Origin of the sequence: Actinomycetospora succinea (assembly GCF_004363095.1) — a bacterium.
Classification (GTDB): domain Bacteria; phylum Actinomycetota; class Actinomycetes; order Mycobacteriales; family Pseudonocardiaceae; genus Actinomycetospora; species Actinomycetospora succinea.
Window position 1 is genome coordinate 1 of sequence record NZ_SNYO01000005.1, and the last position, 57,204, is coordinate 57,204.

At 74.0% G+C, this 57,204-nt stretch carries 54 protein-coding genes (1 of these 54 only partly in view); 10 read left to right on the top strand and 44 right to left on the bottom strand.

What is annotated here, in order from left to right; translation table 11 throughout:
* Positions 1-397 precede the first annotated feature (397 nt).
* From tyrS to EV188_RS18625, 15 genes are all read right to left on the bottom strand, one after another.
* A complete protein-coding gene (gene tyrS / locus EV188_RS18555; RefSeq protein WP_133827803.1) occupies positions 398-1,681 on the bottom strand; it encodes a tyrosine--tRNA ligase in 1,284 nt (427 codons plus the stop codon).
* Between the two features lie 22 nt (positions 1,682-1,703).
* Positions 1,704-2,327, bottom strand: coding sequence for a DNA-3-methyladenine glycosylase (locus tag EV188_RS18560; protein ID WP_133827804.1), 624 nt, complete (start codon positions 2,325-2,327; stop codon positions 1,704-1,706).
* A gap of 32 nt (positions 2,328-2,359) precedes the next feature.
* Entirely contained in the window at positions 2,360-3,238 is an 879-nt protein-coding gene (locus tag EV188_RS18565; RefSeq protein ID WP_133827805.1) for a lytic transglycosylase domain-containing protein, read from the bottom strand.
* 98 nt (positions 3,239-3,336) lie between these two features.
* Positions 3,337-4,761, bottom strand: coding sequence for an argininosuccinate lyase (gene argH / locus EV188_RS18570; RefSeq protein WP_133827806.1), 1,425 nt, complete (start codon positions 4,759-4,761; stop codon positions 3,337-3,339).
* A complete protein-coding gene (locus tag EV188_RS18575; RefSeq protein WP_133827807.1) occupies positions 4,761-5,954 on the bottom strand; it encodes an argininosuccinate synthase in 1,194 nt (397 codons plus the stop codon). The genes argH and EV188_RS18575 overlap by 1 nt, the downstream gene beginning before the upstream one ends.
* A complete protein-coding gene (locus EV188_RS18580; protein WP_133827808.1) occupies positions 5,951-6,499 on the bottom strand; it encodes an arginine repressor in 549 nt (182 codons plus the stop codon). Before EV188_RS18580 ends, EV188_RS18575 begins: the two co-directional genes overlap by 4 nt.
* Positions 6,496-7,437 (bottom strand): ornithine carbamoyltransferase, encoded by a 942-nt coding sequence (argF, locus tag EV188_RS18585; protein ID WP_243741812.1) that lies wholly within the window; start codon positions 7,435-7,437, stop codon positions 6,496-6,498. The genes EV188_RS18580 and argF overlap by 4 nt, the downstream gene beginning before the upstream one ends.
* On the bottom strand, positions 7,434-8,642 hold the full coding sequence (locus EV188_RS18590; RefSeq protein WP_133827809.1) for an acetylornithine transaminase: 1,209 nt from the start codon (positions 8,640-8,642) through the stop codon (positions 7,434-7,436). Before EV188_RS18590 ends, argF begins: the two co-directional genes overlap by 4 nt.
* A gap of 3 nt (positions 8,643-8,645) precedes the next feature.
* Positions 8,646-9,596, bottom strand: coding sequence for an acetylglutamate kinase (gene argB, locus EV188_RS18595; RefSeq protein ID WP_133827810.1), 951 nt, complete (start codon positions 9,594-9,596; stop codon positions 8,646-8,648).
* Entirely contained in the window at positions 9,593-10,753 is a 1,161-nt protein-coding gene (argJ, locus tag EV188_RS18600) for a bifunctional glutamate N-acetyltransferase/amino-acid acetyltransferase ArgJ (protein WP_133827811.1), read from the bottom strand. Before argJ ends, argB begins: the two co-directional genes overlap by 4 nt.
* Positions 10,750-11,781: an N-acetyl-gamma-glutamyl-phosphate reductase gene (gene argC, locus EV188_RS18605; RefSeq protein ID WP_133828059.1), complete on the bottom strand. Its 1,032-nt coding sequence runs from the start codon at positions 11,779-11,781 to the stop codon at positions 10,750-10,752. The genes argJ and argC overlap by 4 nt, the downstream gene beginning before the upstream one ends.
* A gap of 39 nt (positions 11,782-11,820) precedes the next feature.
* Positions 11,821-12,324, bottom strand: a complete 504-nt coding sequence (locus EV188_RS18610) for a hypothetical protein (protein WP_133827812.1) — start codon at positions 12,322-12,324, stop codon at positions 11,821-11,823.
* 79 nt (positions 12,325-12,403) lie between these two features.
* Positions 12,404-14,542, bottom strand: a complete 2,139-nt coding sequence (locus EV188_RS18615) for an FAD-dependent oxidoreductase (protein WP_243741813.1) — start codon at positions 14,540-14,542, stop codon at positions 12,404-12,406.
* 229 nt (positions 14,543-14,771) lie between these two features.
* Entirely contained in the window at positions 14,772-15,815 is a 1,044-nt protein-coding gene (locus EV188_RS18620) for a winged helix DNA-binding domain-containing protein (RefSeq protein WP_133827813.1), read from the bottom strand.
* Positions 15,812-16,609 (bottom strand): alpha/beta hydrolase family protein, encoded by a 798-nt coding sequence (locus EV188_RS18625; RefSeq protein ID WP_243741814.1) that lies wholly within the window; start codon positions 16,607-16,609, stop codon positions 15,812-15,814. The genes EV188_RS18620 and EV188_RS18625 overlap by 4 nt, the downstream gene beginning before the upstream one ends.
* Positions 16,610-16,674: 65 nt before the next feature.
* On the opposite strand from EV188_RS18625, the gene EV188_RS18630 reads away from it, so the two are divergent.
* Positions 16,675-17,226: a TetR/AcrR family transcriptional regulator gene (locus tag EV188_RS18630; protein WP_166659967.1), complete on the top strand. Its 552-nt coding sequence runs from the start codon at positions 16,675-16,677 to the stop codon at positions 17,224-17,226.
* Here EV188_RS18630 and pheT read toward each other — a convergent pair.
* The 8 genes from pheT to EV188_RS18670 form a co-directional block, all read right to left on the bottom strand.
* Entirely contained in the window at positions 17,223-19,754 is a 2,532-nt protein-coding gene (gene pheT, locus EV188_RS18635; protein WP_133827816.1) for a phenylalanine--tRNA ligase subunit beta, read from the bottom strand. The two genes, EV188_RS18630 and pheT, sit on opposite strands and share 4 nt — an antisense overlap.
* Positions 19,755-19,798: 44 nt before the next feature.
* Positions 19,799-20,866: a phenylalanine--tRNA ligase subunit alpha gene (gene pheS, locus EV188_RS18640; protein ID WP_133827817.1), complete on the bottom strand. Its 1,068-nt coding sequence runs from the start codon at positions 20,864-20,866 to the stop codon at positions 19,799-19,801.
* Between the two features lie 67 nt (positions 20,867-20,933).
* Positions 20,934-21,746, bottom strand: a complete 813-nt coding sequence (locus EV188_RS18645) for a TrmH family RNA methyltransferase (RefSeq protein ID WP_133827818.1) — start codon at positions 21,744-21,746, stop codon at positions 20,934-20,936.
* Positions 21,743-22,147, bottom strand: a complete 405-nt coding sequence (gene rplT, locus EV188_RS18650; protein ID WP_133827819.1) for a 50S ribosomal protein L20 — start codon at positions 22,145-22,147, stop codon at positions 21,743-21,745. The genes EV188_RS18645 and rplT overlap by 4 nt, the downstream gene beginning before the upstream one ends.
* A 74-nt stretch (positions 22,148-22,221) precedes the next feature.
* Positions 22,222-22,419: a 50S ribosomal protein L35 gene (gene rpmI / locus EV188_RS18655; protein ID WP_133827820.1), complete on the bottom strand. Its 198-nt coding sequence runs from the start codon at positions 22,417-22,419 to the stop codon at positions 22,222-22,224.
* 121 nt (positions 22,420-22,540) lie between these two features.
* On the bottom strand, positions 22,541-23,083 hold the full coding sequence (gene infC, locus EV188_RS18660) for a translation initiation factor IF-3 (RefSeq protein WP_424922933.1): 543 nt from the start codon (positions 23,081-23,083) through the stop codon (positions 22,541-22,543).
* A 350-nt stretch (positions 23,084-23,433) separates the two neighbouring features.
* Positions 23,434-26,334: an excinuclease ABC subunit UvrA gene (gene uvrA / locus EV188_RS18665; RefSeq protein WP_133827822.1), complete on the bottom strand. Its 2,901-nt coding sequence runs from the start codon at positions 26,332-26,334 to the stop codon at positions 23,434-23,436.
* Positions 26,335-26,519: 185 nt separating this feature from the next.
* Positions 26,520-27,284, bottom strand: a complete 765-nt coding sequence (locus EV188_RS18670) for a helix-turn-helix domain-containing protein (protein WP_243741815.1) — start codon at positions 27,282-27,284, stop codon at positions 26,520-26,522.
* Positions 27,285-27,336: 52 nt separating this feature from the next.
* Between EV188_RS18670 and EV188_RS18675 the strand changes: the two genes are divergently transcribed.
* Genes EV188_RS18675 through EV188_RS18685 form a run of 3 tightly spaced genes read left to right on the top strand, consistent with a single transcriptional unit; the run spans position 27,337 to position 28,800 of the window.
* Positions 27,337-27,906 (top strand): TIGR03086 family metal-binding protein, encoded by a 570-nt coding sequence (locus EV188_RS18675; RefSeq protein ID WP_166659968.1) that lies wholly within the window; start codon positions 27,337-27,339, stop codon positions 27,904-27,906.
* Positions 27,907-27,920: 14 nt separating this feature from the next.
* Entirely contained in the window at positions 27,921-28,112 is a 192-nt protein-coding gene (locus tag EV188_RS18680) for a hypothetical protein (protein WP_133827824.1), read from the top strand.
* 10 nt (positions 28,113-28,122) lie between these two features.
* On the top strand, positions 28,123-28,800 hold the full coding sequence (locus tag EV188_RS18685) for an MBL fold metallo-hydrolase (protein WP_133827825.1): 678 nt from the start codon (positions 28,123-28,125) through the stop codon (positions 28,798-28,800).
* Between the two features lie 21 nt (positions 28,801-28,821).
* On the opposite strand, the gene EV188_RS32655 is transcribed toward EV188_RS18685, so the two are convergent.
* Complete coding sequence (locus tag EV188_RS32655) at positions 28,822-30,942, bottom strand: DUF6185 family protein (RefSeq protein WP_424922939.1); 2,121 nt, start codon at positions 30,940-30,942, stop codon at positions 28,822-28,824.
* 880 nt (positions 30,943-31,822) lie between these two features.
* On the opposite strand from EV188_RS32655, the gene EV188_RS18695 reads away from it, so the two are divergent.
* On the top strand, positions 31,823-32,743 hold the full coding sequence (locus tag EV188_RS18695) for an alpha/beta hydrolase (protein ID WP_133827827.1): 921 nt from the start codon (positions 31,823-31,825) through the stop codon (positions 32,741-32,743).
* Here EV188_RS18695 and EV188_RS18700 read toward each other — a convergent pair.
* Positions 32,740-33,159: a TIGR03668 family PPOX class F420-dependent oxidoreductase gene (locus tag EV188_RS18700; RefSeq protein ID WP_133827828.1), complete on the bottom strand. Its 420-nt coding sequence runs from the start codon at positions 33,157-33,159 to the stop codon at positions 32,740-32,742. The genes EV188_RS18695 and EV188_RS18700 overlap by 4 nt on opposite strands.
* A gap of 2 nt (positions 33,160-33,161) precedes the next feature.
* Positions 33,162-34,001: an LLM class F420-dependent oxidoreductase gene (locus EV188_RS18705; RefSeq protein WP_243741816.1), complete on the bottom strand. Its 840-nt coding sequence runs from the start codon at positions 33,999-34,001 to the stop codon at positions 33,162-33,164.
* 44 nt (positions 34,002-34,045) lie between these two features.
* Here EV188_RS18705 and EV188_RS18710 point away from each other — a divergent pair, with 44 nt between their 5' ends.
* The gene (locus EV188_RS18710) at positions 34,046-34,438 is read left to right on the top strand and encodes an RNA-binding S4 domain-containing protein (RefSeq protein ID WP_133827829.1); all 393 of its coding nucleotides are present in this window, start codon (positions 34,046-34,048) and stop codon (positions 34,436-34,438) included.
* Here EV188_RS18710 and EV188_RS18715 read toward each other — a convergent pair whose 3' ends face one another.
* From EV188_RS18715 to nadA, 6 genes are all read right to left on the bottom strand, one after another.
* A complete protein-coding gene (locus EV188_RS18715; RefSeq protein ID WP_243741817.1) occupies positions 34,439-35,197 on the bottom strand; it encodes a GH12 family glycosyl hydrolase domain-containing protein in 759 nt (252 codons plus the stop codon).
* A 125-nt stretch (positions 35,198-35,322) separates the two neighbouring features.
* A complete protein-coding gene (locus tag EV188_RS18720; protein ID WP_243741818.1) occupies positions 35,323-36,159 on the bottom strand; it encodes a GH12 family glycosyl hydrolase domain-containing protein in 837 nt (278 codons plus the stop codon).
* A gap of 37 nt (positions 36,160-36,196) precedes the next feature.
* A complete protein-coding gene (locus tag EV188_RS18725; RefSeq protein WP_133827832.1) occupies positions 36,197-37,318 on the bottom strand; it encodes an NAD(P)/FAD-dependent oxidoreductase in 1,122 nt (373 codons plus the stop codon).
* 47 nt (positions 37,319-37,365) lie between these two features.
* Positions 37,366-38,235 (bottom strand): carboxylating nicotinate-nucleotide diphosphorylase, encoded by an 870-nt coding sequence (gene nadC, locus EV188_RS18730; RefSeq protein ID WP_133827833.1) that lies wholly within the window; start codon positions 38,233-38,235, stop codon positions 37,366-37,368.
* Positions 38,232-39,830, bottom strand: coding sequence for an L-aspartate oxidase (locus EV188_RS18735; RefSeq protein WP_133827834.1), 1,599 nt, complete (start codon positions 39,828-39,830; stop codon positions 38,232-38,234). Before EV188_RS18735 ends, nadC begins: the two co-directional genes overlap by 4 nt.
* A complete protein-coding gene (gene nadA, locus EV188_RS18740) occupies positions 39,827-40,831 on the bottom strand; it encodes a quinolinate synthase NadA (RefSeq protein WP_133827835.1) in 1,005 nt (334 codons plus the stop codon). The genes EV188_RS18735 and nadA overlap by 4 nt, the downstream gene beginning before the upstream one ends.
* A 226-nt stretch (positions 40,832-41,057) precedes the next feature.
* Between nadA and EV188_RS18745 the strand changes: the two genes are divergently transcribed.
* The gene (locus EV188_RS18745) at positions 41,058-41,750 is read left to right on the top strand and encodes an NUDIX hydrolase (protein WP_133827836.1); all 693 of its coding nucleotides are present in this window, start codon (positions 41,058-41,060) and stop codon (positions 41,748-41,750) included.
* A gap of 56 nt (positions 41,751-41,806) precedes the next feature.
* Positions 41,807-42,508: an LON peptidase substrate-binding domain-containing protein gene (locus EV188_RS18750; protein ID WP_243741819.1), complete on the top strand. Its 702-nt coding sequence runs from the start codon at positions 41,807-41,809 to the stop codon at positions 42,506-42,508.
* Here the strand turns inward: EV188_RS18750 and EV188_RS18755 are convergent.
* The 8 genes from EV188_RS18755 to EV188_RS18790 all read right to left on the bottom strand — a co-directional run bounded on the left by EV188_RS18755 (position 42,505) and on the right by EV188_RS18790 (position 49,342).
* Positions 42,505-43,578, bottom strand: coding sequence for a M20 family metallopeptidase (locus EV188_RS18755; protein WP_133827838.1), 1,074 nt, complete (start codon positions 43,576-43,578; stop codon positions 42,505-42,507). The two genes, EV188_RS18750 and EV188_RS18755, sit on opposite strands and share 4 nt — an antisense overlap.
* Positions 43,575-44,180 carry a DUF2567 domain-containing protein gene (locus EV188_RS18760; RefSeq protein WP_133827839.1) on the bottom strand — a complete coding sequence of 202 codons (606 nt, stop codon included), beginning with the start codon at positions 44,178-44,180 and terminating at the stop codon, positions 43,575-43,577. The genes EV188_RS18755 and EV188_RS18760 overlap by 4 nt, the downstream gene beginning before the upstream one ends.
* Before the next feature lie 55 nt (positions 44,181-44,235).
* Positions 44,236-44,475 carry a biotin synthase auxiliary protein BsaP gene (gene bsaP, locus EV188_RS18765; protein ID WP_243741820.1) on the bottom strand — a complete coding sequence of 80 codons (240 nt, stop codon included), beginning with the start codon at positions 44,473-44,475 and terminating at the stop codon, positions 44,236-44,238.
* Positions 44,472-45,518: a biotin synthase BioB gene (bioB, locus tag EV188_RS18770; RefSeq protein WP_133827840.1), complete on the bottom strand. Its 1,047-nt coding sequence runs from the start codon at positions 45,516-45,518 to the stop codon at positions 44,472-44,474. The genes bsaP and bioB overlap by 4 nt, the downstream gene beginning before the upstream one ends.
* A gap of 70 nt (positions 45,519-45,588) precedes the next feature.
* A complete protein-coding gene (bioD, locus tag EV188_RS18775; protein ID WP_133827841.1) occupies positions 45,589-46,284 on the bottom strand; it encodes a dethiobiotin synthase in 696 nt (231 codons plus the stop codon).
* Between the two features lie 21 nt (positions 46,285-46,305).
* Entirely contained in the window at positions 46,306-47,184 is an 879-nt protein-coding gene (locus EV188_RS18780) for an MEDS domain-containing protein (RefSeq protein ID WP_133827842.1), read from the bottom strand.
* Complete coding sequence (locus EV188_RS18785; RefSeq protein ID WP_133827843.1) at positions 47,181-48,056, bottom strand: STAS domain-containing protein; 876 nt, start codon at positions 48,054-48,056, stop codon at positions 47,181-47,183. The genes EV188_RS18780 and EV188_RS18785 overlap by 4 nt, the downstream gene beginning before the upstream one ends.
* 131 nt (positions 48,057-48,187) lie before the next feature.
* Positions 48,188-49,342: an 8-amino-7-oxononanoate synthase gene (locus tag EV188_RS18790; RefSeq protein ID WP_424922934.1), complete on the bottom strand. Its 1,155-nt coding sequence runs from the start codon at positions 49,340-49,342 to the stop codon at positions 48,188-48,190.
* Positions 49,343-49,365: 23 nt separating this feature from the next.
* On the opposite strand from EV188_RS18790, the gene EV188_RS18795 reads away from it, so the two are divergent.
* Positions 49,366-50,460, top strand: coding sequence for a TIGR03617 family F420-dependent LLM class oxidoreductase (locus EV188_RS18795; protein WP_133827845.1), 1,095 nt, complete (start codon positions 49,366-49,368; stop codon positions 50,458-50,460).
* Positions 50,461-50,561: 101 nt separating this feature from the next.
* Here the strand turns inward: EV188_RS18795 and EV188_RS18800 are convergent, their stop codons facing one another.
* Both EV188_RS18800 and EV188_RS18805 read right to left on the bottom strand, forming a co-directional pair.
* Positions 50,562-52,961 (bottom strand): SulP family inorganic anion transporter, encoded by a 2,400-nt coding sequence (locus EV188_RS18800; RefSeq protein WP_133827846.1) that lies wholly within the window; start codon positions 52,959-52,961, stop codon positions 50,562-50,564.
* Between the two features lie 419 nt (positions 52,962-53,380).
* Complete coding sequence (locus EV188_RS18805) at positions 53,381-54,652, bottom strand: adenosylmethionine--8-amino-7-oxononanoate transaminase (protein ID WP_133827847.1); 1,272 nt, start codon at positions 54,650-54,652, stop codon at positions 53,381-53,383.
* A 49-nt stretch (positions 54,653-54,701) separates the two neighbouring features.
* Here EV188_RS18805 and EV188_RS18810 point away from each other — a divergent pair, with 49 nt between their 5' ends.
* Positions 54,702-55,559: a PaaX family transcriptional regulator gene (locus EV188_RS18810; RefSeq protein ID WP_133827848.1), complete on the top strand. Its 858-nt coding sequence runs from the start codon at positions 54,702-54,704 to the stop codon at positions 55,557-55,559.
* 1 nt (position 55,560) lies between these two features.
* Here the strand turns inward: EV188_RS18810 and EV188_RS18815 are convergent, their stop codons facing one another.
* On the bottom strand, positions 55,561-56,943 hold the full coding sequence (locus tag EV188_RS18815) for an NAD-dependent succinate-semialdehyde dehydrogenase (protein WP_133827849.1): 1,383 nt from the start codon (positions 56,941-56,943) through the stop codon (positions 55,561-55,563).
* A gap of 9 nt (positions 56,944-56,952) precedes the next feature.
* A protein-coding gene (locus EV188_RS18820; protein ID WP_133827850.1) for an MFS transporter crosses the window boundary here: on the bottom strand, positions 56,953-57,204 show its final stretch. It continues 1,182 nt past the right edge of the window; the window shows 252 of its 1,434 coding nt (coding positions 1,183-1,434); the start codon falls outside the window, past its right edge; its stop codon occupies positions 56,953-56,955.

Here is a 57,204-nt window from a genome sequence, read left to right on the forward strand (position 1 = left end):
CAAACTCTCCAACAAAAAACATTGGAACAAACAGTCCCAGCAAAAACACCCAACCCCCACTGGCATGAAAGGTCAGGCGACTCAAAGAAACCCCATCACAAACAACACCCAAAGGCACTGTTCGCCGACGAGGACAAACACACCAAACATTCAGCACACTGTTGAGTTCTCAAAGGACAACCACACCACCGTACCAACCCACTCACCGAGTGGACCTTTCGGAGGGCGAAGCTCCTAACTTAGTTGTCCGCCAGGCCCGGGGCAACCCCTTGCTTGGCGATGACGTGAACTCTACACACGCCGGAAACCCGCCCTGCACGGGGGGGTCGATCAGCGCATCGGCGCTGGTCACGGAAGGTTCCCGCCCCGTACGCAGGCGAAACGCCCACCGACCCGATCAGGTGCCCGCGAGCTCCACCCCGGCGGCGTTGCGCTTGCCCCGGCGCAGGACCAGCCAGCGGCCGTGCAGGAGGTCGGCGTCGGCCGGCTCCCACTCCTCCGACTCGATCTTCGCGTTGTTCACGTACGCGCCACCCTCGGCGATCGTCCGGCGCGCGGCGCCCCGGCCCGTGGAGAGACCGCTCCCCACGAGCAGGTCGACGATCGTCGGCCGCTCCGAGCGCTCTGCGGTGTACGACGGGATCTCGGCGATCGCCGCGGAGAGCGTGGCCGCGTCGAGCTCGCCGAGCTCCCCGCGCCCGAAGAGGGCCCGGCTCGCCGCCTCCGCCCGGGCGACCTCCTCCTCGCCGTGCACCAGCGCCGTCACCGCCCGGGCCAGCGCCCGCTGCGCCTCCCGCGCCTGGGGCTTCTCCTCGGTGAGCCGCTCGAGCTCGGTGATCTCCTCGTGGGAGAGCCAGGTGAACGCGCGCAGGTAGGTGCCCACCATCGCGTCCTCGGCCTGGATCCAGAACTGGTAGAAGGCGTACGGGCTGGTCAGCTCGCGGTCCAGCCACACGGTGCCGGACTCCGTCTTGCCGAACTTGGTCCCGTCGGCCTTCGTGATCAGCGGGGTGCCGAGCGCGTGCAGCGACCGGCCCTCGACGCGGTGGACGAGGTCGGTGCCCGCGGTGAGGTTGCCCCACTGGTCGCTGCCGCCGGTCTGCAGCGTGCAGCCGTAGCGGCGGTAGAGCTCGAGGAAGTCGTAGGACTGCAGCAGCTGGTAGGAGAACTCGGCGTAGCTGATGCCCTCGTCGGACTCCATCCGCCTGCTCACGGCCTCCTTGGCGAGCATCCGGCCCACCCGGAAGTGCTTGCCGACGTCGCGCAGGAAGTCCAGCGTCGAGAGGCCCTCGGTCCAGTCGAGGTTGTTGACCAGCAGCGCGGCGTTCGGCACGTCGTCGGAGAAGTCGAGGAACGGCCGCAGCTGGGCCCCGAGCTTGTCCACCCAGCCGGCGACCACGTCGCGGTCGTTGAGCGTGCGCTCCGACGTGGGCTTCGGGTCGCCGATGAGACCGGTGGCGCCGCCGACCAGCGCGATCGGACGGTGGCCCGCCTGCTGGAAGCGGGCGAGCGTGAGCCACTGGAGCAGGTGTCCGATGTGCGCGCTCGGCGCGGTCGGGTCGATGCCGGAATAGAGGGTGACCATCCCCGCGTCGAGATCCCGGCGCAGCGCGTCGAGGTCGGTGCTCTGGGCGATGAGGCCCCGCCAGGCGAGGTCGTCGAGGAGGTGCGGTGCGGTCACGCGTCCAGTCTGCCGAACCCCGTCACCAGTCCGGACCGTCGGCCCGCGCGCGACCCGCCTTGTACGGCGTGACGGCGCGCGACCCGGCCACCCAGAAGCGCCACGGTCGCTCCTGGCCCGCCGCGACGCCGACCCGCGGCCCGGTCCGGATGTCGGCGTCGGGCACCGGGGTCCCGGCCTCCAGACGCACCGGGGACGACGGGGCGAGCACGTCGAGGCCGTTGGCCTCCCGATCGAGCCCGAGCAGGGCGCACAGTCGCGCCGGCCCCTTCGCGAGCTCGGCGTCGCGGCCCTTCGCGGTCGGCCGGCGGGCGTGCGCGGCGCCGAGGTCGGAGAGCACCTCCCCCGCGCGCAGCAGGACGGCGCCGGCGACCCCGTCCTGCAGGCACACCACGTTCGCGCAGAAGTGCATGCCGTAGACGAAGTAGACGTACAGGTGGCCCGCCGGGCCCCACATGACCGCGTTGCGCGCGGTCCGGCCGCGGTAGCAGTGCGAGCCGGGGTCGTCGGCGCCGCGGTAGGCCTCGACCTCCACCAGGCGGACCCGCATCTCGCCCTGCGGGGTGTCGGCGGCGAGCTCGCACCCGAGCAGGCGGCGGGCGGCCGGGAGCACGTCGTCGGCGAGGGCCGACCGGTCGAGCAGCATCGGCGGTGATCCTGCCCTGGCGGGCGCGCCGGTCAGCGCGCGAGGTAGTCGACGGCCCGGACCGCCTGCGCCTCGTCGTAGCCGACGGGCAGGTGCACGCGGCCGGCCGTGGTGCGGAAGTAGACCTCCCAGGCGTGGAAGCCCAGGTAGGCGCGCTCGTCGGCCTGCATCACCGCGGCGTAGGCGCGCACCGCGCGGACGTAGCGGTCGTCGTTGTTGTAGCGCTTCAGGGCGCGGTCGAGGCCGGCGTCGGTGGCGCCGCCGTTGGCGCGCAGGTAGTTGGCCGCGCCGAGGATCGCGTCGTGCGGGTCGGTGACGTCGCCGCCCAGCCCGTAGCCCGCCCAGGTGCTCGGCATGAACTGCATCGGCCCCCGCGCCCCGGCCTCGGAGTGCGAGGCGATGCGGCCCATGCGGCTCTCGACGAGGTTGACGGCCGCGAGCACCGTCCACGGCACGCCGAACCGGCCCTCGGCCTCACCGAAGGCGGCACGCAGCTCCCCGGGCGGGAGCGGCGCGGCGATGCGCCAGGCCGGGAGCATCTCCCCCGGTCCGCGCTTCGCCATGGAGAGCAGGTCGCGTCCGGCGCCGACGATGCGCTCGGTGCTCTCTCGAACGCGGGGCGACAGGGCGGCGAGGACGGGCGCCAGGCGCTCCGGGCGGAAGGCGAGCTCCTCGTAGGCGACCTGCGCGGTCCGGCCCGCGGACGCGACGTCGTCGGGTGGGCGGGCAGGGTCGGCGATCGTGGCCTGGGTGTCCTCGAGGACGCGGGCCAGGGCGACGGGCTCGTCCGGCACGGTGGGCCCGTGCGGGCCGACGACGTCGGAGGAGTCGTCGGTGGCGAGGACCGCCGCCGGCGTCGGGACCGCCGGTGCCGCCGGGGCCTCCGCACAGCCGGCCCCGACCGCGAGCACGCCCCGACCGCGAGCACGGCGAGGGCGGCCACCAGCCACCGACCCGCCACCGCACGCACGCGTTCCACGCTACGGCCCGGTGCGCGACCCGTTCGAGATCAGCGGCGCTCGATCGGGCGTCCGGCCCAGGCGTGGGCCTCGATGGCGGCGGCGAAGACGCGGTCGAGCTGCTCGGAGACCCGCTTCGGGGCGGTGCCGCCGTGCGCGTCGCGCGAGGCGATCGACCCCGCGACGGTGAGCACCGCGCGCACGTCCGGGGTCAGGGCCGGGTCGCACGTCGCGAGCTCGTCGTCGGTGAGCTCGTCGAGCCCGACGCCGCGCTCCTCGGCCGCCCGGACGCACGCGCCCGCCGCGGCGTGGGCCCGCCGGAACGGGACGCCCTGGCGGACCAGCCACTCGGCGAGGTCGGTGGCCAGGGTGAAGCCGGCCGGGGCGAGCTCGGCGAGGCGGTCGGTGTGGAAGGTCAGCGTCTTGATCATGCCGGCCATCGCCGGGAGCACCATCGCGAGCTGGGCCGCCGAGTCGAACAGCGGCTCCTTGTCCTCCTGCAGGTCGCGGTTGTACGCGAGCGGGAGCGCCTTGAGCGTCGTCATCAGCCCGGACAGGTTGCCGACGAGCCGCCCCGCCTTGCCGCGGGCGAGCTCGGCGACGTCGGGGTTCTTCTTCTGCGGCATGATCGACGACCCGGTCGACCAGGCGTCCGCGAGCGTCACGTACCCGAACTCCGCGGTCGCCCAGAGGATGACCTCCTCGGCGATCCGCGAGAGGTCCACCGCGATCTGGGCCAGCACGTAGGCGCCCTCGGCGGCGAGGTCGCGCGACGCGGTGCCGTCGATGGAGTTGTCGACGGCGTCGACGAACCCGAGGTCGTGCGCCACCGCGGCCGGGTCCAGGCCCAGCGACGTCCCGGCCAGCGCGCCCGACCCGTAGGGCGAGTACGCCAGGCGCCGGTCCAGGTCGCGGCACCGGCCGACGTCGCGCAGCAGGGCCTGGGCGTGCGCCCCGAGGTGGTGGGCGAGCAGCACCGGCTGGGCGTGCTGCAGGTGCGTGCGGCCCGGCATGGCGGCGTCCGGATGCGCCCGCGCCTGGATGAGCAGCGCGTCGACCACGCCCGCGACGCCCCGCACCACCGCGCGCAGCTCGTCGCGCAGCCACATCCGCAGCTGCGTGGCGATCTGGTCGTTGCGCGAGCGCCCGGCGCGCAGGCGCCCGCCGACGTCCTCCCCCGCCCGCTCGATGAGGCCGCGCTCGAGGGCGGTGTGCACGTCCTCGTCGTCCTCGGTGGGCAGGAACGCCCCGGACTCCACGTCGTCGGCGAGGCGTCGCAGCCCGTCGAGCATCGCCTCGAGCTGCTCGTCGGTGAGCAGCCCGGCGCCGTGCAGCACCCGCGCGTGCGCGCGGGAGCCGGCGATGTCGTAGGGCGCGAGCACCCAGTCGAACTGCGTCGACTTCGACAGCGCCGCCATCACGGCGTCCGGGCCGGACGCGAACCGCCCGCCCCAGAGGGCGGAGCCTTCCGGCATCAGCCCAGATCCCGCTTGGCGGCGATCTTGGACGGAAGGCCCCAGAGCTGGACGAAGCCCTTGGCCAGCGACTGGTCGAACAGGTCGCCCTCGTCGTAGGTGGCGAGGTTGAAGTCGTAGAGCGATTGAGCGCTGCGCCGGCCCGTGGGCACCGCGCGGCCGCCGTGCAGGGTCATCCGGATCTCGCCGGTGACGTGCTCCTGGGTGGTGTCGACGAAGGCGTCGAGGCTGCGGCGCAGCGGCGAGAACCACAGGCCGTCGTAGACGAGCTCGCCCCAGCGCTGCTCGACCTGGCGCTTGAACCGAGCCTGCTCGCGCTCGAGCGTGACGTTCTCGAGCTCCTGGTGCGCGGTGATCAGCGCGATCGCGCCGGGCGCCTCGTAGACCTCGCGGCTCTTGATGCCGACGAGGCGGTCCTCGACCATGTCGAGCCGCCCGATCCCCTGGCCGCCGGCGCGCTGGTTGAGCTGCTCGATGGCCTGCAGCACCGAGACCTTCTGCCCGTCGAGGGTCACCGGCACGCCGGCCTCGAAGCCGACGACGACCTCGTCGGGCTCGCGGGGCTCGGCGGGGTTCGCGGTGTAGGAGTACACGTCCTCGATCGGCCCGTTCCAGATGTCCTCGAGGAAGCCGGTCTCGACCGCGCGGCCCCAGACGTTCTGGTCGATCGAGTACGGCGAGCGCTTGTTGACGTCGATAGGCAGCGAGCGCTCCTCGGCCCACGCGATCGCCTTCTCGCGGGTCCACGCGAAGTCGCGGACCGGCGCGATGACGTCGAGGTCGGGGGCGAGCGCGCCCACGCCGACCTCGAAGCGGACCTGGTCGTTGCCCTTGCCGGTGCAGCCGTGCGCGACCGTCGAGGCGCCGTGGGCGCGGGCGGCCTCGGCGAGGTGCTTGACGATCAGCGGGCGCGACAGCGCCGAGACCAGCGGGTAGCGGTCCATGTAGAGCGCGTTGGCGCGCAGCGCCGGCAGGCAGAAGCCCTCGGCGAACTCGTCGCGCGCGTCGGCGACGGCCGCCTCGACCGCGCCGCAGTCCAGGGCCCGCTTGCGGATGACCTCGAGGTCCTCTCCGCCCTGCCCCACGTCGACGGCGACCGCGACGACCTCGCGCCCGGTCTCCTCGGCGATCCAGCCGATGGCGACCGAGGTGTCGAGACCCCCGGAGTACGCCAGCACGATCCGCTCGCTCACTGCTCTCCCTCTTCCTGCTCGTTCATGTCTCGGGTGGACGACCGCGCCGTCGTCCTGGTGCTCAGGGTCCGCAGCCGGGCTGCGAGGTCGGCCCCGTCGAGGGGCTCCCGGGCGACGACGAACACCGTGTCGTCGCCGGCGATGCACCCGACCACCTCGGCCAGCGCCGCACGGTCCAGCGCGCTGGCCAGGTAGTGCGCGGCTCCGGGCGGGGTGCGCAGCACCGCGAGGTTGCCGGAGTGGTCGGTGGAGACCAGCAGCTCGCCGAGCAGCCTGGTCAGTCTGTCGGTGCCGCCGACGACCCCGCGCACGGGGCTCCCGTCGTCGGGCACGACGTAGCGCCCCACACCGCCGTCGACGCCGCGCAGCTTGACCGCGCCCAGCTCGTCGAGGTCGCGCGACAGCGTCGCCTGGGTGACCTCGACGCCCTCGGACGCGAGGAGCGCCGCCAGCTCGGCCTGGCTGTGCACCTCGCGGTCGGTGAGCAGGGCGACGATGCGCGCCTGGCGCGCCGCCCTGCTCGTCACGCCCCGGGTCTCGGTCATCGCGAGCGCTCCAGGAGCCACGTCAGCACGGCCTTCTGGGCGTGCAGCCGGTTCTCGGCCTCGTCCCACACCGCCGACGCGGGTCCGTCGATGACCTCGGCGGTGATCTCGTCGCCCCGGTGGGCGGGCAGGCAGTGCAGGACCGTGACGTCCGGGCGCGCGCGGGCGACCGCCGCCGCGTCCAGCCGGAACGGGGCGAGCACCGCGCGGTCGCGGCCGTCGGACTCCTGGCCCATCGAGGTCCAGGTGTCGGTGACGAGCACGTCGGCGCCCTCGGACGCCGCCGGGTCATCGGTGACCGTGACCGACCCGCCCGTCTCGGCGGCCCGCGCCCGGGCGGCGTCGACCACCGCCGCGTCGGGGGTGAAGCCCGTCGGTGCGGCCACCCGCACGTGCATGCCGGCGGTGGCCCCGCCGAGCAGCAGCGAGTGGGCCATGTTGTTGGCGCCGTCGCCGAGGTAGGTCAGCGTCCGGCCCGCGGTGCCGCCCTGGCGCTCGGCGATCGTCTGCAGGTCGGCGAGGACCTGGCAGGGGTGGAAGCCGTCGGTCAGCGCGTTGACCACCGGCACGGTCGCGTGCGCGGCCATCTCCTGGATGCGCTCCTCGCTGCCGGTGCGCCAGACGATCGCGTCGACGTAGCGCGAGAGCACCCGCGCGGTGTCGCCGATCGTCTCGCCGCGCCCGAGCTGCGCGTCCCGTCCGTCGATCATGACCGGGGTGCCGCCGAGCGCGGCGATGCCGACCTCGAACGACACCCGTGTGCGGGTCGAGCTCTTGTCGAAGACCACCGCGACGGCGCGCGGCCCCGCGAGGGGTCGCCGGCCGAACGGGTCGGCCTTCATCGTCGCGGCGAGCTCGAGCACCTCGGCCTGCTCGGCCGGGGCCAGGTCGTCGTCGCGCAGGAGGTGCCGGACCGTCGTGCCCACGGTCGCGGTCACGAGCCCGCCGCCTCGGCCGCCGCGGCGCCCTGGTCGAGCACCTCGGGCAGCGCGGCGACGAAGCCGTCGAGCTGCTCGTCGGTGACGACGACCGGCGGCGCGAGCCGCACGCGCTCCGGGACGGCGTTGTTGATCAGGTAACCGGCCTCGCGACCGGCCGCGGCGACCTGGGTGGAGATCGGCTCGTCGAGCGCGATCCCGATGAGGATGCCGACGGCGTCCACGTGGTCGACGACGCCGTGGCCCAGCCCCTCGATGCGTGCCGCGAGGTCGCGGCCCAGCGACGTCGCGCGGTCGAGGTAGCCCTCCGCGGCGATCGTGTCGAGGACGGCCAGTGCCGCGGCGCAGCAGACGGGGTTGCCGCCGAAGGTCGTGCCGTGCTGGCCGGGGCCGAGCAGGTCGCCGGCCGCGCCGACGCCGAGGCAGGCGCCGATGGGCAGCCCGCCGCCGAGGCCCTTGGCCAGCGTGACCACATCGGGCACGACGTCCGTGCGCTGGTGGGCGAACCACAGCCCGGTCCGCCCGACACCGGTCTGGACCTCGTCGAGCACGAGCAGCGCCCCGCGCTGCGTGGTGATGTCGCGGGCCGCGCGCAGGTAGCCGTCGGCCGGGACGATGACGCCGGCCTCGCCCTGCATGGGCTCGAGGAACACCGCCGCGGTGTCGTCGTCGACGGCCGCGCGCAGCGCCTCGACGTCGCCGTACGGCACGAACTCCACGCCGGGCACGAGCGGCTCGAACGGCGTGCGCTTGGCCGGCTGCCCGGTCAGCGACAGCGCGCCCATGGTCCGGCCGTGGAAGGCGTTCTCCGCGGCCACGACCTTGGTCCGTCCGGTCCGCCGCGCGATCTTGAAGGCGGCCTCGTTGGCCTCGGCGCCGGAGTTGCAGAACAGCACCCGGCCCGGGTGGCCCAGGAGCTCCAGCAGGCGCTCGGCCAGCTCGACGGTCAGGGGGTTGATGACGAGGTTCGAGGTGTGGCCCAGCGTCGCGACCTGGCGGGAGACCGCCTCGACGACCGCCGGGTGGGCGTGGCCCAGGAGGTTCACCGCGATGCCGCCGAGCAGGTCGAGGTACTCGCGGCCGTCGGCGTCCCACACCCGGGCGCCCTCGCCGCGCACCAGGCTGATCGGCGGGGTGCCGTAGTTGTCCATGAGGGAGGCGCCCCACCGGCGACGGAGGTCCTCACCCGAGATCGTGGTCGTCATCCGCTACGCCTCCTTCCCGTCGGCCGGCAGGACCATCGTCCCGACCCCGGCGCTGGTGAACACCTCGAGCAGCACGGAGTGCGCCACCCGCCCGTCGATGACGTGGGCGCGCGGGACGCCCCCGCGCACGGCCCGCAGGCAGGCCTCCATCTTCGGGATCATGCCGCTGGCCAGGGACGGCAACAGCGTCTCGAGCTCGGCGTCGTCGATCTGCGAGCGCAGGCTCGAGCGGTCCGGCCAGTCGGTGTAGAGCCCCTCGACGTCGGTGAGGACGACGAGCTTGCGCGCGCCGAGCGCCTCGGCGAGGGCGGCGGCCGCGGTGTCGGCGTTGACGTTGTGGACGACTCCGTCGGCGTCGGGGGCCACGGTCGACACGACGGGGATGCGCCCGCCGGCGACGAGGTCGAGCACCGCGGCCGGGTTGACCTCGACGACGTCGCCGACCAGGCCCACGTCGACCTGCTCGCCCTCGACCGTCGCGGTGCGCCGCGCGGCGGTGAACAGGCGCGCGTCCTCGCCGGAGAGCCCGACGGCGTAGGGGCCGTGGGCGTTGATCAGCCCGACGAGCTCGCGCCCGACCTGGCCCACGAGCACCATCCGGACGACGTCCATCGTCTCGGGGGTGGTGACGCGCAGCCCGCCGCGGAACTCGCCCTCCATGCCGAGGCGGCCGAGCATGCTCGTGATCTGCGGGCCGCCGCCGTGGACGACGACCGGGCGGATGCCGGCGAGGCGCAGGAACACCATGTCCTCGGCGAACGCGCGGCGCAGGGCGTCGTCGGTCATGGCGTTACCGCCGTACTTGACGACGACCACGGCGCCCTGGAAGCGCTGCAGCCAGGGCAGGGCCTCGGCGAGCACGCCGGCCTTGGCGGCGGCCTCGTGGTAGCGGTCGGGGACGTCGGCGGGGACGGGGATGCTGGTCAGCGCCTGGTCGATGTCGATGTCTGTCATGACGAGTACGCGCTGTTCTCCTCGACGTAGGCGTGCGACAGGTCCGTGGTGAGGACCGTCGCCCGCCCGTCGCCCAGGCCCAGGCCGACCTCGACGGTGATCTCGGGGCCGGACAGGTCGGCCCGGTGGCGGTCGCCGACCGCGGCCGCGGCCTCGCAGAGCAGGACGCCGTTGACTGTGACCGAGAGCGTCTCGGGCTCGACCGTCGCCTCGCTCGCGCCGACGGACGCGGCGATCCGGCCCCAGTTCGGGTCGGAGCCGAAGAGCGCGGTCTTGACCAGGCTGTCGCGGGCGACGGTGCGCGCGGCGACGAGGGCGTCGTGGTCGTCGCGGGCGCCGGTGACGGTGACCGCGATCCGCTTGGTGACGCCCTCGGCGTCGGCCTGCAGGCCCTGCGCGAGCTCCGCGCAGACCTCGGTGACGACCTCGGTGAACGCGTCGGCGTCGGCCTCGACGCCCGAGGCGCCGGACGCGAGCAGCAGCACCGTGTCGTTGGTGCTCATGGAGCCGTCGATGTCGAGGCGGTCGAACGTCTGGGCGGTGGCGGCGCGCAGGGCGGCGTCGGCGATGGTTGCGTCCACCACCGCGTCCGTGGTGACCACGACCAGCATCGTCGCGAGGCTCGGCGCCATCATCCCGGCACCCTTGGCGAACCCGCCGACCGTCCACCCGTGGCGGCTGACGGCGGACTGCTTGTCGACGGTGTCGGTGGTGAGCACCGCGGTGGCGGCGCGGGTGCCCGCGTCCTCGCCGTCGGCGAGGTCGCCCGCGGCGGCCTCGACACCCTTGAGCAGGTGGTCGAGGGGCAGGCGCTCGCCGATGAGGCCGGTGGAGCAGACGGCGACCTCGATGGCCCCGCAGCCGAGGACGTCGGCGACCTTCTCGGCGGTGCGGTGGGTGTCGCCGAACCCGTCGGGGCCGGTGCAGGCGTTGGCCCCGCCGGCGTTGAGGACGACCGCGCGCAGGTTCTGCTCGACCAGCACCTGCTGGGACCAGAGCACCGGCGCGGCCTTGACCTGGTTGCGGGTGAACACGCCCGCCGCGACCTGCTGGGGACCGTCGTTCACGACGAGGGCGACGTCCGGCCGTTCACCGTGGGCCCGGATGCCGGCGCGGACGCCGGACGCCCGGAAGCCCTGCGGGGCGGTGACGCTCACGGGCTGACTCCGGTGGTCGGGAGACCGAGGGTCTCGTCGAGGCCGAGGGCGAGGTTGACCGACTGGAACGCGCCGCCGGCCGTGCCCTTGGTGAGGTTGTCGATGACGGCGGTGACGACGAGGCGGCCGGCGTCCGGGTCGATCGCGACCTGGATCTGCGCGGTGTTCGACCCGACCACCGACTTCGTGGCGGGCTGGACGCCGGCGGGCAGCAGGTGCACGAACGGCTCGGCGGCGAAGGCCTTGGCGTAGACCTCGCGGGCCTGGTCCTCGGTGACGCCGTCGTCGGCGAGCGGGGCGCTGGCGACCGCGAGGATGCCGCGCGGCATCGGGGCGAGCACGGGGGTGAACGAGACCCGGACCGGCTCGGGGCTGACCGTCGCGAGGTTCTGGACGATCTCCGGGGTGTGGCGGTGGCCGCCGCCGACGCCGTACGCGGTCGCCGAGCCCATGACCTCGGAGCCGAGCAGGTGGGGCTTCGCGGCCTTGCCGGCGCCGGACGTCCCGGAGAACGCGACGATGCTGACCTCGGGCTGCACCAGGCCCGCGGCGACCGCCGGGAAGGACGCGAGCGTGCTCGCCGTGGGGTAGCAGCCGGGGACGGCGATGCGCGTGCTGTTGCGGAGCTGCTCGCGGGCGCCGGGCAGCTCGGGCAGCCCGTAGGGCCACGACCCGGCGTGCTCGCCGCCGTACCAGCGCGCCCAGGCCTTCGGGTCGGTGAGCCGGTGGTCGGCGCCGCAGTCGACGACGAGCGTGTCGGCCGGCAGCTGCGCGGCGAGCTCCGCCGAGCGCCCGTGCGGCAGCGCGAGGAACACGACGTCGTGCCCCGCGAGCTGCTCGGGCGTCGTCTCGGCGATGGTCCGGTCGGCGAGCGTGGGCAGGTGGGGCTGGTGGGCACCGAGGGCGCTGCCCGCGGACTCGCCCGCCGTCACCGCCCCGATCTCGACCTCGGGGTGGGCCAGGGCGAGGCGCAGGACCTCACCCCCGACGTACCCGCTGGCTCCGGCGACCGCGACCTTCATGCGTATGAGTATGCGCGCGCTCGGAAATCCATGCAACCGAGGTGATCAACGCCGCCACGTGTACGGGATCGTCTCCTCCGGGCCGAGGCGCCGCCAGCGGTCGCGCAGCGCGCGCAGATCCTCGACGGCCGTCGTGGCCTGCGCGGTCGTGAACGGGCTCGGCGTGCTCTGCGTGATGCCCCAGGCGGCGTCGAGCGCCTTCCTGGTCGCCCCGCCGTCCCGGTCGACACTCTGCTGCAGCACGCCGACGACGGTCTCGGCGAGCCCCAGCCACCTCGCGTTGACCTTGCGGACGGCGTCGGAGCGCTGCCGGCGGTCGTGGCGCAACCGGCCGCCGACGACCTCGATGCTCTCGAACAGCGCGCCCGCCCGGATCGAGCCCCAGAGCCCCTCGGTGATGCCCAGGGCGCGCTCGCCGAGGAAGTGGACGGCGTCGTGCGGGACGTCGCCGGTGCGCTCGTAGGACCGCAGGCGGAGCGTCACGCCGTCGCCGCGGTCGATCAGTGCGAGCGACCCGCCGTCCGGACGCTTCGAGAACTCGACGTGCACGGGGTCATGCGATCACGCGGGTCGAGCGATTACTGGCTGGTATCGCTCGCGCAGCGAGAGATACCAGCCAGTAATCGTCTCAGTTGGCGCGGTGATCGGTCCGCAGGGAGTGGCGCGGGCGGCTCGTCGACGGGTACGGCGCGCGGGGCCCGCTGTCCTGGGTCTCGTCGCTCGGGGTCGACGGGAACGACGGGTGCGGCTCGCGGAAGGACCCGGTGTCGGACGGCGCGCCGAAGGACAGCGACGGCGTGAGGTCGCGGAAGGTCGCTTCCGAGGACAGGTCCGACGAGAACGACCCCGCCGGGAACGGCTCGGCGAACGGCTCCCGGAACGGCGGGAACGACGGGTGCGGCTCGCGCACCGCCGGGATGCCGCCGGACTGGCTCGCGGCGATCTGCATCGCCGGGATGCCCTGGGAGTCGGTCGCGCTCCCCGCGGCCGGGGTCGGGGTGGCCGCGCGGTGCCCGACCGGCTGGGACCCGGTCGCGGCCGGGTCCGCGCCCCAGGTCGGGGCCGGCGCCGGGACCGGCCCTGAGATCGGGGCTGCCCCGGTCGGCGGGTCGGCGGGCGTCTGGGGCCCGGCGACCGGCTCCTCCACCTCGGCGGGCGGCACGACCGTGGGCGGGGCGTCGGTGTCGGGCAGCGGGGCGGCGTCGCGGCGCCCGACGGCGACGAGGTCGCGGCCCAGCAGCCCGGACACCAGCCAGTCGAGGGCGATGCGGACGGTGCGGTCCGCGGTCGGCATGGCCCACAGGTGGTAGGCGCGGTGCAGCATGAACGCCGGCCAGCCCGTCATCCGCAGCGGGCCGATCTGGGCCGCACCGCGCCGGCGGCCCAGACCGGCCACGGCCCCCGAGTTCTTGTGGCGGTAGCCGCGCAGCAGCCGCCCGGCGAGGAACGCGTCGATGTTGCGGGCGAGCAGGCGCGCCTGGCGCACCGCGTGCTGGGCCGTCGGCGCGGTGGTGATCGGCTCGCCGTCGCGCGGGGCGGGCACGGTCACGTCGGGGACCGCGGCGCAGTCGCCGGCGGTGAAGACGTGGGCGCGGTCGCGGACCTGCAGGGTCGTCGCGCAGCGCACCCGGCCCCGCGAGTCCAGGGGCAGGTCGGTGCGCTCGAGCAGCGGGTTCGGCACGGAGCCGGCGGCGACGACGATCGTGTCGGTGGCGAAGGTCGGCCCACCGGCGAGGACGACGGTCCCGCCGTGCGCCGACGTGATCTTGGCGCCGACCCGGACCTCGATCCCGCGGCGCAGCAGCTGGGCGTGCACGCGGGCGGCGAGCGCCGGGCTGACCTCGGGCATGATCCGCCCGGCGGCCTCGAGGAGCACCCACTGGATCTCCTCGGCGACGTAGCCGGGCTGGTGCTTCGCGGCGCGCCGCGTCATGTCCTCGAGCTCGCCGAGCACCTCGAGGCCCGCGAACCCGCCGCCGATCACGGTGAAGGTCAGCAGGCGGCGGCGCTCGGCCGGGTCGGTCGTCGACGCCGCGGCGTCCAGCCGGGACAGGACGTGCTCGCGCAGGGCGAGGGCGTCGGTCACCGACCGGAACGGGAGCGCGCGGTCCTCGAGACCGGGGATGGGCAGGCGCCGGGGCGCCGTGCCGGGCGCGACGACGAGGACGTCGTAGCCGATCTCGCGGGTGCCGCCGTCGGGGAGGCTGACCACCGCGCGGCGCGAGGCGTCGTCGACCGCCGCGACCGACCCGGTGATCACGTCGCAGCGGCGCAGGGCGCGGCGCAGCGGGACGGTGAGGTGCCGCGGCTCGATCGCGCCGGCCGACGCCTCGGGCAGGAACGGCTGGTAGGTCATGTGCGCCTGCGGGTCGACCACCGTGATGCCCGCGATGCCGGTCGTGGCGGCGCCGGGACCGAGGTGGCGCCCGCCCCGCGTGCCGCCGGGCAGGCGGGCCTGCAGCGCGCGCGCCGCGACGAGTCCGGCGTAGCCGCCGCCGACGACGAGCACCCGGGCACCCTCGGCGCCCTCGCCCGTCTCGCGGGACCGCAGCCGGGCGAGGAAGACGACCGCCACGACGCACAGGAAGCCACCGAGCGCCGCGGCGCCCCAGTTGGGCAGGGCGCCGAACACCCAGAACAGCGCGACGATGATGGGGCCGATGACGAGCAGCACGCCGCGGCCGACCACGAAGTCCGCGGTGGCCCAGGCGCCACCGGAGCTGTCGGGAGCCTCGGGGAGGGGCGGCTCGTCGGGCGCGCTGGACATGCAGGTGCTCCTCGCTGATCGGGGTCGAGGCGGCCGGCCCGGGCGAGGGGGAGCCCCCGGGTCACGGCCAGGTCACGCTAGGGGGACGGATCATGGCGGGGGGCGCACCTGAGAACACGACGCGCCACGACCCGGTCACCACCCGCCATCGCGCGGTCACCGGTCGGGTGATCGCCCGAACGGTGGAAGAACGGACCGCTGGGCTCTCAGGAACGGCGACGAACGGTCCTCAGGGAAGACGGGCGTGCGCGCGGGTGACCGCCGCCTCGGTCCGCTCGTCGAGGGTCCCGAACGGCGAGACCTCCAGGCGCTTCCGGGGCGCCGCCCACGTCCCCACGATCCGGCCGCGGTGGACGACCGTGGCGCGGAAGACCCCGTTGCCCCCGGGGACGATTCGCTCGAAGTGCTCGGCGTCGAGGACGTCGTCGCGCCGGCCGTAACCGAGGACGAACTCGTCGAAGCCCGGGAGCAGGTGCACGCCGAGGGCCTGGCGGCGGTGCGCCGCGAGGACGTCGGGCACCGCCGGGTCCAGGAGGTACTCGGTGCCGTCCACGTCCAGGCTCGCGAGCTCCGGGCGCGCGATCGCGAGACCGGTGTCGACGTCGGCGGCCGGCATGGTGGTCCAGCGCAGGAAGTCGTTCCGCGTGGCCGGCCCGTGCGAGCGGAAGTAGCGCCGCGCCCACTCCCCCAGCGCCTCGTCGCGCTCGAGGCGCCGGGGCGCGGGGATCCAGCGCGCCACGTCGACGATGACCGGTTCCCCCTCGCGGAAGGGCCCGAAGCACAGCAGTCCTCGCGACGCCAGCGTGCCGAGCAGGTGGTAGCCCCGGCCCTTCACGGGCTCGAGGCCCGCCTGCTCCCAGACCGCGAACAGCGCCTCGCGCGTGGCCGGGACGGCACCGAGGGCCAGCTCGCCGGCGCGCTCGACGTCGGCCTCGGTCAGGCCCAGCTCGACACGACGGCGCGCCGCCTGGACCTGCGGGCGCGGCGTGCCCAGCGGGAGCATCCAGCCGAGGTCCTCGGCGGGGACGAGGTGCAGCGTCCCGCGCATCGGCCAGCTGCGGACGACCTGCCCGGCGTCGCACGCCGCCACGACGGCCTCACGCGACCGGCTCGCCGTCCGCAGCGCCAGGGACGTCAGCGCGCCCGGGAGGTCCTGGGCCTGCACGGCGCCGAGGTGGCGGACCACCTCGGCGACGTCGTCCGTCCTCGATCCGACGATCCCGAGAGCGACCAACCGCAGCAGCCCGACCTCCGAGACCCGCCGCGCGCTCATGCGCCCAGATGCTGCCGGAACCACGCGACGGCGTGCGCGTCGACCTCCGCGGCGTGCGGCGTCTGCGGCGCCGGCTCGAGGCCCGGCTCCTCGGCCAGCGCGTGACCCATGCCGTCGATGACGACGAGGTCCGCCGGCCCGTCCGCGCCGGCCACGAGGTCCCGCGCGGGCTCGAGAAACGCCGTCGGCTCGTCCTCGGCCCCGACGACGAGCAGCGTCGGCGTCGTCCCGAGCTTGCCCACGCGCGCGACGTAGTCCATCCGGTCGGCGACGGCGTCGGACTCCGGCCCCCACCGGTAGTCGACGCCGAAGAGCTTCCCGAGCGTCGCGACCACCGGCCGCAGCTGGATCAGCGGGCTGACGCCGACGAGCGCGGTGACGTCGTCGCGCCGCGTCGTGACCTCGAGCGCCACACCGGCCCCCGCCGACCCGCCGAACAGGCCCAGCGGCCCGCCGATCCCGAAGCGCTCGCGCAGCGCGCCCAGCGCCGCGTCGAACTCGCCGGCGGCCTCGTCGTTGACCGGTCCGTGCATGAGCATGACCGCGTCCTCGTAGCCGAGGGCCATGAGCTCGTCCATGCCGCCCGCGGGCAGCCGCGCGCCCATCTTCGGCAGGCCCAGGTAGATCCGCCACGCGTCGAGGCCCGCGAGCGGGAGCGCCGCCGCGAACGCCGCCTCGCTGCGCGGCGCGTCCATGAGGTGCCAGCCGACGACGACCGGGGCGTCGTCTCGCGGCCCGCTGTCCGGCGCGACGGCGATGAAGGGCACTCCGGCTGCGGTTCCGGTCTCGACCACGATGAGCTCCTCGAATGCGTCGAACTGTACGGTGTCCAGCATACTGGACGGTGTACAGTTCGTCCATGCCCAGGACCCCGGGTCAGCGTGCCGGACTCAGCCACGAGGCCGTGCTCACCGCCGCGAAGAGGGTGTTCGCCGAGCGCGGACTGCCCGGGCTCTCGATGCGCTCGGTCGCCGGGGAGCTCGGCGTCGCCCCCAACGCGCTCTACAGCCACGTCGCCGACAAGGACGCGCTGGTCGACGCGCTCCTCGACGACCTGCTCGGCGCGCTCGATCCCCCGCCCCCGGACGCCGAGCCGGTCGCCGGGCTCCGCGAGGTCATGCTCGCGACGTTCGACCTGCTCGCGCGCCACGCCGACCTGGTGCCGCTCTACCTCGCGCGCCAGGGCGCCCGCGGCCCGCAGGCCCGCGCGCTCGGCGCGGCGATGACGGTCCTGCTCGCCCGCCTCGGCGTCGACGACGCGGCGGCGGGCCGGGTGGTGCGCGCGCTGATCGTCAGCACGCTGGGCTACGCCGCGCTCGCCACCGCCGACGACGCCAACCTGAACCCGCCGGAGCTGCGCGCGGACCTCGAGGTCACCCTCGACTGGATCGTCCGCGGCGCCACCGCCTAACGCAGGCGCGCCCCGACCCGCTCGGACGCCGTCTCGACGGCCGCGTCGCGGCGGGCGGACGCCTCCTCCAGGGTCAGCGTCCGGTCGGGGGCGCGCAGGCGCAGGGCGAAGGCGAGCGAGCGCTTGCCCTCCCCCACCTGCGGGCCGGCGTAGACGTCGAACAGGCGCACGTCCTCCACGAGGTCGCCGCCGCCGTCGCGCAGCGCCGAGACGACCGTCGCGGCCGGCACGGCCTCGTCGAGCACGAGGGCCACGTCGAGCAGCACCGGCGGGAACGACGACACGGCGGGCACCGGGCGGTCCTCGGCGAGCGGGAGCCGGTCGAGCTCGACCTCCATCGCGCAGGTCCGGGCGGGCAGGCCGAGGGCCTCGAGGACCTTCGGGTGCAGCTCGCCGGCGTGCCCGACGAGCACGTCGCCGAACCACAGCGCCGCGCAGCGGCCGGGGTGCCAGGGCGCGTGCACGTCGGAGGCCACCGTCAGCTCCGCGCCGTACACGCGGCCCACGAGACGGGCGGCCTCGATCGCGTCCGCCCAGTCGGCGGCACGACCCGGCCCCCACCAGCCCGCGCGCTCCCACGCCCCGGCGAGCACCGCGCCGACGCGCAGCGGCTGGGCGGGCAGGCCCTCGAGCACCGACGCGATCGCCGCGGCGTTCGGACGGTGGTCGACGGGCAGCACCGGCGCGGCCGGCGGGTCACCGGGACCGGGACGCACGACCTGGCCGACCTGGTAGAGCGCGAGGTCGCGCAGGCCACGGGAGACGTTGCGGACCACGGCGTCGAGCAGGCCCGGCAGCAGCGTCGTGGCCATCAGCGAGCGGTCGGCGTCGAGCGGGTTGGCCAGCCGCAGGGCGTTCCGGCGGTCGTCGTCGGCGTCGAGGCCGAAGGCGTCGAACACGGCGGGCGCGACGAACGGCGAGGGCAGGACCTCGTCGTACCCCGCGTCGGCCAGCGCCCGCGACACCTGGCGGCGGCGGCGCTGGCCCAGCGTGAGGCCGGTGCCGGGCTGCGCGGCGGGCAGCTCGGACGGGATGCCGGCGTAGCCCTCGAGGCGCAGGACCTCCTCGACGAGGTCGGCCGGGCGCGTCAGGTCGGGGCGCCACGTCGGGGGCACCGCACGCAGGCCCGCGCCGCCGCTGTCGCCCGGGTCGGCGGCGGCGACCTCGACCGCGCAGCCGATCTGGTTCAGCCGGCGCACCACGGCGCCGCGCTCGTAGCGCGTGCCGGCGACGCGGTCGGGCAGGTCGAGGGCCATGACGACGGGTTCCGGGGCCGGCACGCCGCCCTCGTCGGTGACGCCGGCGGTGACGGTCGCGCTCCCGTAGTGCGCGAGCAGCCAGGCCGCCCGGTCGGTGGCGGCGCGCGCGACGCCCGGGTCGACCTCGCGCTCGAAGCGGCGGGCGGCCTCGCTGGGCAGCCGGTGGCGCCGCGCCGCGCGGGCCACCGACGGCGCGTCCCAGCAGGCGGCCTCGAGCAGGACGTCCGAGGTCCCGGTGCCGACCTCGGTGCTCGCGCCGCCCATGACGCCCGCGAGGCCGATCGGCCCGGAGTCGTCGGTGACGACGACGTCGTCGACGTCGAGCGCCCGCTGCGCGTCGTCCAGCGTGGTGATCTTCTCGTCGGCCGCGGCCCGCCGGACGACGACGTCGCCTGTCACCGTGGCCGCGTCGTAGGCGTGCATCGGCTGGCCCAGCTCGAGCATCACGTAGTTGGTGACGTCGACGGCCAGCGAGATCGGGCGGACCCCGCACAGCAGCAGGCGCCGGCGCATCCACCACGGCGACGGCGCGGTCGGGTCGAGGTCGGTGACGCGGCGGGCGACGAAGCGCCGGCAGCCGGACGCGGGGTCGAGGCGGACGGGCCACGCCTCGCCGTCCTCGGCGGGCAGGCCGTGCCCGAGCGCCGCGGGGTCGCCGTACGGCGCGTCGAGGGCGCACGCGAGCTCACGGGCCAGGCCTCGGACCGAGAGGCAGTAGCCGCGGTCGGGCGTCACGGCGATGTCGAGCACCGCGTCGCCGAGGCCGAGCAGCTCCGCGGCGTCGTCGCCGGGGTCGGCCGTGCCGGGCGGGAGCACGAGGATGCCGCTGTGGTCGTCGCCGAGGCCGAGCTCGTCCAGGGCGCAGATCATGCCGTCGGAGACGTGGCCGTAGGTCTTCCGCGCCGCGATCGCGAAGTCGCCGGGCAGCACGACGCCGGGCAGGGCCACCACGACGAGGTCGCCCTCGGCGAAGTTGGTCGCGCCGCAGACGATCCCGCGGGTGCCCGCGTGGTCCCCGTCGGCCTCGTTGTGCTCCGGGCCCACGTCGACCCGGCAGTACCGGATCGGCTTCTTGAACTCGGTGAGCTCCTCGATCGACGCGACGCGGCCGACGACGAGCGGGCCGGTGGTCGTCGGGACCGGGACGACGTCCTCGACCTCGAGGCCGACCCGGATGAGCGCCTCGCCGACGGCGTCGGCCGAGAGCTCGGGTCCCTCCTGGGAGGACAGGTCGACGTGCTCGAGGAGCCACGAGACGGGGACGCGCACGGCTTACCGGGCCTTTCTGGTGCTGGGAGGCGGAGGGCGGCGGCTCAGGGTTCGACCGCGAACGCCGAGGTGAACCGCACGTCGCCCTCGACCATGTCGCGCATGTCGGGCAGGCCGTTGCGGAACATCAGCGTGCGCTCGAGGCCCATTCCGAACGCGAAGCCGGAGTAGACGTCGGGGTCGACGCCGCAGGCGCGCAGGACGTTCGGGTCGACCATGCCGCAGCCGCCCCACTCGACCCAGCCGGCGCCGCCCTTCTTCTGCGGGAACCAGACGTCGGGCTCGGCCGAGGGCTCGGTGAACGGGAAGTACGACGGCCGCAGGCGGATCGTCGACTCCTCGCCGAACATGGCGCGCGCGAACGCGTCGAGCGTGCCCTTGAGGTGGGCCATGGTGAGGCCCTTGTCGATCGCCAGGCCCTCGATCTGGTGGAAGACCGGGGTGTGGGTCGCGTCGAGCTCGTCGGTGCGGAACGTCCGCCCGGGGCACACGACGTAGACGGGCAGGTCGCGCTCGAGCAGGGCGCGGATCTGCACCGGCGAGGTGTGGGTGCGCAGCACCTGGCGGGCCTCGGCGGGCTCGACGTGGAAAGTGTCCTGCATCGTGCGCGCCGGGTGGTCGGGCAGGAAGTTCAGGGCGTCGAAGTTGAACCACTCCGACTCGACCTCGGGGCCCTCGGCCACCTCGTAGCCCATCGCCACGAAGATGTCCGCGATCCGCTCGGAGAGCTGCGTGAGCGGGTGGCGGCTGCCGCGCGGGTGGCGGTCGCCGGGCAGCGTGACGTCGACGGCCTCCTCGGCCAGCATCCGCTCGTCGCGCTCCGCGGAGAGCACCTCGTGGCGCTCGTCGTACGCGGTCTGGATGGCCACGCGGACCTCGTTGACCCGCTTGCCCGACTCCGAGCGCGCCTGCGGCGGCAGCGCCCCGATCTCGCGGCGCGCCGTCAGCACCGGCGAGCGGTCGCCGAGGTGGGCGGGCTTGAGGGCGGTGAGCGCCTCGAGCGTGCCCGCGCCCGCGAACGCCGCCGAGGCGTCCGCCCGGGCGGCGTCGAGCGTCTCGGGGTCGAGCGCCGCGACCTGCTTGGGGTCGTAGAGGTCGTTGGTGCCGGACATCGAGGTCGTCTCGCTCCTGAGGCTCGGGTGCCCGCCGATGGTATCGGAGCAGGTCGAACGCGGTCGGTCAGTGGTGCGCGCGCGCCGACGCGTAGAGGCACACGGCCGCCGCGGTCGCCAGGTTGAGGCTCTCGGCGCGGCCGTGGATCGGGACGCGGACGCGGTGGTCGGCGAGCGCCGCGGTCCGGTCGTCGAGGCCGTGCGCCTCGCTGCCCAGCAGCCACGCCGTCGGCTCCGCGAGCAGGGCGTCGGCGGAGGCGTCGAGGACGGTCTCGCCGTCGCCGGCGGCCGCGAGCAGGGTCAGGCCGCGCTCCCGCAGCGCCGTGACGACCGCGTCCACGTCGCGGGACACCGCGAGCGGGAGGTGGAACAGGCTGCCCATCGTCGAGCGCACGCACTTGCCGTTGTGCGGGTCGACGGCGTCACCCGCGAGGACCACGGCGTCGGCGCCCGCCGCGTCGCTGGTGCGGATGACGGTGCCGGCGTTGCCGGGGTCGGCGACGCCGACGAGCACGGTGACCAGGCGCGGCGTGCCGGCCAGGGCCGCGTCGAGCCCGACGGCGACCGTGGAGCAGACGGCGACGACGCCCTGGGGGCTCACGGTGTCCGAGAGACCGGCCGCGGCCTTCTCGGTGACACGGGCGACGCGGACGCCGAGGGCCGTCGCCCGGTCCTCCAGCGTGGGGTCCCGGTCGGCGACGGCGTCGGTGAGGAAGAGGTCGTGCACGCGCCCGGGCTGCTCGTCGGCCCAGGTCAGCGCTTCGTGCACCGGGCGGACGCCCTCGACGAGGAAGCGCCCGGCCTCGACACGCGCCGCGCGCCGCAGCAGCTTGCGGGCTGCGGCGACGCGCGGCGTGCGTTCGGTGAGGGTGCCGGTCAGGCGGCGTCCTCGTTCTTCGCGTTCTTGTCCCCGGCGTTCTTGTCGGCGGGAACGGCCGCACGGGCGACCTCGACGAGCGCGGTGAACGCCGCCGGGTCGGACACGGCGATCTCCGCGAGGTTCTTGCGGTCGACCTCGACGCCCGCGAGCTTGAGGCCCTGCATGAACCGGTTGTAGGTCATGTCGTTGGAGCGCGCCGCGGCGTTGATGCGGGTGATCCAGAGCTGCCGGAAGTCGCCCTTGCGCTGCTTGCGGTCGCGGTAGGCGTACGTCAGCGAGTGGAGCGTCTGCTCCTTGGCCTTGCGGTAGAGCCGGGAGCGCTGGCCGCGGTAGCCGCTGGCCATCTCCAGGGTGGTGCGCCGCTTCTTCTGCGCGTTGACCGCGCGCTTCACGCGTGCCACGTGGTCCTGCCTTCGATCGAATCAGGGGCGGAGGGTGTTCCGCCCGAGCGGGTTCGGCGAGTTCGGGGGGTGGTTCAGAGCCCGCCGAGCAGGCGCTTGACGCGACCGGTGTCCTGGGGCGCGACGGCCTCGTTGCCGGAGAGCTGGCGCGTCTTGTGGCTGGACTTCTTCTCCAGCAGGTGGCGCTTGCCCGCCTTCTCGCGCAGCAGCTTGCCGCTGCCGGTCACCTTGATGCGCTTCTTGGTGCCGCTGTGCGACTTGTTCTTCGGCATGGATCCTGTCCTGCTCTTCTGGTTCGACGTCCGCTCCGGCCCCTCGGGGAGGACGGTACGGGCGCCCGGATACCCGGCCGCGCCCACCCCGGGGGGTGGGTGCGGCCGGTCGTACGCGGTGTCAGCCGGCCGGCTCGGGAGCCGGCTCCTGCTGCACTTCCTGCTGCGCGTCGGACCCGGCGCGCGGGGCCTTCTGCGGCTTCTTGTTCGGCGCCAGGACCATGGTCATGTTCCGGCCGTCCTGCTTCGGCGTCGCCTCGACGTAGCCGAGCTCACCGACGTCCTCGGCGAGGCGCTGCAGGAGGCGGAAGCCCAGCTCCGGGCGCGACTGCTCGCGGCCGCGGAACATGATGGTGACCTTGACCTTGTGACCCTGCCCGAGGAAGCGGGTCACGTGACCCTTCTTCGTCTCGTAGTCGTGAGGGTCGATCTTCGGTCGGAGCTTCTGCTCCTTGATCACCGTCTGCTGCTGGTTGCGCCGCGACTCGCGGGCCTTCTGCGCGCTCTCGTACTTGAACTTGCCGTAGTCCATGAGCTTGCAGACCGGCGGGCGGGCCTGGGCGGCCACCTCGACCAGGTCGAGGTCGGCCTCACGGGCCAGGCGCAGGGCGTCCTCGATGCGGACGATCCCGACCTGCTCCCCGTTGGGGCCGACCAGTCGCACCTCGGGAACGCGGATGCGTTCGTTGATGCGGGTCTCTGTGCTGATGAGCTCTCCTCGGGTCCGTGACACTGTCTCTGCGACCCGGCACGAGCAGCCCCGATGAACGTCGGGCCCCGCGCCACGGGAGGTGGCGGCAGGGCCCACGGTCGACCGATCCACGTCTCCCATCGGGAGACGGCGTGGTCGGGGCACTGGCGCGCCTCGACCACCGGACCGGAACCCGCTCGCCTGGACGGCGGACGGGTGGGAGCCGGGGCTCCACTTGCCGCTCGATGGACGCGAAAACACCCACCGAGCTGGTCGCTCACCTCACAACGTACCAGGGCGCTGCGGTGTTCCCCCGCGGCGGGTCAGCCGGCCTTCTTGGCGCGGCTGCGCCGGACCGGCGTCGTCTCGGGCTCGATGAGCTTCGAGAGGAACTGGCCCGTGTAGCTCTCGGGCACCCCCGCGACCTGCTCCGGCGTGCCCTGGGCGACGACGGTGCCGCCGTTGTTGCCGCCCTCCGGGCCCATGTCCACGACCCAGTCGGACACCTTGATGACGTCGAGGTTGTGCTCGATGACGAGGACCGTGTTGCCCTTGTCGACCAGCCCGTTGATGACGCCGAGCAGCTTGCGGATGTCCTCGAAGTGCAGGCCCGTCGTGGGCTCGTCGAGGATGTAGATCGTGCGGCCCATGGAGCGCTTCTGCAGCTCCGAGGCCAGCTTGACGCGCTGCGCCTCGCCGCCCGAGAGCGTCGGCGCCGGCTGGCCGAGGCGCACGTAGCCCAGGCCGACCTCGGTGAGCGTCTGCAGGTGCCGGTGGATCGCACCGATCGGCTTGAAGAACTCGGCGGCCTCCTCGATCGGCATGTCGAGGACCTCGGCCACGTTCTTGCCCTTGTAGTGCACCTCGAGGGTCTCGCGGTTGTACCGCGCGCCCTTGCAGACCTCGCACGGCACGTACACGTCCGGCAGGAAGTTCATCTCGATCTTGATCGTGCCGTCGCCCGCGCACGCCTCGCAGCGCCCGCCCTTGACGTTGAACGAGAACCGGCCGGGCCCGTAGCCGCGCACCTTGGCCTCGTTGGTGGACGCGAAGAGCTTGCGCATGTGGTCCCACACGCCGGTGTAGGTCGCCGGGTTGGACCGCGGCGTGCGCCCGATCGGCGACTGGTCGACCCGGACCAGCTTGTCGAGGTGCTCGATGCCGGTGACGCGGGTGTGCCGGCCGGGGACCTGGCGCGCCTTGTTCAGCTTGTTGGCCAGCACCGTGGCGAGGATGTCGTTGACCAGCGTCGACTTGCCCGACCCGGACACCCCGGTGATCGACACGAGGCAGCCGAGCGGGAACGCGACGTCGACGTCGTGCAGGTTGTGCTCGCGGGCGCCGACGACGCCGACCTGGCGCTTCTTGTCGATCGGCCGGCGGATCTGCGGCACCGGGATCTGCTCCCGGCCCGCCAGGTAGGCCCCGGTGAGCGACTCCTCGCTCTTCTCGAGGCCCTCGACCGGCCCGGAGTAGACGACGCGCCCGCCGTGCTCGCCGGCGCCGGGGCCGATGTCGACGACCCAGTCGGACGCGCGGACCGTGTCCTCGTCGTGCTCGACGACGATCAGCGTGTTGCCGAGGTCGCGCAGCCGCGACAGCGTGTCGATCAGCCGGCGGTTGTCGCGCTGGTGCAGCCCGATCGAGGGCTCGTCGAGGACGTAGAGCACGCCGACCAGGCCGGACCCGATCTGCGTCGCGAGCCGGATGCGCTGGGCCTCGCCGCCGGACAGCGTCGCCGCGGCCCGGGCCAGCGACAGGTAGTCGAGCCCGACGTCGAGCAGGAAGCCCAGCCGGGCGCCGATCTCCTTGAGCACCGCGCCGGCGATGACCTGCTCGCGGTGGCCGAGGACGAGGCCGGTCATGAACTCGGCGCAGTCGGCCACCGAGAGCGCGCAGACGTCGGCGATCGAGCGGTCGCCGAGCGTCTCGTGGCGCAGCGTCACGGCCAGGATCTCGGGCTTGAGGCGCGTTCCGCCGCACGCCGGGCACGGCACGTCGCGCATGTAGCCCTCGTAGCGCTCGCGGGCGCTCTCGGACTCCGCCTGGTCGAGCCGGCGCTCGAGGAACGGCACGACGCCCTCGAACGACGCGTAGTACGAGCGCTCGCGGCCGTAGCGGTTGCGGTAGCGCACGTGCACCTGGTCCTCGGAGCCGTGCAGCACGGCTTTCTGGACCCGCGCCGGCAGCTTGCGCCACGGGGCGTCCATCCGGAACCCGACCTGCTCGGACAGCGCCGTGAGCAGGCGGGTGAAGTACTCCGCGGACTGGCCGATCGCCCACGGCGCGATGGCCCCGTCGGCGAGCGAGAGCTCGTCGTCGGGCACCAGCAGCTCGGGGTCGACCTCCTTCTTGATGCCCAGGCCGGCGCACGTGGGGCAGGCGCCGTAGGGCGAGTTGAAGGAGAAGGCGCGCGGCTCGAGGTCGTCCACCTGCAGCTGGTGGCCGTTGGGGCACGCCATGCGCTCGGAGAAGCGGCGCTCGCGGTCCGGGTCGTCGTCGGGGAGGTCGACGAAGTCGAGCACGAGGATGCCCTCGGCCAGGCGCAGCGCGGTCTCGACCGAGTCGGTGAGCCGCTGCTTGGCGCTCGACTTCACCGACAGGCGGTCGACCACCACCGCGATGTCGTGCTTCTCCTGCTTCTTCAGCGTCGGCGGCTCGGCGAGGGGATACACCGTGCCGTCGACCAGCACGCGGGAGTAGCCCTGGCCCTGGAGCTGGCTGAACAGGTCGACGTACTCGCCCTTGCGGCCGCGGATGACCGGCGCGAGGACCTGGAACCGGCGGCCCGGCTCCATCTCGAGCACCTGGTCGACGATCTGCTGCGGCGTCTGCTTCGAGATCACCTCGCCGCACGTCGGGCAGTGCGGCGTGCCGGCGCGCGCGTAGAGGAGCCGCAGGTAGTCGTAGACCTCGGTGATGGTGCCGACCGTGGACCGCGGGTTGCGGCTCGTGGACTTCTGGTCGATCGACACCGCGGGCGAGAGGCCCTCGATGAAGTCGACGTCGGGCTTGTCCATCTGGCCGAGGAACTGGCGCGCGTACGCCGACAGCGACTCGACGTACCGGCGCTGGCCCTCGGCGAAGATCGTGTCGAACGCCAGGCTCGACTTGCCGGAGCCCGACAGGCCGGTGAAGACGACCAGGCTGTCGCGGGGCAGGTCGAGATCGACGCCCGTGAGGTTGTGCTCACGGGCGCCCTGGACGACGAGACGATCGACCACGTGCGGGGCCTCCAGGCTCGGGGCGAGACGTGCCGGGGTGACAACACGCCGCACTGTGTGTCTCTTCCCCCGGTCCCCTCCATGCTAGGAGCGACCCCCGACAACGGCCGTCCGGCCTCCGTCCCGCGCGACCGGTCGGGCCTCCGGGGCGACGACCGGTTGGGCCGTCAGTGTGGTCAGCAGCGTCATCGGTCGGGCGGGTAGCGCCGGGCGTACCAGGTGGGCGGTTCACCGAACAGGTCCGCGAAGTCGCGCGAGAGGTGCGCCTGGTCGGCGTAGCCGAGCGTCGCGGCCAGGTCCGCCCAGTCCACCCGTCCCCCGGCCTCGAGGCGCCCGACGACCTCCTCCAGCCGGTAGCGCCGGATGACCCACTTGGGGCCCAGTCCGACGTGCTCGGCGAACAGCCGCTGGAGCGTGCGCATGCCCAGCCCGGCGGACGCCGCGAGCCGGTCGACGCGCGCGATCGTCGGGTCGGCGGCGACCTGCGCGACGAGCTCGCCGGCCTGCTGCGCGGCGCGGGGCGGCTCGCCGTCGGGCAGGTGGGCGCGCAGCCAGGCGGCGAGGTCGCCGTCGAAGGGCGGGCGGCCCGCGAGGGCGGGGAGCTCCGCGGCGTCGAGCTCGCGGTCGGCCAGGGCGCCGACCGGCTGCCCGGCCACCGACCGGAACACCCCGGGCCGGAACGCCGCCCCGACCACGGAGCTGCGTCCGACGAGCTCGCGCACCATGTGCCGGCTCCGGGGCCCGACGACACGGGGCGTGCCCCCGCCGATGACCGACACGTGCACCTGCGGCAGGGGGACCATCTTCTGGCGGTAGGGCTCGGCGTAGTCCCACGACGCGGTCCAGATCCGCTGCACCCACGGGGCGAGGCGCTCGTCGGGCTCGTGCACGGCGATCCGCTGGGCGGTGCGCCAGTGCCCGCCCAGCTCGCGCGGATCGCGGTCCTGCACCTGTCGCGTTCCTCCATGACCCGGGCCGGCGGTGTCGCTAGCGTCCTGCCTCGTGTTCCCCGACTTCACGCCCCGGCCGCACCTCGTCGTCGCCGCCGCGGCCCCGCACGAGAAGCTCGTCGCCCGCGCCGCCGAGCGCCTGGGCGCCCCCGTCCCCTGCGAGGAGTGGACCGTCCGCGACCTCGCCGAGCACATGATGACCTGGACGCCCGTGCTCGCGGGCTCCGGCCGCAGGACCCCGCCCGCGGCCGGAACGCCGAAGGCCGAGGGCGACTGGGTCGCCACCCTCGACGCCGGGCGCGACGACATGGTCGCCGTCTGGAGCGACCCGTCCGCGTGGGAAGGGACGACGACGATGACGGCGTCCGAGCTGCCGGCGTCGATGGTGGGCACGATGGTGCTCTGCGAGCTCGTGCTCCACGCCTGGGACCTGTCCCGCGGTCTCGGCGAGAAGGTGACCTGGGACGACGCCGTCCTCGCCGAGATGCTCGAGGCCATGCAGCAGATGGCGCCGCTCGGACGCGGGTCGGCGTTCGGCGACGAGGTCCCCGTCCCCGACGACGCCGCGCTGCTCGACCGCGTCGTGGCCGTCGCGGGCCGCGACCCGGCCTGGCGTCCCTGAGGCAGCATGGAGCGATGAGCGAGATCGACCCGGCGGACCTGGCCCGGCTGCGGTCGCGGAGGGGCTGGAGCGGGGACGCGGGCGCCGCGTGCCGGCACCGCGCCGTGGTGATGAGCGAGGACGAGGTGCCGCACTGCGAGGACTGCGGCGAGACGCTGAGCCCCGACGCCCTGCGGAAGGCGGGCCACAAGCCCGTCCGGCGCTAGGCTCCCGCGCGTGGACCTCCTCGACCAGTACACCGGCCATGTCGAGCCCGGCGGCCCCGCCGCGCGGCGCGACCTGCAGGACGTCTCGATCACCAAGGTGTCGGTCGGGCCGATGGACAACAACGCCTACGTGCTCGTGGACCACGGGTCCGGCGAGGCGCTGCTCATCGACGCCGCCAACGAGATCGACCGCCTGCTCGACACCGTCGACACCGTCGCCGACCGCGGCAAGCTGACGCAGCTGGCGACCACGCACAAGCACTGGGACCACGTGCAGTCCCTCGAGGACGCCGTGAAGGCCCTCTCCCCCACCACCTACGCCGGCGAGGCCGACGCGCCCGAGCTGCCCGTTGCGCCCGACCGGACGGTGGGCGACGGCGACGCTGTCGAGTTCGGCGGCTCGCGGGTGGAGATCATCCACCTCGACGGCCACACCCCCGGCTCGATCGCGCTGCTCTACCGCGACCCCGCGGGCCACGGGCACCTCTTCACCGGCGACTCGCTCTTCCCCGGCGGCCCGGGCAAGACGGCCGGCCCCGCGGAGTTCGCGTCGCTGATGGACGACCTCGAGGGCAAGGTCTTCGGGCAGCTCGACGACGACACGCACGTCTACCCCGGCCACGGCGACGACACGACCCTCGGCGCCGAGCGTCCGAAGATCGGGGAATGGCGCGAGCGGGGCTGGTGAAAAAGGACGAAGGGTCGGCGCTCATTGACCGTCTCGACCCAGTACGCCCGTAGAGCCTCCCCCACTACCGACCGCCTGCTCAACGGTTGCTGTAAGTTGACTTGTCAAGGGCAAGCCCTCTTGCACTGAGTGCAGAACCGAGGACGCCACGATGAGAAGCGTGGCCCCATAGGTTGCAATCCATCGAGTATCGCGAAGTCGGAGGAGATCCGCCAGCTCCCATCTTTCTCGGTCGATCTTCCTCAGAGTGACGACGTCCATGACGAGACCGACCGTGGCGAGAAACCCAAAGACGAGGACCGGGAAGGTTGTGAAGTCAATGAAGGGCGCCTGACCCACTGCCCAGCTTACGGCCGCGTCGCTTCCACTCGCGGCGAGCACAACCACTCCGAGCGCCAAGCCTTTCAGGAAGCCTCGGCGGCCTGGCACCCGCGACCAAAGCGCGCCCAGCGCGAACGCTCCCGCCAACCAGGTCGTGAGCTCTCCCGCGGCGGACTGCAGCAGGTCGAACAATCCAGAACGTGACGTGAGCGCACCAGCAAACACTCCGTTCTGATATAGCCGATAGGCATCGTAGGCAACCACCGGAGCAGCAACAACCGCGCCGATCTTGGTTGCGTAGAGCGCGTTCTCCCACCAATGCACCCTAGGTCCGACAGCGACAGCGATCTCTAGCTGAGATCGCCCCGATTCTCGTTGGCCGGCTGCCGTCGCTGGTGGGACCCGGTCAAACTGGCGCACCAATGGATGAACGGCGCGCTCGAAGAGAAAGCCGACCGACGAGATTGCACCCTTCTGGTAGCGCTTCTCCAGGTCGTCACCTCTCTGATTGTGCATCGTCGCGGCGCTACTCTGTCGCAATTGCTCGACTTGGAACTCCTCGAGACGCTCCGGGAGCACGGCGAGCGGATCGGACTTAACGACCTCGCTTGCGAGACGCGGCTCCGCCAGGACAAACCTTAGAGATAGGATACCGACAATGAAGGCAATCGGCGCTTGGACTCCCCGGTAGGAGCCGTAAATGCCGATCAACCCTGCCGAGAAGATGATCATAAGAAGGAAAGCCTCAACGCCACGGGGCTCCAAGGAGCTTGATCCGCCGGGCGCGCTCCGCCTCCGCACCACAAGCAGTACTCCGGCAAGTAAGAGACTGAGGTAGATTGAGGCGAGGGGCAGCCAGCGGAGCAGGAAGTCCACAAACCACGGCATCTGCCCGAGTAGCACATCACGAATTTCTCGCGGCGTGGCGCCGATCTCCGGCACGAGAATGCGGTGCTCCCACTGCATGTAGGCGACACGGAGCCACTGGACTGCGACCGCAATACCGGTGAGTAGACCGAGAACTATACGGAATGAGCGCCCTCTCAACAGAGTATCGAGCCTACTCTCCGACTGGGCGATAATCGACAAGCACCGCGCTATCGTTCCGCAGAGCGCGAAGATCACCACGCCTACGACTAGCGCGCCGAGCACCATATTCCCGATATAGCCAGTGGTCTTCCAAAAGCCGAGATATTCGTGGCGGGCTAGATCCGTCTGGCCGGTCTCGAGTGCTGTCACCTCGGGTCCGAAGTATGCGACTATACACAAGACTAGAACGAGGCCGACTGCGGCGTAAGCGACCCTCCGCTGCTGCCAACTGACAACCCCGAGTAACGCCACCAGAACCAAGGTCGTCACGGCAGAAGATCGAGCAAACTCGGAGTGCGGCCCCTTATCAATGGACAACGCATATGCGATATCTGTAGCAACGATAACAGAACATGCGGATAATCCTAGCGACCCCCACCACAGGCCCGTACGGCTCATCGACGCCGTACGATCGTCGAGAAAGGCGGCGCCTCCGGAACGACGAATCGCCACCAACCCGACTAGAAGCAGTATAAAGAACAACGAGAAATTGCTCATGGATATCGCTGCTCTCGCAACTCCGCCACCAGCGCTGCTAGAAACGAAATGTGCGACGGGCGGAGGGAGCCGAACATTGAGCCAGAAAGACTGACCAGCCGCTATAGAAGTAGGCCGCCAGGAAGCAGACGCGCCGGGTGAGAATTCGACCGGAGTCTCTGAGGATTCAGACACAGAGGCACCGGTCAAGTTCACGTGCACTAGCCAGCGTGCGTCGCGTACAGGCCCAGCCATAGGGCAGACCTCTAGGAGCAGCTCCGTCGCTGCGACCGCGGTAGGCCCGCCCGGCAGACACCGAGAAGGCGTTCGAGTCAGATCGGCGATCTTCCAAAGATCAAGCTCACTCGGCACAGTGGTCGAGTCCTCCGCATTCGCGGCGACTACGTCGCGAATGGTGACCTCGTCACCGACGAGGGAGCGGCCGAGCGCAACCGAATCTTCTCCGTCTGCCACGGTCACAGTCGGCGCGTCCTCGTGATATGAGGAGGTGTTGACGGGTAGAAAACAACCAACCGCTTGAACGAAAGCAGGAGAACCGGCTGCATGCGTGAGAGAGGCCGTACCGGACCACTCGCGTGGCGCAACGATTGTCGTGTCGCTGACAATGTGCGGCTTCTCAGAGTCTGTCGTGATCGTCAGGGTCGTCTCGATAGAAGCTTGCGCAAGCAATGGGTCTTGACAGAGATCGACGGGCGCTCTCGAGGACCCGACCAATAGGGCCGCAGCGAGCACGAAGTCGATCACCGAACCATCACGCGTCGACCATCGGCTCAACCCTCTGAGTTGTTACGGCCTGAGTATCGTCAGCTGGTGCAGGTCGGTGAGCTCGACCAGAGCAGCCCAGCCTAGAACGGATGGGCGGACCTGCCGAGACCCAGACTGACACGTGGGTCAGGCCCTAGATGGTCTAGTTCGGGGCTGTGCTCCGCCTGGTCCCCCGAGGACGAGACGGTAGAACCTGAGCCCCTCCCGTGGCCTTGAGGGCGGGTCGAACTGGTCGCATTGCGGTCCGAGCCGGGCGTGTCCAGGTCGTGATCCCGTTGCGGGTATCCCTGCCGAAGGTCGTAGAGCACGCTTGGGCGTCGTCGGAATCGACGACGACGGGAGCGCACTGATGCGCGAGGACATCTCTTTCGACGCCGAGGGCGCGACACTGCGCGGGTGGTTCTACGCACCCGACGGTGACGCGAACGGCGGGCACCCCTGTGTGGTCATGGCCCACGGTTTCTCGGCGGTCAAGGAGCAGCACCTCGACGACTACGCCGAGGTCTTCGCGGCCGCGGGGCTGGCGTGCGTGGTGTTCGACAACCGCGGCTTCGGCGCCTCGGACGCCGCGCCGGGCAAGCCGCGCCAGGAGATCGACCCCTGGGAGCAGATCCGCGACTACCAGCACGCGATCACGTACGCGCAGAGCCGCGACGACGTCGACGCCGACCGCATCGGCGCCTGGGGCTCGAGCTACTCGGGCGGGCACGTGTACGTGCTGGGCGCGATCGACCGGCGCGTCAAGGCCGTCTCGGGCCAGGCACCGCTGGTGTCGGGACGCCGTGGGTTCGAGTCGCTCGTCCGCATCGACGCCTGGGGCCCGACGTGGGAGGCGTTCGCCGCCGACCGCCTCGAGCGGGCCCGCGGGGGCGAGCCGGCGATGATGCCGGTGGTCACCGAGGACCCGACACAGCCGGCGGCGCTCCCGACCCCGGACTCGTACGAGTGGTTCACCCGCACGGCCCGCGACCGGGCGCCGTCGTGGCGCAACGAGGTGACGCTGCGGTCGGTCGAGCTGCTCCAGGGCTACGAGCCGCGGGCGTTCCTGCCGCTGATCTCACCGACGCCCGTGCAGATGGTCGTGACGCCGAACGACCGCCTCATCGCCGGCGAGCTCGCGGCCGCCGCCTACGAGACCGCGGTGCACCCGAAGAAGATCGTGATCGCGCCGGGCGGCCACTTCGACGCCTACCAGGGACCGGGGTTCGAGATCACCTCGGCGGCCGCCCGCGACTGGTTCGTCGAGCACCTGCAGGCCGGCAAGCACTAGGACCAGGACCAGCCCGTCCAGCGCGTCACCTCGACGGTGAACGCCGGACCCTGCGGCGGCTCCGCGCGGTGCTGGGGGTAGCGCTCCCCCAGCGCCGCGCGGGCCCGGGCGAGGTCGGCCTCGTCGTCGGACACCGTCGCGACGCCGTCCGCGCGCACCCACCAGAGGGCGCTCCAGTCGTCGTCGTAGCGGTCGGCGAGCAGCGACACGGCGGGGTTGTCGTCCATGTTGCGCAGGCGCTTGAGCCCGCGGTGACGCTTGGGCTTCTGGTCGACGGCCATGAGGACGCGGTCCCCCTCCACCGCGAACACCACGGGCACGAGGTGCGGCTGCCCGTCCGCCGAGACCGTCGCGAGCCGCGCGACGCGCGCCGCGGCGAACCGGCGGCGCGCGTCGTCGACGTCGAGGGTCGGCATGCTCAGCCGATGACCTTCGCCAGCTCGTCCAGCTCCTTCAGCACGGTGTCGCGGTCGGCGGAGCTGACCCCGTGGATCGCGCGCTCGAGGCCGATGCGGCGGTAGCCGTCGAGCGCCTCGGCCGAGCTCTCGGCGCCGAAGAGCGACATCGGGATCGGGCCGCGACCCGCGTCGGCGGCGCGCTGCTGCAGGGCGTTCGCGCGCTGCTCGAACTCGCCGATGTTGTCGGGCCCGACGCGCTGGGGCAGCCAGGCGTCGCCGTAGTCGAGGATGCGGTCCTCGACGCCCGGTCCCATGCCGCCGACGTAGACCGGCGGGTGCGGCTGCTGGATCGGCTTCGGCCAGGCCCAGCTCGGCGCGAAGTCGACGAACTCGCCGTGGAACTCGGCCTCGTCCTGCGTCCACAGTTCCTTCATCGCCTTGACCTGCTCGCCCATCAGGCGCATCCGCGTCTTCGGGTTCGCGCCGTGGTGGGCCATCTCCTCGCGGTTCCAGCCGGCGCCGATGCCGAACAGGAAGCGTCCGCCCGAGAGGCGGTCGAGGCTCGCGACCTGCTTGGCCGTGTGGATCGGGTCGCGCTGGATGACCAGGCAGATGCCGGTGGCGACCTTGAGCGACGTCGTCGCGGCCGCCGCGGCGGTGAGGGCGACGAACGGGTCGTAGGTGTGGATGTACATCTTCGGCAGGTCGCCCCCGCCCGGGTAGGGCGACTCGCGCTTCGTCGGGATGTGGCTGTGCTCGGGGAACCAGAGCGAGTCGAAGCCCCGGTCCTCCACCTCCTTGGCCAGCTCGGCCGGGTCGATGGCGTAGTCGGTCGGGAACATCATGATGCCGTGGTCCACGCGGGAGTCTTATCCCGTCGCGCAGGACGGCACACTGGACCGCGATGGAGTCGGCCAAGCAGTCAACGCGCGTCGATCGCTGGCTGTGGGCGGTGCGGCTCACCAAGACCCGCGCCGACGCGGCCGACGCCTGCCGTGGCGGCCACGTGCGGGTCAACGACACCCCGGCCAAGCCCGCGACGCCGGTCAAGCCGGGCGACACCGTCCGCACCCGGGTCTACGAGATCGCGCGGACCGTCGAGGTCACCAAGGTCATCGAGAAGCGTGTCGGCGCGCCCGTGGCCGTGACCTGCTACGTCGACCACACCCCGCCGCCCCCGCCGCCGGAGGAGCGGCCGGCCCCGGTCGCGGTGCGCGACCGGGGCGCGGGCCGTCCGACGAAGCGGGACCGCCGACTCATCGACGCGCTGCGCGAGCGCCCCGTCGACGAGACCTGATCAGGGCGCCGGGGCGGGGGTCCCGATGTCGGCGGAGAAGGACCGCGTCGCCAGCCCCCGTCCGCCGATCCACGGCTCGAAACCGGCCTGCACGCTCGTCATCCACCACTCGGGCTTCGCGACGCCGCGCTGCTGGGCGTCGGCGACGAACGCGTCGAGCGGCAGGTCCTTCACCTCGAGGGTCGGCTCCTGGCGCACGTAGCTGATGGTCGGCAGGTCGATCGCGCCGAGCCAGACGTCCCACGTGGTGCCGCCGATCTCGACCTCGGCCTTCTTCTCGCCGATCGGCTGGACGCGCGGGGTGTTCTTCAGCCAGACCATCAGCTCGAGGCCGGTCGGACGGCCGGTGCGCCGGGGTGTCGGGTCCATCCAGAGGTCGTAGGACACGTTGTAGTCGCCGGTCGGCGGCACCTCGACCGTCCACGACGAACGCAGCCCGGCGAGCTCGGAGACCTTCTTGGGGAACGGGGTGTCCTTGGTGCAGTTGCCGTAGTTGCAGCCCCAGACCATCGACGGGTACGAGGCCGGCCCGTCCTCGTTGCGGTGGTCGGCGGGGTCGACGACGAACCCGGTGTCGAAGGCCGTGATGCACTGCGGCGTGTCCGCGCCCCAGAGGTTGTTCTGGGCCTCGTAGCGCCCGCCCGCCACCGGCGTGGACTCGGTCTTGCCGCACACCCGCGTGCCCCCGTCACCGCGGGGCGTCCCGAGGGCGGGGTTGACGCCCACCAGCATCGCGAGCACGGCGGCGATCGCCACCATCAGCCCACTCGTCGCCCGCTTCCGACCGTTCATCCGCCGCCGCCCTCGTCGCTCGACCGTTCGTCGCGCTGAAACGTACGGTGAGCGTGTGGGTGACGCGAGGCTGTCTCCCTCGTTCGGGAGGATCAGATCCCGTTCCGGGTGAGGGAGAAGGCGTCCGTCGACAGGCCACCGCCGCCGATCCAGGGCTCGAAGCCCGCCTGAATGTTGGTGAGGAACCAGCCCGGCTTCACCACGCCGCGGCGGGTCGCGTCGCCGACGAACTCGCTGATCGGGAGGTCGATGACCCTGTCGGTCGACTCCTCGCGGACGTAGGAGATCACCGGCGTGCCGTGGTTCTCGCCGGTCCACACCTCCCAGCGCGCGCCGGCGATCTCGACGGTCGCGCGCTCCGAGCCGATCGGCTGGACGCGGTCGGTGCGGTCGAGCCAGATCATCAGCTCGGCGCCGGTGTTGGCGCCCTCGCGGCGCGGGGTCGGGTCGAGCCAGACGTCGTAGGCGACGTTGAAGTCGCCGCGGCGGGGCACGGTCACCGCCCAGCTCGAGCGGATGTCGCCCATCTCCGCGAGGGGCAGCGGGTACGGCGAGTCGCGGGTGCAGGTGCCGTAGTTGCAGCCGACGACGATCGACGGGTACGCGGCCGGCCCGGAGTCCTTGGCGTGGGTGGCCTCGACGCTGAACCCGGTGTCGAAGGCCGTGGTGCACTGCGGGGTGTTCGCGCCCCAGGCGTTGTTCTGCACCTCGTAGCGCCCGCCCGCGACCGGCACCGACTCCGTCTTCCCGCAGATCCGCGGCCCCTCGCGCGAGCCCTGCGGGGGCAGGGGCGCGAGGACGCCCAGGGCGGGATCGCCGGTGCCGGCGGGCGGGCCCGGGGCGGCGGCCGTCGCCGGCGGCGCCGGGTCGTCGCCCGTCGAGCACCCGGCGAGAGTGAGCGCGAGCCCGGTCAGGAGCACGGCGATCACGCGCCGCACCCGTCGAGTGTCCCCCATACGGGCGAGGCTAGCGGGGCGTCGGCGAGGCCCCGACGCGGGTGGCGAGGACGGCGTCGAGGGTCGTGCCCTCGTCCTCCAGGGCCGCCAGGACGTCGGCGGGCGGGGCATCGCCGCGGATCACGGTGGCGGCGAGCGCGGCCGCGGCCGGCGCGGTCTCGATGCCCGAGCCGCCCTGGCCGGCGAAGAGGTGCAGGCCGGGATGGTCGGGGCGGTCGCCGATCACCAGGGAGCGGTCCGGGGCGAAGGTGCGCAGGCCCGTCCAGCTCGTCACGACCGAGCGCAGGCCCAGGGTGGTGACGGCGTTGACGTGCTCGAGCGCGCGGGCGATGTCCAGCTCGTCGGGGCGCGGGTCGCCGGGCTCGGCCGGGGTCTCCTCGGACGGGGACACGAGCAGGTGCTCGCCCTCGGGCTTGGCGTACCAGCGCTCACCGGCGGAGACGACGAACGGGTCGTCGCGGCGCACCGGCGCGCCGTCGGGGACGCGCACGATCGCGATGGTGCGGCGCAGCGGGCGCAGGCCCACCGGCTCGACGCCGGCGAGGGCGAGCAGGCGATCGGTCCAGGCGCCGGCGGCGAGGACGACGGTGTCGGCGTCGAGGTGGTCTGCCGGCGTCCGCACGCGCCAGGACGCTCCGTGCCGTTCGAGGGCGGTCACCGGGGTGCCCGTCCGGATCTCCCCGCCGCGGGCGCGCAGGGTGCGGCGGTAGTGCTGGTGCAGGCCGAGCGGGTCGGCGTCCTGGGCGTCCTCGACGACGGCGGCGGCGCGCAGGACGTCGCGGCGCAGCGCGGGCCAGCGGGCGACCGCCTCGTCGGGGCTCAGCTCGCGGACGGCGTCGAGGGGCAGCACCTCGTCGCGCAGGATCCGCTCCTCGTGCTCGTCGTGGGCGACGTGCAGGACGGGGCGCGGGCGCAGGAACGGGTGCCCGGCCTCGTCGGCGAGGTCGTCGAACCGTCGCTTCGAGGCGGCCACGAGCGCGCGGGCGGGCGGCGGACCGTGCCCGGGGATGTAGCTCGCGGCCGAGCGCCCGGTGGTGTGCTTCGCGAGCTCGGCCTCGCCCTCGAGCAGCACCACGGGACCGCTGCGCGCGAGCTCCGCGGCCACCGACATCCCGGCGATGCCGCCGCCCACCACGACCGTCTGTGAGCTCTTTCCCGCGCTATCGGGCCGGAAAGTACTCACGGACGGAGGTCGAGGCCCAGGTCCAGGACCGGGGCGGAGTGGGTGAGCGCGCCGACGGCGAGGAAGTCGACCCCGGCCGCCGCGTGGGCGGCGGCGAGGTCGAGCGTCAGGCCGCCGGAGACCTCGAGCCCGGTGCCGGGCGCGCGGGCGTCGCGGCGGACGACGGCCTCGGCCGCCTGGTCGGGCGTGACGTTGTCCAGCAGCACCAGCTCGACGCCGAGCTCGATCACCTCGTCGAACTGGGCCAGCGAGTCGACCTCGACCTCGCAGTGCAGGTCCGGCGCGGAGGCCCGGGCGGCCGCGAGCGCGGCGGTCACCGAGCCGGCCGCGGCGACGTGGTTGTCCTTGATCAGGATCGCGTCGCCCAGCGACATCCGGTGGTTCACCCCGCCGCCGCAGCGCACCGCGTACTTCTGCAGCGCGCGCAGCCCGGGGACCGTCTTGCGGGTGTCGCGGATGCGGGTGCGGGTGCCGCCGACGGCGTCGACCCAGGCCGACGTGGCCGTCGCGACCCCGGAGAGCTGACCGAGCAGGTTGAGCGCCGTCCGCTCGGCGGTCAGCAGGGTGCGCAGCGGCGCGCGGACGGCGAGGGCGACGTCGCCGGGGGCGAGGCGGTCGCCGTCGGCCCGGGCCGCGAGGATCTCCAGGTCGGGCCCGCAGACCCGCTCGAGCACGCGGACCGCGACGCCGAGCCCGGCGAGCGTCCCGGCCGGGCGGGTGCGGAACTCGCCGACCGCGATCGCGCCCTCCGGCACGCACGCGACGGTGGTGGCGTCGGGGCCGTCGCGCAGGTCCTCGTCGAGGGCGCGGGTGACGACGGCGTCGACCTCGGCGGGGTCGAGGGTCTCGGGAAGGACCGCGGTCATGCCGCACCTCCGTGGCGGGCGTCGGTGGTGCCGACGTGCAGCCGGTCGCCGGCGAGCACCACGGTCGCCGAGGCGCGCTGCCAGTGGTCGTCGGTGCGCGGGTGGTCGGTGCGGACGTGGCAGCCCCGGGTCTCGGTGCGCGACCCCGCCGCGGCGAGCAGGGCGTGCGCGGCGAGGGTCAGGGCGGCGTCCTCGACGTCGGCGCGGGTGGCCGGGACGCGCTCGGTGCTCGCGGCCTCGACGGCGTCCGAGGCGGCGGCGAGCCCGGCGGCGTCGCGCCCGATCGCCGCGCCGCGGGTCATGGCGGCCTGCAGGAGGGCGCGGTCGGCGATCGTCGTCGGCGCCGGCTCCGGGTCGCCCGGCTCAGCGAGGCGCCGCGGGCCGGCCAGGGTGGCGACGACGTCCTCGGCGGCGCGCCGGCCCATGACCAGGCCCTCGAGCAGGCTGTTCGAGGCCAGCCGGTTGGCGCCGTGCAGCCCGGTGCGCGCCACCTCGCCGGCGGCCCAGAGCCCGGCGACGCCGGTGCGCCCGCGGCTGTCGGTGACGACGCCACCGCAGGAGTAGTGCGCGGCGGGGCGGACCGGGACGGGGTCGCGGGCGAGGTCGACGCCGATCGCGGCGCAGGACGCGGCGACCGTCGGGAAGCGGGCGACGACGTCCGGGATGCCGGTGGCGTCGAGCCAGACGTGCTCGGCGCCCAGCTCGCCGATGCGGCGGGTGATCGCCGCGGCGACGACGTCGCGGGGCGCGAGGTCGCCGAGCGGGTGCACGCCGGCGGTCACCGACGCCCAGGTCGTGTCGCGCAGCACCGCCCCCTCGCCGCGCAGGGCCTCGGTGACGAGCGGCGCCCGCCCCCGCGACCGCGGGCCCGTGTACAGCGCCGTCGGGTGGAACTGCACGAACTCCACGTCGGCGAGCGCCGCCCCGGCGCGCAGCGCGAGCGCCCAGCCGTCGGCGGTCGCGACGGTCGGGTTGGTCGTCGTCTCGTAGAGCCCGCCGACGCCGCCGGTCGCGAGCAGGACGGCGGGCGCGGCGAGCAGGCCGGCGCGACCTTCGTCGTCGCGGACCTCGAGGCCCTCGACGCCGCCGTCCGGGCCGCTCAGGACGGTCGCCGCGGCGTGGCCGGCCAGCACGGTGAGCTCCTCGCGGCGCGAGGCGGCGAGCAGGGCGCGCTCGACCTCGGCGCCGGTGGCGTCGCCGCCGGCGTGCACGACGCGCAGCGCCGCGTGCCCGCCCTCGCGGGTGCGGGCGAGGCGGTCGGGGTGGCCGTCGAACACCGCGCCCTCGCCGCGCAGGGCGGCGACGGCGGCCGGCCCTTCACGCAGGATCCGGCCCGCTGCGACCTCGTCGACGAGACCGCCGCCCGCGGCGACGGTGTCGGCGAGGTGGGTCGCGACCGAGTCGCCGGGGATGTCGCCGAGCACCACGGCGATGCCGCCCTGGGCCCAGCGCGTGCTCCCGGCGTCCGGGGTGTCCTTGGTGACGACGACGACGCGCAGGCCGGCGCGCTGGGCGGTGAGGGCCGCGGTGAGGCCGGCGACCCCGGAGCCGACGACGACCAGGTCGGCCGCGGTCTCCCAGTCGGCGCGGGTCACTCCCCACCCCCGGGCTGCCCGATCTCGATCATCCGCTGGACGGCGCCGCGGGCCTTCCGTGCCGTCGCCGCGTCCACGTGCACCTCGTCGCGGCCCTCGCGCAGCGCCCGGGTCAGCGCGCCCGGCGTGATCATCTTCATGTACCCGCAGGCGGCGCGGTCGTTGACCGCCCGGAAGTCGACGTCGGGGTTGGCGCGGCGCAGCTGGTGGAGCATGCCGACCTCGGTGGCGACGAGCACGCTGCGCTTGGTCGTGTTCTTGGCGGCGTCGAGCATCCCGCCGGTCGAGAGGATGTGGACCTGGTCGGCGGGCACCGCGCCGGCGCCCGCGAGGTAGAGCGCGCTCGTCGCGCAGCCGCACTCGGGGTGCACGAACAGGTCGGCCTCGGGGTCGGCCTGGGCCTGCGCGGTGAGCTCGGCACCGTTGATGCCGGCGTGGACGTGGCACTCGCCCGCCCAGACGTGCAGGTTCTCCCGGCCCGTGACGCGCTTGACGTGCGCGCCGAGGAACTGGTCGGGCAGGAAGAGGACCTCGCGGTCGGCGGGGATCGACTCGACCACCTCGACGGCGTTCGAGGACGTGCAGCACACGTCGGTCTCCGCCTTCACCGCGGCGGTGGTGTTCACGTAGCTGACGACCACGGCCCCCGGGTGCTCGGCCTTCCAGGCGCGCAGCTCGTCGGCGGTGATCGAGTCGGCGAGGCTGCAGCCGGCGCGCGCGTCCGGGATGAGGACGGTCTTCTCCGGCGCGAGGATCTTCGCGGTCTCGGCCATGAAGTGCACGCCGCAGAAGACGATCGTGCTCGCGTCGCTCGCCGCGGCGATCCGGGAGAGCGCGAGCGAGTCGCCGGTGTGGTCGGCGACGTCCTGGATCTCCGGGCGCTGGTAGTTGTGCGCGAGCACCACGGCGTCGTGCTCCCGGGCGAGCCGGCGGACCTCCTCGGCCCATCCGGGACCCGCGGTGAGCGGCTCGACGAGATCCGTGGCAGCGGTGACGGTCATCGCCGTCTCCTCCCCCGGCGGCCCCTCGTCGTCGAGGGCGGCCGGTCTCGGTAGTTTTCGCCTCGTGGTCGAAAACGTGGCCGACGGTACCGCCCCGCCCCGAGCTCGCGCCAGCCTCCCGTCACGCGGAGTGGCGTGGACCACCTCCACGGCCGCGAGATGGCGGCTTTCCTGACGATGGACGCGAGCGTGGCCGCCAGGCTGACACGGCCTACGATCACGCTCCGTGGAGGGCGAGCCGGGGACGTACGCGCACGACGTGCTCGCCGTCGTCCTGCGGATCACCGGTTCCGTGCCCAGCGTCCTGCTCTGGCAGCGCGCCCGGGAGCCGCACGCCGGGCGCTGGGCCCTGCCGGGCGGGCGGCTGGGCCCCGACGAGGACGTCGAGGCGTCGGTGCGCCGCCACCTCGCCGAGAAGGTCGACCTCGGCGAGGTCGCGCACGTCGAGCAGCTCGGCGTCTTCTCCGACCCCCACCGCGGCCCGCCCCCGCGCCGCATCGCCACCGCGTTCCTCGGGCTCGTGCCCACCGACGCCGACCCGGCCGTCCCCGACGACACCGCCTGGCACCGCGTCGACCGCCTCCCGGTGACCGCCTTCGACCACGGCGCCATCACCCGGGACGGCCTGGACCGGCTGCGCGCGAAGCTCTCGTACACCAACATCGGCTTCGCGCTGGCACCGAATGCGTTCACGGTCTCCGAGCTCAGGGACCTCTACGCCGCCGCGCTCGGGCACCGGGTCTCGGCGACCAACCTGCAGCGGGTCCTGACCCGCCGCGGCGTCCTCGTCCCCACCGGCGAGACCGCTGCTCCGGGCCCCGCCGGGGGTCGCCCGGCCGCCGTCTTCCGGTTCTCGGAGCACGGACTGCGCGTGACCGACCCGTTCGCCGCCCTGCGCCCACCGGGCGACGCGGGCTGAGTCCCGCGCCCGTCGTCACCCGGCGGCGAGCCGCGCGTGGTCGTAGCGTGGGCGTCGTGGTCGAGACGCTGCCTCTGTTCCCGCTGGGGACCGTGCTGCTCCCGGGCGCCTCGCTGCCACTGCACATCTTCGAGCCGCGCTACCGCCAGCTGACGATCGACCTGGTCACCGGGACGCTGCCCGGCAAGCAGTTCGGGGTGGTCGCGGTCCGCGAGGGCTGGAGCCCCGACGACGGCCGCGACGGCCTGCACGACGTCGGCTGCACGGCGACGCTGCGCGAGGTCCGCCGGCTGCCCGACGGCCGCTTCGACCTCCAGACCACCGGCGACCGGCGCTTCCGCCTCGTCGACGTCGACGACTCGACCGCGCCGTACCTCGTCGCGAACGTCGAGTGGCTGCCCGACGACGAGGACGAGCACGCGCGCGACCTCGCGCCGCTGGCGATGGCCGCCCGCGCCGCGCACCGCCGCTACTGCACCACGGCCTGGCGTCAGCAGGGCGGCGGCGACGGCGAGCTGCCCGCGGAGCTCGCGGAGGAACCGGCGCCCGACGTCGCCGACCCCGAGCTCGCCCACATCCTCGCCGGCGACTGCCTGCTGCCCCTCGCCGACCGCCAGGAGCTGCTCGAGCAGACCTGCCCGATCAAGCGTCTGCAGCTCGTGCGCCAGTCGATGACCCGCGAGGCCGTGCTGCTCGACGAGCTGCGCGCCGTGTGGGCGCCGACCGCGAAGTTCGCGGTCGACCACAGCCTGAACTAGGTGAGCTCGGCCAAGACCCGCCGGTAGGCCTCCGCGGCCGGGTCGATCTGGCCCGCCGGCGCCCACTCGTCGGTGACGTGGCACTGCTCGGGCTCGCCGGGGCCGCAGACGATCGTGTCGGCGCCGCCGAGGGCGCCGGCGAGCACGCTCGCGTCGGTGAAGTACGTGGCGTAGAGGTGCTCCCCGCCGCCGAGCAGCTCGACGACCCGCGCCACGCGCGCGGGGTCGGTGTCGATGAGCGGGAGCTCGACGAGGCGCTCGGTCTCCACCCCGACACCGGCCAGGTCGACGACCGTGGCCTCCGCGGCGTCGGCGGTGTCGCCGGGCACCAGGCGCAGGTCGACGGTGAGCGCGGCGCGGTCGGGGACGACGTTGGGCTGGACGCCCGCGCGCATCATCCCGACGTTGGCGGTCGTCCGGCCGTGCGTCGCACTGCCCGGCCAGCCGTCGTGCTCGTGGATGCGCACGGCGGCGCGGGCGAGGTCGACGAGCGCGTTGTGGCCGAGGTCGGGCCGCGACCCGTGCGCCGGCACGCCGCGCGCCACCAGCTCGAGCCACAGCACACCCTTGTGGCCGAGGACGACGCGGTTGTTGGTCGGCTCGGCGACCAGCAGCAGGCCGGACGGGAGCATCGCGCCGGCCGGGATCTCGCGGGCGCCCTCGCAGCCGGTCTCCTCGCCGAAGGTGAGCACGACCTGCACGCCGGTGCCGCCGGCGCGGACGTGCTCCTCGGCGGCGACGACGGCGGCGGCGACGCCGGCCTTCATGTCGCTCGCCCCGCGCCCGCGCAGACGCCCGTCGACGACGTCGCCGGCGAGCGGGTCGAACGACCACACCGCCGGGTCGGCGGGCACGGTGTCGAGGTGCCCGGTCAGCGTCACCGGCGTCGTGTCGCCGTGGCGCGCGACGACGTTCGCGCGGCCCGGCCGGGTCTCGTGGATCGCCACGTCGAGCCCGGCGTCCTCGAGGCGGCCGGCGAGCAGGTCGGCGGCGACCCGCTCCCCGGCCCCGCGGGTGTCGAGGCGGACGAGCTCGCACGCCAGGTCGAGCGCCGTCGCCGGAGTGCTCATGCGGCGTCCCTCCCCATGTCCTCGTGCCCGTCGACGATCGCGGCGAGCACGTAGGTCAGCGCCGCGCCGAGCCCGGCGATCAGCGCGATCCACCACGGCCCGGGCGACGCCGGCAGGCCCGTCAGCACCGCGGGCACGGGCGCGCCCGGCGCCCCGGACGTGCCGATCGCGGAGGGGTCGACGAGCACCGGCACCGGCGAGGACGCCCAGGCCAGCAGCGCCCCGACCCGCCCGGCCAGCCAGGCGCCGACCAGGGACCCGGCGACGACCCCGACGAGCACGACCGGCCCGCGACGGTGCCGGCGGCGCCAGGCCACGGCTCCGGCGACCACCCCGAACGCCGCGATCATGAGCAGGTGGATCGCCACCGCGTCGAACGCGTGGTCCGCCTCGCCCGCCGGGGAACCGGTGCCGCCACCGGGCAGGGTCACGACGTACACGTCCGGCGCGAGCAGGGCCCACAGCGCGCCGAGCGGGAGCCCCGCCACCGCGAGGATCGCCCCGAGGCGCAGGGCCGCGGGGACGTCGCCGCGCAGCTCGCCGCGCTCGAGGCGCCCCTCCGGCTCGCCGGGCAGGAAGTCGTCGTCGACCACGGACGTCATGGGTCGAGCTCCCCTATCGGCGTGCTCCCTTGACTGCTTCGTCTCCCGGCCACCGTCATCCGCCGAACCCGTTCTCCCCCGCCGACTCGCCGTGCCGGCTGCAGCGCGCGGTCCAGCCCACCGGATCGACCTGCACCACCATCCGCCGGGCGCAGGACGGGCAGTGCCGGGGCGGGTCGACGGAGGCGAGTCGCCGGTCGCAGGCGGTGTGGTCGCCCGCCGCCCGCTCGCCGCCGCACCAGGCGCAGTACGGCCGTTCCACGGTGTCCGCGGGCGGCTCCACGACGGCGCTCACAACGTGTCGTTCAGGGCCTTGATCGGCATCTTGAGGGTCTCGAGCATGTCGAGGTCCTGCTCGGCCGGGCGCCCGAGGTTGGTCAGGTAGTTGCCGACGATGATCGCGTTGACCCCGCCGAGCATGCCCTGCTCGGCACCGAGGTCGCCGAGGGTGAGCTCGCGCCCGCCCGCGAAGCGCAGCACCGTGCGCGGGAGCGCGAGCCGGAACGCGGCCACGGTCATCAGCGCGTCGGCGCCCTGGGGCACCTCGAGGTGCGCGAACGGGGTGCCCGGGTTCGGGATGAGGAAGTTCAGCGGCACCTCGTCGGGCTCCAGCCCCGCGAGCTGCACCGCGAACTCGGCGCGCTGCTCGAGGCTCTCCCCCATGCCGACGATGCCGCCGCAGCACACCTCCATGCCCGCCGCGCGCACCATCTGCAGGGTCTCCCAGCGCTCCTCCCAGGAGTGCGTGGTGACGACCTCGGGGAAGTGCGACCGGGCGGTCTCGAGGTTGTGGTTGTAGCGGTGCACGCCCATCGCGGCGAGCTCGTCGACCTGCTCCTGGGTCAGCATCCCCAGCGAGCACGCCACGTTGATGTCGACCTCGGCGCGGATCGCGGCGATCCCGGCGCGCACCTGCTCCATGAGCTTCGCATCCGGCCCGCGCACCGCGGCGACGATGCAGAACTCCGTCGCCCCGGTCTTCGCGGTCTGCTTGGCCGCCTCGACGAGCCGGTCGACGTCCAGCCACGCCGCGCGCACCGGGGACTCGAACAGCCCCGACTGCGAGCAGAAGTGGCAGTCCTCCGGGCAGCCGCCCGTCTTGAGCGACACGATGCCCTCGACCTCGACCTCCGGGCCGCAGTGGCGCATCCGGACCTCGTGCGCGAGCGCCAGCGCCTCGGACAGGCGGTCGCTCGGGAGCTGCAGGACGGCCAGGACCTGCTCCTGGGAGAGGCCCTCCCCGCGCTCGAGCACCTGCTCACGGGCCACGGCGAGGATGTCGCCGCCGGCGTCCGGGGCAGCGTCCTCGGCGGTGGTGCTGGGATCGACGGCCGTCACGCACGGCTCCCTTCGTCGGGCTCTGTTCGTCGGGCTCGGTCGTGCTGGGTCGGGCTCGCCGCAGTGTGCCTCACCCTGGGCGATCAGGGGACCACCGACCGCCGAGGACGGGACTCATGCCACACCTCGCGGCCTCGAGGAGACGCTCCGGCGTCGCGTCCCCGAGCCCGGCGGGCAGCACGCCGAGCAGCGGGGCCCCGGTGACGGCGGGCAGGTCGTCGAGGTTGGTCCGCTCGGCGAGGTCGGGGTGCTCCGGGTAGGCGCCGACGACGGTGCCGGCGAGCGTCACCCCGCGCCGGGCCAGCGCCTCGGCGGTGAGCGCGGCGGTGTTGAGCACGCCGAGCCCGGCGCTCGCGACCAGGACCGCCGGCGCGGCGAGGGCCGCGGCGACGTCGGCCACCGTCTCGCCGAGGTCGTTGAGCCGCACCAGCAGCCCGCCGGCGCCCTCGACGACCACGAGGTCGGTGTCCAGCGCCCGGACGGCGTCGACCACCTGTGCCGCCATCACCGGCATCGCCCCGGCGCGGCGGGCCGCCGTCGCGGGCGCGAGCGGTTCGGGGAAGCGGGCGAGCTCGAGGGTGTCGATCTCCCCGGTGAGACGCTCCACCACGGCGAGGTCGCCGTCCTCGGCGGGGCCGACGCCGGTCTGCGCCGGCTTGACCACGGTGACGCGCTCGCCCACGGCCCGCGCCAGGGCGGCCAGCGCGGCGACCACCACCGTCTTGCCGACGTCGGTCCCGGTGCCGGTGACGATCAGGGTCCGCACGGACCGGACGGTAACCCGGGCTCAGACGCTGCTGAGCACCCGGACCGCGCGGCGCTCGGGCTCCTCGTGCACGACCGCCCGCGCGCAGAACGGCCGCAGGTGGGCGAGCGGGTCGCCGGACGGGCCCTGCTGGACCGGGATGCCGTGCGGCCCGGTGAGCTCGGAGAACAGCGTCTGCCCCGGCAGCGCGCGGACCTCGAGGGTGAGGTGCGCGTGGTCCGGCTCGCCGCGGCGCACGGCGTGCACCGCGGCCTCGTGGACCGCGAGCACCGCGGCGCGCACCGCGTCGCCCTCGAGCCCGGCGCGCGCGGCGACCTCGGCGACGCAGCGGCGCAGGCGGCCGAGGTCGGCGAGGCCGTGCACGCCGACGCGACCGGCGACCGCGCCCCACAGCGCCGCCGGCGTCGGGCTCGTCGTGGCCGGGGCGCGGTAGTCGGGGTTGGCCGTGACGCCGATCGCCGTGGCCAGCTGGGGGTGGGTGCGCCGGAGCGCGGCGAGCAGCTCCGGGTCGAGGTCGCGGCGGCAGCAGCAGATCAGCGTCAGGGGCAGGTCGCCGAGGACGACGCCGAGCGCGTCCTCGCCGAACCCGCAGGCACGCGCGGACATCGTCGGCAGGTACTGCCCGAGCACCGTCGTCCGCCGGTCGGGCCGGGCCCAGCGGCGCACCGTCGTGAGGAAGTCGGGCTCCGACGGCCGGACCAGCGACGCCGGCGGCGGGAAGGCGATCCGCTCCGCGTCGGGGCCGAGCGCCTCGCGCAGGTTCCGGACGGTGCCGCGGTCGGCGGCCACCACGACCTCGTCGCCGCCGTCGAGCGCGCGGCGCAGCGTCGGCGCGGCGCTGGCGGCCAGGTCCTCGGGACCGTCGAAGACGAGCCCGAGGTGGACGAGGCCGCCGGTCACGGCTGCTCGCTCTCGACCACCGACGCCGGACGTCCCACCGCGTCGAACAGCCGCCGCAGGAAGCGCGGCCCGCCGTGGAGCACCACGTGCTGGTCGGCCGGCGCGGAGCGGGCCGCGAGCATGAGGATCTCGGCGCAGGCGACGTCCATGAAGTCGATGCCGGAGAGGTCGAGGTGCAGGTCGGGGCCGTGCTCGCCCGCGCGGGCCGTGCGCAGCGCGCCGTGCACGGCGGCCCCGAAGCGGCGCGCGACGTGGGCGTCGAGGTCGCCGCGCGGCTGCCAGTGCCCGTCGTCGGCGGTGGCCGACCAGAACCCGTCGACGAGGTCGCGGTGGTGCACCGCGACGGTCTCCCAGACCGCCCGCTCGCTCTCCGAGGCCACGCAGAGCTGGCAGAGCATGCGGACCGGCCACCGGTGGGTGAGGTCGTCGAACCCCGCCTCCCAGGTGGCGTACTCCGCGACGAGGTCGGCGTCGTCGGTCATCGGGAGCTCGGGGCTCTCCTGGGTCATGGCGACCGTGGGCCACAGGTCGTCGAGGGCCCGCTCGACCTCGCCGCGGTACACCGCGAGCACGCCGTCGGCGGTCGCCCCGGAGCGCTCGACGAGCGTCGGGAAGTCGAGGAACTCGAGCTGCCCGGTGCCCAGCGCGTCACGAGCGCCGCGCGGACCGGCCGGCCCGGTGATCCAGTGCTGGTCGGCGCGCTGACCCTCGGGGAGCCAGCCCTTGTAGTAGACCTTCGACCCGAGCGAGAGCTCCTGCTCGACCCACGAGGCCGCTCCCCGCCGGCCGCGGTCGACGGCGTCGGCCACGAGCAGGGTGTGGTGCGACAGCCCCGCGTCGTGGTCGGGGCGCGCGGGCAGCAGTGAGGTCACGCATCCCTCCCCGGTCGCGCGGTGGTCGCCACCCGGCTCAGTACCCGAACGGTACCGCAGTGACACGTTGCGTGATCGCATCGTCGACGCTGGGTGATTCGGCGCAGCGACCCGCGCCCGCTCGGAGCAGGTCAGCCCGCGATCGGGCCGAGCACCTTGTGCAGCACCTGGTCGACGAGCGCGAGGTCGCCGGCGCTGAGGTCGGCGCGGGCGGTGAGCCGCAGGCGTGACGTGCCCGGCGGCACCGACGGCGGGCGGAAGCACCCGGCGCGCAGGCCGTGCTCGGCGCACGCCGCGGCCGCGGCGACCGCGAGCTCCGGGTCGCCGAGCACCACGGGCACCATCGCCGCGGTCGGCGCCGGGACGTCGATCCCGGGGGCGGCGGCGCGCGCCGAGGCCGCGACCGTCGCCGCCGCGGTGTGCAGCGCGGCCACCCGCTCGGGCTCGGCGCGCACGATCTCCAGCGCGGCCAGCGCCGCGCCGGCGGCGGCCGGGGCGAGCCCGGTGTCGAAGATGAAGGGCCGGGCGGTGTCGACGAGGTGCTCGACGACGGCGCGGTCGGCGAGCACCACGCCGCCCTGGGCGCCGAGCGACTTCGACAGCGTGGCGGTGAGCACGACGTCCGGCGCGCCCGCGAGCCCCGCCTCGGCGAGCGTCCCGCGCCCGCCGGGTCCGCGGACACCGAGACCGTGCGCGTCGTCGACGACGAGGACGGCGTCGCGGGCCCGGCAGACGGCGTGCAGCTCGGCGAGCGGCGCGATCCGCCCGTCGACGCTGTCCACCCCGTCGACGACGACCACGGCGCGCGGCTCCTCGCGGGCGGCGAGCACCCGGTCGACGGCGTCGGGGTCGGCGCAGCGGGCGACCTCGACCCGGGCGCGCGAGAGCCGGGCGGCGTCGACGAGCGAGGCGTGCGCGGCGACGTCGGAGACCACGAGCGCGCCGCGGCCCGTCAGCGCGGTGACCGCGCCGAGGTTCGCGGTGTAGCCCGAGGAGAACACCAGGGCCGCGGGGCTGCCGGTGAAGTCGGCGAGGGCGTCCTCGAGCTCGCCGTGCAGCCGCGTCGAGCCCGTGACCAGGCGCGATCCGGTGGACCCGGCGCCCCAGGTGCGGACGGCGTCGGCACCGGCCTCGACGACGCGGGGGTCGCGGGCGAGGCCGAGGTAGTCGTTGGAGGCGAGGTCGACCACGGGGTCGGACGCCTCGCGGGGCCGCAGGGTCCGTCGCAGCCCCGCCTGCGCGCGCGCCGTCGCCGTCTCCTCCAGCCACGCACCCAGCCAGCCCACGGCGGCCACCCTACGGTGACCGCATGCGCCTCGAGACGCTCCTGCCGCTGGGCAAGGTCGACCCGGGCCTGCGGACGCCGGACACGCCGCTGGACATCCACGCCGTCGCCGCGAACGCCGCGCTGCTCGAGGAGATCGGCTACGGCGGCATGGCGGTCGAGGAGACCAAGGACGACCCGTTCGCGGTCCTCACGCTCGCGGCGGCGGCCACGACGTCGCTGCGACTGGGCACCGCCGTGGCGATCGCGTTCCCGCGCAGCCCCACGGTGATGGCGTTGCAGGCCTGGACCCTGCAGAAGCTCTCGGGCGGGCGGTTCACGCTCGGGATGGGCACGCAGGTGCGCGGGCACATCCGCCGGCGCTACGGGATGACGTGGTCACCGCCCGCGCCGTGGATGCGGGAGTACGTGCAGGCGGTGCGCGCGGTCTGGGCGACCTGGCAGACCGGCGCGCCGCTGGCGCACCACGGCGAGCACTACCACCTCGACCTCATGGTGCCGCTGTTCGACGCCGGGCCGATCGAGCACCCGGACATCCCGGTGCACCTCGCCGCGGTCAACACGAACATGTGCGCCGTGGCCGGCGAGGTCGCCGACGGCGTGCGCCCGCACCCGGTGTGCACGCCGTCCTACATCCGCGAGGTCATGCTGCCCGCGGTCCGGCGCGGCGCCGCCCGCAGCGGGCGCACGCTCGACGGGTTCCGCGTGGCGATGAAGCCGCTGGTGGCGTCGGCGCGCACGGAGTCCGAGCTCGAGGTCAAGGTCCGCGACGCCCGCGCCCGCATCGCCTTCTACGCCTCGACGCCGGGGTACCGGGCGGCGTTCGACCACCTCGGCCTGGGTGACCTCGCGAGCGAGGCGAAGGAGCTGTCGAAGGCCCAGCGCTGGGAGGAGCTCCCGGAGATGATCGACGACGAGACCCTCGACCGGTTCGCGGTGATCGGCACGTACGACACGATCGGCGAGCGGCTCCTCGAGCGCTTCGGCGACGTGGTCACCGACGTCGAGTTCTCGATCGCCGTCCGCGACGACGCCGACCGGCAGACGCTGGCCGGGCTCGCCGCGACCCTCCAGTCCGCCGACGACGGAGCAGCCCGCGCGACCATCCGGGGTATGTGAGCGAAATTCCCGGCTATAGCCGGGAATTTCGCTCACATGGGCCGGTCGGCCTACGTGCGTGATCTTCTGAGCTATAGCTCAGAAGATCACGCCCGTCGGCGTCAGACCGGGTCGACCGCCGGGATCGGGATGGCGGAGGTCGCCGGGTCGCCGGGGGTGGCCGACGCGCCAGCGCCGAGGCGGTCGCTCGAGGCGGGGACGAAGCGCTCGCCGTCCCTGCCCGAATCGTCCAGTACCGACATCCGCGCCGTCGCGATGTCGAAGAACAGCCCCACGAGGCGTACCCGTCCCTCCTCGAGCGCCCGGGCGACCGCCGGGTGGCGGGACAGGCGCTCCAGCTGCACGGCGACGTTGACCATCGCCAGCTGGTCGACGTCCGACGCGCCCCGCGCCGCGGCGTCCAGGGCCACCGGGTGCCCCTCGCGCCACCGCGCGACGCTGTCGCCGGCGCCGTCGAGCCAGCGCCCGAGGACGCCGTCGCCGCCCGTGCCCCGCAGCGCCGCGGTCATCGCGCCGCAACCGGAGTGCCCGCAGACCACGAGCGTCGGGACCTCGAGCGCGTCGAGCGCGTACTCCACCGACGCGCCGACCGAGTCGTCGGCGCCCCCGACGGGCGCGAGGTTGCCGACGTTCCGGACGGTGAACAGGTCGCCCGGGCCGCTCGAGGTGAGCACGTTCGGGACGACCCGCGAGTCCGAGCAGGTCAGGAAGAACGCGTGCGGCGACTGGCCGTCGGCGAGGTCGGACAGGTACGGCGCGACCAGCCCGGCGGCGCGGCGGTGGTACTCGCGCAGCCCGGTGAGGATCGGGTCGTCCTCCGACGAGTGACCGTGACCGGCGCCGACGCCGTAGCGCTGGTCGTGGCCGTTCTCGATGGTCCAGCTGCGCTGCGCTTCGTGTCCGGCCTGCCACACCGACCACGGCGACAGGAACCGCGGCACCGGCCCGGGACGACGCGCGCCGGGCCCGCCGTTCGCGGCCGCGCGCCGGTCGAGCAGGCCCATCGTGCCGACCTCGTCGACGCGGACGTGCCCGCCGCCCTGCTCGTGGCGCTCGATCCACTCCGAGAGGTGGTCGTACGCGGCGTGGTCGAGGTAGTCGGTGACCAGGTCGACCACCACCGGCGCACCGGCCGGCACGTGGGAGAGGCGCCGGGCCAGGCGCGGGATCGACGGGAAGCACAGCGCGCCCTCGACGACGACGTGCCAGGGCGCCCCGCCGGTCGACGCAGCGGCGGGTGCCTGCACCTCGATCGACGCCCACACCACGCGCCGCAGCACCAGCAACAGGGCGAGCACGAGGCCCGCGATGACGCCGGTCAGCAGGTCGGTGAACACGACCCCGAGGATCGTCACGACGTACACCGGCAGCTCGCCGTGGCGGTGCAGCTCGCGCATGTGGGCGAGCTTCACCAGCCGCGCACCGATCACGACGAGCAGCCCGGCGAGCACGGCCATCGGGATCTGCTGCACGAGGCCCAGCAGGGCCACCGAGAACACGACGATCCACACGCCGTGCAGGACGGCCGACGCGCGGCTCTTGGCGCCCGCGGCGACGTTGGTCGAGCTGCGCACGATGACGCCGGTGATCGGCAGGCCGCCGAGCAGGCCGGAGAGCGTGTTGCCGGCGCCCTGCCCGATGAGCTCGCGGTCGAGGTCCGACTTCTGGCCACCGTGCATCCGGTCGACGGCCACCGCCGAGAGCAGGCTCTCGACGCTGGCGATGATCGCGATGGTCAGCACGCCGACCGCGAACGCGCCCCACTGCCCCTCGGGCAGCACGGGCGGGGTGACGGCCTCGAGCAGGGATCCGCCGATCTCGACCCGCTCGACGGGCAGCGCGAACGCCGCGGCGACCGCGGTGACCAGCGCGACGGCGAGCAGCGGGGCCGGGATGCCGCGGACCCAGCCGGGGAGGCTCCGCGGCAGCCGCGGCCAGGCGAGCAGGATCGCGATGACGGCGAGCCCGAGCGCGGTCGCCGGGCCGTGCAGCGAGAGCAGCTGTCCGGGCAGGGCGAGGACGTTGGCGAGGGCGTCCTCCTGCTGCTCGCCGCCGAGGACGACGTGCAGCTGGCCGAGCACGATCGTGACGCCGATGCCGGCGAGCATCCCGTGCACGACGGCCGGCGAGATCGCGAGGGCGGCGCGCCCGGTCCTCGTGAGGCCGAACAGCACCTGGAGCACGCCGGCCGCCACGGTGATCGCGCAGGTGACGCCCCAGCCGAAGCGGCCGACGAGGTCGGCGACGACGACGGTGAGGCCGGCGGCGGGCCCGCTGACCTGCAGCGGGGAACCGCCGAGGGCGCCGGCGACGAGGCCCCCGACCGCGGCGGCGATGAGCCCGGCGGTGAGCGGGGCGTCGGAGGCCACCGCGATCCCCAGCGAGAGGGGGACGGCGACGAGGAAGACGACGAGTGAGGCGGGGACGTCGGCGCGCAGCTTCTCGCGCCAGGTCGGTGAGTCCCGGTCGGGTGCCGGGACAGCGGTCGCTCCGGTGGTCATGGGTCCTCCGTCGGGGGGCCGTGGACCGGCCCGGCGGGGGTGATCAGCAGTGATCACCGGGTGCACGTGGGCGCTCCGGACCCGGCACGCGGCGGGGTCACCGGCGGGCGACATCGCCGCGGGCCGGAGGCGCTGTGATCACTCTGCATCACCGTCGGAGGACCGTCGCCCGGTCCCGAAGTTGATCGTGACGCTCCGTTCGGATCAGGTCCGGTCACGCGGTACCCGCGGTCCCACATCCGGGTGTGACGTGGCGCCGAGGTGCGCGTCCGTACCGGAACGGGCACGCGCGATCCGTACTGATCGGTAGCGCGACTGCTCCACCCGAGTGAACTCGTACGAATCGGGCGATCGGGACAGACAGCTCACAACGGCTCATGCCGGTCTCATGGCGCTCTCACGCGACCGTCACACAGCGTTCACGCAACGCGAGCCGCAGCGACCATCGCCTCGCCGATGCGGAGGACGTCCTCGGCCGGCGTCACGTAGGGCGGCATCGCGTAGACGAGGTCGCGGAAGGGCCGCAGCCACACCCCGTGCGCCTCGGCGGCCGCCTGCGCCGCGGGCACGTCGACGGGGTGGTCGAGCTGCACGACGCCGATGCCGCCGAGGACGCGGACGTCGGCGACCCCCGGGACCGCGCGGGCCGGCGCGAGCGCCTCCCGCAGTGCCTCGCCCAGCGCGGCGACCTCGCCCGCCCAGTCGCGGCGCAGCAGCTCGTCGATGCTCGCCGCCGCCACGGTGGCGGCGAGCGGGTTGGCCATGAACGTCGGCCCGTGCATGAGCCCGCCGGCCTCGCCCTCGCTGATGGCCGTCGCGACGCCGCGGGTGCACAGGGCCGCGGCCGCGGTGAGGTAGCCGCCGGTCAGGGCCTTGCCGAGGCACATCACGTCCGGCGACACCCCGGCCTGCTCGGCGGCGAACAGCGTCCCGGTGCGCCCGAACCCGGTGGCGATCTCGTCGAACACGAGCACGAGGTCGTGGGCGTCGGCGATCTCCCGCAGCGTGCGCAGGTGGCGCGGGTCGTGGAAGCGCATCCCGCCCGCGCCCTGCACGACGGGCTCGACGACGATGCCGGCGACCTCGTCCGCGTGCGCCTCGGCCACCGCGCGCAGGTGGTCGTCGTACGCGGGGTCGAACGCCATCGGCGGGCGGTCGGCGAACACCTGCTGCGGCAGGAAGCCGGTCCACGCGCTGTGCATCCCGCCGTCCGGGTCGCACACGCTCATCGCCCCGAAGGTGTCGCCGTGGTAGCCGCCGCGCCAGGTCATCATCCGCGTGCGCCCCGGCCGGCCCCGGGCGCGCTGGTACTGCAGGCACATCTTCAGCGCGACCTCGATCGACACCGACCCGGAGTCGGCGAGGAACACGTGCTCGAGCGGCTCGGGGGTGATCGCGACGAGCCGCTCGGCGAGCGCCACCGCCGGGTCGTGGGTCAGCCCGCCGAACATCACGTGGCTCATCGAGCCGGTCGCGCGCGCGACGGCGTCGTCGAGCGCGGGGTGGCGGTAGCCGTGCACGGCCGCCCACCACGACGACATGCCGTCCACGAGCTCGCGGCCGTCGTCGAGGGTGAGCCGGACCCCCTGCGCCGACCGGACGACCAGCGGGTCGGTCCGCCCGGGCATGGGCCCGTAGGGGTGCCAGACGTGGGCCCGGTCGACGTCCTGGAGAGCACGGCTGGTCGTCACCCGCGCACCGTAACGGCGCAGGTCGAGGCGGGCCCTAGGATCACCGGTGATGTCCACCGCCGACGAGACCGCCAGCGACGCGCGGCCGGACCCGTTCTCGCGGCGCCGCGAGGTCGCGGCGACGAGCGCGCGGTCGCTGCTCGTCACCGTGCTCGGCGAGGTCGTGCTGCCCGGCGGCGAGCCGGTGTGGACCCAGACGGTGGTCGACGTGCTCGGGCTCGTCGGCGTCGAGGAGAAGTCGGCGCGCCAGGCGCTGGCCCGCACCGCCGCCGACGGCATGCTCGTCTCCGAGCGGGTCGGGCGGCGCGTGCGCTGGGACCTCACGCCGTGGGGCCGCGACCTGCTCACCGTCGGCGCGGCGCGCATCTACGCGCACGGCCGCACGCAGGCGGCGTGGGACGGGCGCTGGCTCGTCGTCGTCGCCAGCGTTCCCGAGCAGCAGCGCGCCCGGCGCCACCGGCTGCGCACCCGGCTGGCCTGGGCCGGGCTCGGCTCCCCCGCGGCCGGCATGTGGGTCTCCCCCGACACCGGGCGCCTCGACGAGGTCCGCGAGGTCCTCGCCGAGAACGGTCCCACCGACGCCCACGTCGTCACCGGCGAGTACCACGGCGGGCTCACCGCGGTCGAACTGGCGGCCCGGGCCTGGGACCTCGGCGACCTCGAGGCGCGGTACGAGGAGTTCGTCGCCGCCTTCGCCGGCCTCGCGCCCCCCGACGACGCGGCCACGCTCGCGGCGCAGATCCGCCTCGTCGACGCCTGGCGGCGCTTCCCGTTCCTCGACCCGGGGCTGCCCGACGCGCTGCTGCCCGCACCGTGGATCGGGCACCGCGCCGCGGAGGTGTTCCACGGCCGGCACACCGCCTGGGTGGAGGCGACGCGCCGGGCCGCCGCCGGGCTCGGTCTCTAGATCACTGGATCCAGATCGTCTTCGCGTTGACGAACGACTGCGGCCCGAAGCTCGCGAGCTCGCGGCCGTAGCCGGAGTTCTTCGCCCCGCCGAACGGCACCTCGGGCGTCGACTCGGTGATCTTGTTGATGTAGACCATGCCGGACTCGACCTGCGTCGCGAACTTGATCTTCTCGTCCTCGTCGCTGGTCCAGGCGCTGCCGCCCAGGCCGAAGTCCGAGTCGTTGGCGATGCGGATCGCGTCGTCGGCGTCGCTCGCCCGGAACACGAGCGCGACCGGCCCGAACAGCTCCTCGCGGTACGCGCGTGCCTCCTTCGGGATGTCCGCCAGCACCGTCGCCGGGTACCAGTTGCCCGGTCCGCCCGCGGGCTTGCCGCCGGTGAGGAGCCTGGCGCCCGCGCCGACGCTGTCCTGGACCTGCGAGTCGAGGTCCTCGACGCCCTGCGCCTGCGACATCGGCCCGAGGTCGGTGTTCTCGTCCATGGGGTCGCCCATCGTCAGCGACTCCATCTTCGCGACCAGCTTCTGCGTGAACTCGTCGGCGATCTGCTCGTGGACGATGAACCGCTTCGCGTTGATGCACGACTGGCCGTTGTTGAGCATCCGGCTCGACACCGCCGCTGTGACGACCTCGTCCAGGTCCTCCACCGAGGGCATGACGATGAACGGGTCGCTGCCGCCGAGCTCGAGCACGCTGGTCTTGACGTTCTGGCCGGCGCGGGCGCCGACCTCGCGGCCCGCGGGCTCGCTGCCGGTCAGCGTCACGGCGCGGACGCGGTCGTCGTCGATGACCCCCTCGATCACCGAGGAGCCCACGAGCAGCGTCTGGAACGCGCCGTCGGGGAAGCCGGCCCGCGTGAGGACGTCCTCGATGGCCAGGGCGACCTGCGGGACGTTCGAGGCGTGCTTGAGCAGCCCGACGTTGCCGGCCATCAGCGCCGGCGCGGCGAAGCGCAGCACCTGCCAGAACGGGAAGTTCCAGGGCATGACGGCGAGCACGGGCCCGAGCGGCTGGTAGCGGGTGAAGATGCGCGCGTTCTCGGGCGCCGACTTCGGCTTCGGCCACTCGACGTCGGCGAGGTCCTCGGCGGCGTGGTCGGCGTACCAGCGGCAGCCCAGGGCGCACTTCGTGACCTCGGCCTTGGCCGCCGCGAAGGTCTTGCCCATCTCGAGCGTCGCGAGCTCGGCCAGGCGCTCGTTCTCCGCGTCGAAGATGTCCGCGGCCGCGCGCAGCCAGCCCGCGCGCTGCTCGAACGTCGTGTCGCGGTAGCTCTGGAAGGCGTCCCAGGCGCGCTGGAGCTTCTCCTCCAGCTGCTCGGAGGTGAGAGCGTCGAACTCCTGGACGGTCTCCCCGGTCGCGGGGTTCGTCGTTGCGATGGCCATGGGAGATGTCTACCCCGCCCGACCGGCCGGGCAATCCGCCGCGGGCTCGGGCTCCGGGACGGCCCGTGCCGCCACCCGCTCCGCCCGGGCCAGCGCGACCGCGAACGCCGCCGCGACGACGCCGGCCAGCGCCAGCACCACCCACCCCGTCCGCAGCAGGCCGAGCTCCTCGGGCCGGCCGGTGGTGTCCGTGCCGATCACCGAGACGAGCAGCGCGACCCCGAGCACCGACCCGACCTGCCGGGCCGTCGTGATCAGCGA

What these genes read in the sequence shown, in the direction of transcription:
- EV188_RS18815 (WP_133827849.1), bottom strand. Translation starts at nt 56,943, where the DNA reads ATGGCCATCGCAACGACGAACCCCGCGACCGGGGAGACCGTCCAGGAG.
- EV188_RS18620 (WP_133827813.1), bottom strand. Translation starts at nt 15,815, where the DNA reads ATGAGCGCGCGGCGGGTCTCGGAGGTCGGGCTGCTGCGGTTGGTCGCT.
- argB (WP_133827810.1), bottom strand. Translation starts at nt 9,596, where the DNA reads ATGACAGACATCGACATCGACCAGGCGCTGACCAGCATCCCCGTCCCC.
- nadC (WP_133827833.1), bottom strand. Translation starts at nt 38,235, where the DNA reads ATGACCGCGGTCCTTCCCGAGACCCTCGACCCCGCCGAGGTCGACGCC.
- EV188_RS18590 (WP_133827809.1), bottom strand. Translation starts at nt 8,642, where the DNA reads ATGACGACCACGATCTCGGGTGAGGACCTCCGTCGCCGGTGGGGCGCC.
- EV188_RS18630 (WP_166659967.1), top strand. Translation starts at nt 16,675, where the DNA reads ATGCCCAGGACCCCGGGTCAGCGTGCCGGACTCAGCCACGAGGCCGTG.
- EV188_RS18800 (WP_133827846.1), bottom strand. Translation starts at nt 52,961, where the DNA reads ATGACCACCGGAGCGACCGCTGTCCCGGCACCCGACCGGGACTCACCG.
- EV188_RS18695 (WP_133827827.1), top strand. Translation starts at nt 31,823, where the DNA reads ATGCGCGAGGACATCTCTTTCGACGCCGAGGGCGCGACACTGCGCGGG.
- argH (WP_133827806.1), bottom strand. Translation starts at nt 4,761, where the DNA reads ATGCCGGAAGGCTCCGCCCTCTGGGGCGGGCGGTTCGCGTCCGGCCCG.
- nadA (WP_133827835.1), bottom strand. Translation starts at nt 40,831, where the DNA reads ATGACCGTCACCGCTGCCACGGATCTCGTCGAGCCGCTCACCGCGGGT.
- EV188_RS18760 (WP_133827839.1), bottom strand. Translation starts at nt 44,180, where the DNA reads ATGACGTCCGTGGTCGACGACGACTTCCTGCCCGGCGAGCCGGAGGGG.
- EV188_RS32655 (WP_424922939.1), bottom strand. Translation starts at nt 30,942, where the DNA reads ATGGCTGGGCCTGTACGCGACGCACGCTGGCTAGTGCACGTGAACTTG.
- EV188_RS18560 (WP_133827804.1), bottom strand. Translation starts at nt 2,327, where the DNA reads ATGCTGCTCGACCGGTCGGCCCTCGCCGACGACGTGCTCCCGGCCGCC.
- EV188_RS18615 (WP_243741813.1), bottom strand. Translation starts at nt 14,542, where the DNA reads ATGTCCAGCGCGCCCGACGAGCCGCCCCTCCCCGAGGCTCCCGACAGC.
- EV188_RS18715 (WP_243741817.1), bottom strand. Translation starts at nt 35,197, where the DNA reads ATGGTGGCGATCGCCGCCGTGCTCGCGATGCTGGTGGGCGTCAACCCC.
- EV188_RS18755 (WP_133827838.1), bottom strand. Translation starts at nt 43,578, where the DNA reads ATGAGCACTCCGGCGACGGCGCTCGACCTGGCGTGCGAGCTCGTCCGC.
- EV188_RS18810 (WP_133827848.1), top strand. Translation starts at nt 54,702, where the DNA reads ATGTCCACCGCCGACGAGACCGCCAGCGACGCGCGGCCGGACCCGTTC.
- EV188_RS18580 (WP_133827808.1), bottom strand. Translation starts at nt 6,499, where the DNA reads ATGACCGAGACCCGGGGCGTGACGAGCAGGGCGGCGCGCCAGGCGCGC.
- EV188_RS18795 (WP_133827845.1), top strand. Translation starts at nt 49,366, where the DNA reads ATGCGCCTCGAGACGCTCCTGCCGCTGGGCAAGGTCGACCCGGGCCTG.
- EV188_RS18680 (WP_133827824.1), top strand. Translation starts at nt 27,921, where the DNA reads ATGAGCGAGATCGACCCGGCGGACCTGGCCCGGCTGCGGTCGCGGAGG.
- rpmI (WP_133827820.1), bottom strand. Translation starts at nt 22,419, where the DNA reads ATGCCGAAGAACAAGTCGCACAGCGGCACCAAGAAGCGCATCAAGGTG.
- EV188_RS18710 (WP_133827829.1), top strand. Translation starts at nt 34,046, where the DNA reads ATGGAGTCGGCCAAGCAGTCAACGCGCGTCGATCGCTGGCTGTGGGCG.
- pheS (WP_133827817.1), bottom strand. Translation starts at nt 20,866, where the DNA reads ATGTCCGGCACCAACGACCTCTACGACCCCAAGCAGGTCGCGGCGCTC.
- EV188_RS18700 (WP_133827828.1), bottom strand. Translation starts at nt 33,159, where the DNA reads ATGCCGACCCTCGACGTCGACGACGCGCGCCGCCGGTTCGCCGCGGCG.